Raw genomic sequence first — 56,499 nt, 5'->3', positions numbered from 1 at the left:
AGGTGATGAAGTAGGCCGGCGCCGGGTTCGTGATCGTGAAGATCACGCAGAAGACGAAGGATGCGAGGGTCACGACTCCGAGCGTCGTGATGATCGCGCGCCGCCGAGCGCCCTGGAAGAACTTCACACCGAGCCATGCCGCGAGCAGCATGATCAACGGCCACAGGACGTAGAACTGCTCCTCGAGCGACAGCGACCAGTAGTGCTGGACCGTAGTCGGCTCCCCCGTGAGCGCCAGATAGTCCGTGGAAGCGAAGGCCAGATACCAGTTCTCGACATAGAAGGTCGACGCGATGATCTCGCGAATCTCGTTCGGCAGCGCCGACAGGGGGAACAGGTAAGGCGAGGCCACGACGATGGCGCAGAACAGCAGAACCAACAACGACGCGGGCAGGAGACGCCGCGCCCGGCGGGCCCAGAACTGCGCGAGTCGCACGCCGCCCGTCGCCTCGAGCTCGCGCATGAGGTGACCGGTGATCAAGAACCCGGAGATGACGAAGAACACGTCGACGCCGACGTATCCGCCCGAGAGACGACCCGGCCAGAAGTGGTAGAGCACCACGAACAGCACGGCGATCGCCCGCAATCCCTGGACGTGCGGGATGAAACGCGAGGGCTCTGCGTGTTCGGGCGAACGATCCCGCCGTTCGCGTCGGAGCATCTGCGACGGAGCGCCCAGATTCTGCGGGCCGAGTTCATGGTCTGCGGAGGGCACCAGACGACGCTACCTGCTCGCGCGTCGGATGCCCGCCATTGCCGCGTGATTCCGCCACTAAGCCGAGCCTCAGCTTGCTTGCGGAATGTCTGAGGCTGAGTAGCGTTTACCCCAGAGTCGCCGCGAACATCGCGGCCGGAGGGACCAAAATGACGAAGATTCAGACCGTTTCCACAACCGTCAGCGACCCCGACGTGTCGGCTGCCGCCGCCCAGTTCCTCTCCCCCGTCGTCCTCGGCCTGCAGGCCCTGACGATCAACGGCAAGCAGGCGCACTGGCACGTGCGTGGCAGCAACTTCATCGGTGTCCACGAACTGCTTGACACCGTGGTCGCGAACGCGGGCGGCTGGGCAGACCTGGCCGCCGAGCGGATCGTCGCGCTCGGCCTGCCGATCGACGCACGCGTCGCCGCCGTCGCCACCAAGGCGGGCGCGACCGGCGTTCCCGCAGGATTCGCCAAGTCGGATGTCGTGATCCCCGCGATCATCGCCGACATGGACGCCATCCTGCTCGACGTGCAGGCAGCCATCGACGGCCTCGACGAGGTCGACCTGACCAGCCAGGACGTCGCGATCGAGATCAAGCGTGGCCTCGAGAAGGACCGATGGTTCCTGTTCGCTCACGTCAGCGAGTAAGACCCCCGCGCCTCAGGCGCAGATGCAAGGGCCTCCGGGAAACCGGGGGCCCTTCTTCGTGCGGCCCGCGCGGATCAGAAACCCCAGAACCTGCGCCGAGAGGACGCAACATGCCGTGCCCCCGAGCTTACGCACGGCATGTTGCGTCCTCTCAGTGGGTGAGGCGGGCGAGCGAGACGGCGCAGCGCGCGAACAGGCGAGCGGATGCCTCAGGCCCGGTGCGTGAGCCGGCCCGCGATCATCGTCGCGGCGACGCGCATGCCGCGCAGTCCCGCGCCGTCAGCGACTCGGGGATCCGCCTCGCACAGGGCGAGGTCAGCGACCGCGCCGGGTTCGATGCCCACGGCATCCGGTCCCGATCCGCGCTCGGTCGACGCCGCGCGCGCCATTTCGAACGGCACCGACTGCTCGGGGTGCCAGGCCGACCGGTCGTCGTTCGTCCGGTAAACGGCCGCCGCGATCGCGGTCCAAGGGTCGAGCGCCGAGACCGGGGCATCCGATCCGAACCGCAGCTCGGCGCCCGCGTCGGCCAACGCACGCAGGGGGTACGCCAGCGCGGTCTGCGCCGCCCATTCGTGCTCGGCGATGTCGCGGTCATCGACCGCGTGCGCGGGCTGCACGCTCGCCGCGACCCCGAGTCGCGCGAAGCGGTGCAGGTCTGCGTGGGCCACGAGCTGCGCATGCTCGATCGTGCCGACCGCGCCCGTCCGGGCGAACGCATCCAGGGCGTGCGAGTTGGCGACATCGCCGATCGCATGCACCGCGGACTCCAGCCCCCCGGCCGTTGCGACGGTCATGAGTTCCAGAAGTTCCTCGGGTGGGACGGTCATCACACCATGGTCGCCGTGCGTGCCGGGGTACGGGTGCGAGCAGGCCGCGGTCCGGGTGCCGAGTGAGCCATCGGTGATCACCTTGAAGGGCCCGACGCGCACGAGATCGGATGCCGAGCCGCGAACGGCATCGCCGGTGCGCAGTCCCTCGGCCACGGCGCGCGGGAGGTCTGCCGGGTAGATCCCGAACCGGATGCGGAGCGCATCAAAACCGGCCGCCAGACGGCGGGCCCAGGCATCCTCGTTCCACGCCATGTCCAGGTCGACCAGACCGACGATCCCCCGTGTCGCCGCCCCGCGCGCCGCTGCATCGACGAGGGCATCGCCGCGGTCGGGGTCGACCAGGTTGAGGCGTCGCGAAATCTCGAAGGCCGGGAGCTCCCTCAGGACACCCGAGCCGAACGGGTCGTGTCCCTCGCGACGCAGAGCCGCCGTGTTGAGCCACACGGAATGCACATCAGCGTTGATGAGGTACGTCGGGACATCGCCCGTCGCGGCATCGAGCAGCAGGCGTTCGGGCTCATCCGCCCAGAGCGCGTCTCGGTATCCCGTGCCGACGCGGCGTCCATCGGCAAGGATCGGTGCCGCCGCCATGATCCGCGCCGCCTCCGCCGCCGAGCGCGCGTGGTCGAGCGGTTCGCGGGCGGCCCGAAGTGCCCACTGAGTGAGATGCACGTGGTGATCCCACAACCCGGGCATGAGCCACCCGCCATCCGCGTCGAGCACGGCCACGGATGCCGGATGCTTCAACGCTCCGGCAGGCGCGATGTCGACGATCTGCCCGCCCGCCAGTACGACATCGTGCGGATCGTCGCCCAGGGGTAGAGGCATCGCGGCGCCGACGATGCGCGCGTTCGCTATCACCCCGACGGTTTCACCCACGTTCACGACGGATCGCCCCCGCTTCGCTGATCGGCTGTGGCCGATGTCCCGACGGATTTCGCGGCCGCTGCCTGCGCGTCGCGCGCCCGACGCATCTCGGCGGCGAGCGGCGGGTTCGGATGCGCCCCACCCTCCGAAAGTTCGGCGATGATCGTCTCGACGACGTCACCCGGCCGGTTCTGGCTGAGCTTGCGCTTCGCGACGACCCGCGTCGGTGTCAGACGGAACCCGACGGTGCCCCGTTCGAGACGCTCGATGAAGGCGGGATCGTTCGGCGGCTGCCACATGCCCCGGGGCTCCGGCATCCGCGACTCGAACCGGTCGACGAGCGCGTCGAGAACGCGCAGATTCTCGTCGGTATCGAGGATTTCGGGGACTCCGGTCAGGTGCGCCGAGACGAAGTTCCAGGTCGGGACGCTCGCGACAGGTCCTGATGAAACGCTGCCATACCAAGACGGCGAGATGTAGCCGTGCGGTCCCTGTACGACGACGAGCAGCTCACGCTCACCCAGTCCATGGATCAGGTCGTCAGGCTTGCCGACGTGCCCCACGATGGTCAGGTCGTCGCGCGACGGATCGAGCATCACGGCGTAGTGCGATGCGACCAGCCCGTCGGCGGTGTCGCTGACCAGCGTGACCCACGGGTTCTGATCCACGAGCCGTCGCAGCTCGCCGACGTCGGTCATCGCGAAGGAGGGGTTCTGGCGCACCCGCCCAGCCTAGATCGGCGGGCGTGCCTTGCGTTCCGCTGTCACAGAACGACGTCGGGACCACGCGCGAGGGTCGATCTGTGACAGCGGAGCCGGACCGATACGCGTCAGCGCTGGTCTTGCGGGCACCAGTAGAGCTTCCGTCCGCCGACCTCTTCGAGCACGATCTCAGTGCCGCAGAGGCGGCACGGCAGGCCCGCCCGGTGGTACACCCAGTGCCGATCGTCGCGGTGCGCCATGGCGCGGCGGTACGAGTCGGGGTCGAGGTCGTCCATCGTCATCATCTGGCCGGTTTCGACACCGATCGCGAGCAGATGCGTCCAGTCGCGCCACAGCTCGCGCACGATTTCTTCCGGCACGTCACGTCCCGGCGTGTGCGGATTCAGGCGCGCGCGAAAGAGCATCTCGGCGCGGTACACGTTGCCGATACCGCTGACGATCGACTGGTCCATCAGCAGTAGCCCGATCGGGGTCGGCTTCTTGCGTACCGCGGCGACGAAGCGCTCCTCGCCCTCGGCGAGGTCATCCACGAGGGGGTCGGGGCCGAGCTTGGCGATCGTCGCCGCGACTTCCTCGGGCGTCTGCAGGGCGCACGCGGTCGGGCCGCGGAGGTCCGCGCACGTCACCTGGGTCATCAGGCGAAGGCGCACCTGTCCCACCACGGGCGGTGGCCACTCGGAGCCCTCGTCCGCGAGCCCCGTGGTCTGCTCCGACATGCGAACGTGCACCCGAGCACGACGCGGCGCGCCGATCGAGGTCAACGAGTTCTCGCCGGCTGCATCGAACACGGGGTCGTCGAAGACCGGGGCATCCAACTCCGTCCCTCGCTGATTCGTCTGCCCCATGCGTCCGTTCGCCGCGGCGATCGTCGGGTCCACGACGATCTCACCCGCGAAGTCCCATGCCCCGTACATCCCCAGGTGCACGCGCAGCCACAGGTCTTCCTCGAACTCGAGGAACATCTGCTTACCCACGGCCCGCACATCCGTCGCCGTCCGGCCGTCCAAGACCGCGGCACCCTCGACAAATCGCCCCTGCGGGCTCGACGCGAAGACGCGCTGACCGACGAAGTTCCGCTCGAACTGGCGCGCGATGCGGTGGACGGAGTGTCCTTCGGGCATCAGCCAGCCTCGGGATCGAAGGCGTCGATGTCTTCGCCCCCGCGGTTCTCTCCCGCCCGGCCGTTCTCGGGCGAGGTGGCGCGCGGATCGGGCAGGAGCGAACCGTCCGCCTCGTAGGCGGCGATCTGGCCGATGCGGCGCACGTGCCGTTCTCCGAACGTGAAAGGGGTCGCGATGAAGATGTCGATGAACTTCGCGGCCTCTTCGAACGTGTGTTGGCGCGCACCGATCGCGATCACGTTGGCGTCGTTGTGCTCGCGCGCGAGTTCCGCGGTCGCGACGTTCCAGACCAGTGCGGCACGGACGCCCTGCACCTTGTTCGCCGCGATCTGCTCTCCGTTGCCGGAACCGCCGAAGACGATGCCGAGCGTGTCGACGCCATCGGCCTGGTCGCGGACGACCGCCTGGGCGGCTCGGATGCAGAACGCCGGATAGTCGTCGAGGGCGTCGTACTCGAGGGGGCCGTGGTCCACGACGTCGTGGCCCTGATCGCTCAGGTGGTGCTGCAGGCGGGTGGAGAACTCCAGTCCCGCGTGATCGGTGGCGATATGGATGCGCATGGGCTCAATCCTAGGGACGGGCCGCAAGGCGAGCGGTCAGGGCGCGATCCCGGATGCTGCGGGCTTGAATCCCGCACGGATGTTCTCGCAGCACCCGGGGCGACACACATCGAACCAGGGCCCCAGTTTGGTGACGTGCGGGCGCTCGGACGTCGGAGTTCCCTTCAGGCGCTCCTCGATGAGGTCGACCAGGCCGGCAACGTACGCCGGATCGACACCGGGGGTCGGGGTGCGAACGGCAGCGAGACCCGCTTCCGCCGCGGCATCCATCGCCTCGGTGTCGAGATCCCAGAGCACCTCCATGTGGTCGCTCACGAAGCCGAGGGGCACGATCGCGACGGCGCGCGCGCCCTCTGCGGGAAGTCCCTCGATGACGTCGCACACATCGGGCTCGAGCCACGGCTGCGAGGGCGGGCCGGAACGGGACTGGTAGACCAGCTGCCACGGAACATCGGCAGCATCCGGGATCTCTTCCGCGATCTGCGCCATCACGTATGCGGCGACCGCGAGGTGCTGGGTCTCATAGGCGCCGCCCTCACCCCACTCCCCGTCGCGCGGGCCGGATCGCCGCGCGTCGTCCATCGGCACGCTGTGCGTGGAGAACAGCACCCGGATCTCGCCCGGCGCGATTCCATCCGCGAGGAACCCGGCGACCGCGTCGCGCACGCCGGCGACGAACGGGGCCACGAAACCGGGGTGGTCGAAGAACTGGCGGATCTTGTCGATCGTCACCGTTCCCCCGAGGCCCGTCTCGTCGAGCACGCGAGCGAAGTCCTCGCGGTACTGACGGCAGCTCGAGAACGAGCTGTAGGCGCTCGTGGCGAGGGCGAGCAGTGTGCGGTGCCCCGCGGCCTCCGCGGCGATGACGGCCTCATCGAGGTAGGGCGCCCAGTTGCGGTTGCCCCAGTAGACCGGCAGATCGATGCCGCGCCGGGCGAGCTCGGCCTCGAGCTTCACCTTCAGCTCACGATTCTGCGCATTGATCGGGCTGATCCCGCCGAAGTGCCGGTAGTGATGCGCGACCTCTTCGAGTCGCTCGTCGGGGATGCCTCGTCCGCGCGTCACGTTCCGCAGGAACGGGATCACATCGTCCTGCCCCTCGGGCCCGCCGAAGCTGGCCAGCAGGAGCGCGTCGTAGGCGACGGGCACTTCGACGTGTTCCGGCCCGCCGGATGCAGCGGGCGATGCGTAGAGGACGACGAGGTTCACATCTGCGGGAGTTGCGCTCACGACATCCATCCTCGCACCGCGTCGGACCGAGGGAGCCCGTTCGCACGACCCGCTCTCCGTAACCTGCCGGAAAACCTCGACGCCTACACTTACGGCGAGGAGGCACGATGACGTCTGTCTCGGAGTTGGATTCCGCGACGACCGCGCTGGTAGACCGCGTGGTCGCCACGCTGAGCGGACGCAGGGTCGCCGTACTCACGGGCGCCGGAGTCTCCACGGATTCCGGAATCCCGGACTACCGCGGCAACGGCGCCCCCGTCCGCTCGCCCATGACGGCCCAGCAGTTCATGGCCGATGAGTCGGCGCGGCGCCGCTACTGGCTCGGCGGACACCTCGGCTGGCATGCGTTTTCGAGCGCTCAACCCAACGCGGGTCACGAAGCGATCGCCCGGCTCGAGGCAGACGAGTTCGCCACGGGCGTGGTGACACAGAACGTCGACGGTCTGCACGTGCGCGCGGGCAGCGGCCGGGTCGTCGAACTGCACGGCACGATGCGTCGTGTGTTCTGCACACACTGCGGGCAGGTCTTCGACCGGCGAGATATCTCCGAACGCATCGAGATCGACAATCCCTGGGTCACGATGCCCGAGAACATCCCGCTCGGGCCCGACGGCGATGTCCTTCCCTCGTCCACCGATGGGTTCATCGTTCCGGACTGCTCGGTCTGCGACGGGCTCCTCAAACCCGACGTGGTGTTCTTCGGCGAGTTCATCCCGGCGGAGAAGTTCCGCGAGGCCGAGCAATTGCTGAAGACCAGCCAGGCCCTGCTCATCGCGGGTTCATCGCTGGTCGTGAACTCGGGCATCCGCCTGGTGGAACGGGCGCGCAGGCGAAGGCTTCCGGTGATCATCGTGAACCGCGGCGCTACCCGCGCCGACAACCGCGCGACCCTCAAGATCGACGCCGGAACCAGCGAAGTACTCGGCGCACTCGCGGCTGGACTCGCGGCTACCCGCTGACTCCTGGCCGTAGGCTCGGAGTCGTGACCGATCTGATCCTCCTCCGCCATGGTGAGACGGACTGGAACCGCGAGCGCCGCATCCAGGGTCTGAGCGATATTCCCTTGAACGAGACCGGCCGCGTGCAGGCACGCGCCGCGGGAGAGTTGCTCCGCATCGAACTCGCGGACGCCGGCCCGGTGGTGATGGTCTCGAGCGACCTGTCCCGGGCGGTCGAGACGGCCCAGATCATCGCCGATGCCCTCGGGGTACCCGGTCCGCGGAAGTACCCGGGCCTGCGTGAGCGCGGCTACGGTGAGGCCGAGGGTGCACTGGTCGCCGAGGTTCCGACGCTCTTCGGCTCCCCAGAGCGGGACCTGATCCCCGGCGCCGAGTCCTCGGCCGATCTGCGGGCGCGAGCGCTGCGAGCACTGGATGACATTGCGACGGATGTCGAACGGGACATGCCCGGGGCATCCATCATCGCCGTCGCGCATGGCGCACTCATCTTCGAGGTCGTGCGTGTGGCGAGCGACGGCGCGCTCCCTCGACCGGGCGAGCGAATCGCCAACGGCTACCCGTTCCGATTCCAGCTCGACCCCGGCGGCACTCCCGACGGCCGCGCCATCCGCCTCGCGACGGATGACGCAGGCGCCTCACGCGACGGTTTCCCCCGGGAGACCCGCGTTTGAGCCCGGACTCGGGAAACCGCCGCTAGCCTGAACGCGGAGGATGCCGTGAATGATTCTGCTGACCCGCCCGAGAGCGCTGACGAGCCGACACCCGCTCGTGATGCACAGACGGAGCGTGGCCGCAGCCGCCGCGAGTTTCTTCGTGCGGGCGGAATCGCCGCGGCCGGCTTCCTCGTGGGCGGCGCGGCCGGCGGTGCCGCGGGGGCAGCTATCGGGAGCTCTCTGGCCAACCAGAACTCATACGGCGCCCTGGACCCACGCGAGGTCCCCGGCTTCGATCATGTGGTCGTTCTGATGGGCGAGAACCGCTCCTTCGACAATCTGCTGGGCTGGCTGTACACCCCCGACAATCTGCCCCCGGGCGAGACCTTCGAGGGCCTCGCTTTCGGCGACTATTCGAACCCCGATCCGGCCGGGAACCGGGTTGCCGCGCACGTCTACTCCGGCCCCACCGACGTGATCATGGGCCAGCCGAACCCCGATCCGGGTGAGGCGTTCCCCCACGTCAACACCCAGCTCTTCGGCACCGTCGATCCCGCATCCAACGCGGAGCTCTGGCAGAACCCGATGAGTTCACCCTTCAACGCCCCGAAGCCGGGCGCGAAGCCCACCATGGAGGGCTTCCTGAAGGACTACCACGTCAACTACGAAGAGCTCCATAAGGGCAAGAAGCCGACGGCGGACGAGGCGAATCAGATCATGGGCGGCTTTTCGCCCGAGATGCTGCCCGTTCTGTCGACACTTGCGCGCGAGTTCGCGGTCTTCGACCACTGGTTCGCGGCCGTGCCCAGCCAGACCTACTGCAACCGCTCGTTCTTCCACGCGTCGACATCCCATGGCTTCGTCACGAACCGCGGCGGGGGCGGCTACGAGAAGTGGCTGGATGCGGCGCCCCGTGACACGATCTTCAATCACCTCGATCGCGCGGGGATCAGCTGGAAGATCTACTTCGACGAGATGCAGCTCGTCTCGCTGACGGGCGTCATGCATGCGCCGGTACTCCAGACGCACTGGCGCACCGAGCACTTCGCCCACATGTCGGATTTTTACCAGGATGCCGCGAACGGCACCCTGCCGGCCTACGCGTTCATCGAGCCGCGCATGATCTACAACCACAACGACTTCCACCCGCCCTTCGGCGCGCTTCGCAGCGGCGAGGTCGACGGCACCGAGGTGGTGGACTCCGCGATCTCGGACGTCCGCGCGGGCGAGGCGCTCGTCGCCAACGTCTACGACGCGATCAAGAAGAGCGCGACGCCTCAGGGTTCGAACGCGCTCAACACCCTTCTGCTGATCACTTTCGACGAGCACGGCGGGACCTACGATCACGTTCCGCCGCCAGCCGCGACTCCCCCGGACGCCGACGCACCCGAAGGCGAGATGGGTTTTCGGTTTGATCGTCTCGGGGCACGCGTGCCCGCGATCGCCGTGTCGGCCTACACCCGCTCCGGAACGATCGTCCATGACGAGATGCATCACGGATCGGTGATCGCCACCCTCTGCCGGCTGCACGGTCTCGAGCCGTTGACACGGCGCGACGCGGGCGCCAACACCCTGTTCCCCGTCGTGAATCTCGAGGTACCGCGCGATCCGAAGTCGTGGCCGACCGTGCACCCCATGTACCTGCCTCGACAGATCGACGAAGAAGAGATCGAAGACCTCGCACACGGGTCGCAGAAGGACAAACCGCTGAGCCCTCCCGGAAAGGGGCTCCTCGGACTCCTCCTCGCCAAGTACGGCGATGGGTCCGAGCCAGAGCCGCAGACGTATGCCGACGCCTACCGGGTGGGCACCACGCACGGCCTCGGACTCTTCTACCCGAAGATCACGTAGGGCGTTTAAGTCCGCGCCGACGCAGTCTCATCAGCTCGCTCAGCACCACTCGGAGCCGCTGAGCAGGATGCGTAAAGCGGAGCGTCGAATTCGGGTAAAGTCACCGACTATGGGCAAGCTCGATCACGCCGACCTCGCGCTTCTCAGCGCCCTCGCCGACGACCCCCGGGCGACCGTCGTCGCTTTGGCCGAGCGCCTGAGCCTGTCGCGCAATACCGTTCAGGCGCGGATGGCGAAGCTCGAGAAAGCCGGCGTGTTCCTCTCCTACGAGCGGACCATAGCGGCGCACACCATCGGGTACCCGCTGCAGGCTGCGATCTCGGTCATGCTGCGACAGAAAGAGCTGCCCGAGATCGCGCCCCAGCTCGTCGAAATCCCCGAGATCATCCAGGCCTACGGCCTGAGCGGACAGGTCGACCTGCTCGTCCATGTCGCCTGCCGCGACGCCAGGCACTTGTTCGAGGTGGACGCACGCATCCTCGCCATCCCCGGCGTCGAACGCACCGAGACATCCCTCGTCATGGGTGAGGTCATCCCCTACCGGCTGCGCCCTCTCATGGACTTGGCACGACAGGAACGTTAGGCACGGGTACGACCGTCGACGGCGTACCCAGCCGGACGAACACAACACCCGCGACGATCAGCGCACCGCCGATCACCTGAACGGATGACGGTTGCTCGCCGAGCACGAGCCAGGCGATCACGATCGCGAACAGCACCTCGGAGAGGCCGACGAACGATGCCACCCGCGAGCCGATCTGCGTCACCGCCAGCACACCCAGTCCGTAAGCGAGCGCCGTCGCGATCAGCACGACCCAAATCAGCGGCACGTACCAGGGGACGGTCAGCCCGCCCAGGATGACGTCGACGGGTGGCGCGGCGAAGGGCAATACGCCCACGAGCGAAAGGCCGCCCGAGAAGAGCGCACCGACCGCGAGGCCGGCGGCCGCGAGCACGAGCGGGGGGAGCCCGTCGCCGGCTCGCTCGCTCAACAGGAAGTAGCCGCCGAGCGACACGGCCGCACCGAGGGCGAAGAGCACGCCGAGTGCGTCGAACGTCGCGCCGCCGATGTCGATCACGAAGACGAGTCCGACGATGCTCACGGCCGAGCCGAGCAGTACAAGGCGGCCGGGCGCACGACGCGTGCGAATCCACGCGAGTGCCACCAGCAGAACCGGCGCCAGGTATTGCACGAGCAGCGCGACACCGACGGGCATCCGTTGGATTGCAGCGAGATAGAACAGCTGGCATCCGGCGACACCCGTCGCACCGAATCCCACAATGATCAGAGCGTTGCGACGCAGGATGCCGGGGTCACGGCGGAGAGCAAGAATCAGGACCGGCAACAAGACGATCGCCGCTCCGCCCATCCGAACCGACGCCGCGGCTCCGGTGGACCAGCCCGCCTCGATGAGCGGCTTGAGCAACGGCCCGCTCGACGCGAACGCGAGCGCGGAGGCGAGCCCGGTCAGGATGCCGATCGCGCGGTGGTCCGGGCTCGTCGTAGGCAGGGGGGCCGTCAGGCTCTGGACCATGTGCGTCCGTTTCACACGAGAGGGATGTCAGGAGTAAACCTGCCATACACTGATGACGAGGTTGACTGATGTTCTCAGACAATACCGTCAGGAGTCAACATGGTTTTTATCCATGACACCCGATCCGCCCTGCTCGCCACGGTAGACCTGGTGAATACGCACCCGAGCACGTCGAGCGAGGGCGAAGACGCCCTCACCACCGTCGCCGATCTCGACGAATTCTTGAGGGTGCACCCGTACACCGGAGGCATCCGTCACGACGAGGCCGAGCTCGCCGAGATGCGCGACATCCGCGGTCGGCTGCGTGCCCTCTGGGACGTCGACCGCGACGGCGCCGTACCTCTCGTCAACGCGATGTTGGACGATGGCGGTGCGCTCCCCCGCCTGGTCATCCACGACGACTACGACTGGCACGTCCACGCCACCTCCGACGAGGCGCCGCTCGCAACACGGATCCTGGTGGAAGCCGCGATGGCATTCGTCGATGTCATCCGCTCGGACGAGTACGCGCGCGTTCGACTGTGCGACGCGGATGACTGCCGGTCGGTCTACATCGATATGTCGCGCAACGGCTCGAAGCGCTACTGCGACACGGGCAATTGCGGCAATCGCATGAACGTCATCGCGTACCGGAAGCGCCAGGCCGATCGAGAAAGCGCCTGATCGCTTCGGCCGCCACGGCCGGGGTCTCGTAGTGGATCAGGTGCCCGACATCAGGGATCTCGACGAGTTCGGCATCCGCGAAGAGCTGCGCGAGCCGACGCTCGGCCTCGATCGGCGTGATGTCGTCGCGCTCGGCCGCGATCAGCAGCGTCGGCTGCACGATGCGCGCGGCGAACTCCGACACATCGTGTGACACCGAGGTCACGAACGCGTCGCGCAGCATGTCTCGGTCGGCGAACCGCGAGAAGTACGTGTCGTGCTGGTCGTGGATGAACGCGCGCAGCTCGGGATCCTTCGTCTTCGCCATCGACACACTCATGACGCGGACGATGACCTTGTTGCGCAGGAGGGCGTCACCCAGGCGCGCGGGAAGGCGGGCACCGGCCCAGTAGTAGAAGATCGCAAGCCGCGTCAGAATGCCGCGCGGGCCCTCGAGTGCCGGGGCGCCGATCGGGTTCACGAGGATGACGGATGGCGCGGGCATCCCCTCGGCGACAGCCGCCGACACGACGATCGATCCGAACGAGTGCCCGAGGATGATCGCACCCGGTGCGACCGCGCCAACGAACTCACGCAGCCACCCAACGTAGGCGGCGAGATCGTGCTCGATGCCGGGCAGCGGCGGCGTCTCGCCGAAACCCGGGAGGTCTGGCGAGATGACGCGAATACCGGGCAGGTGTGCGACAACCGGCTCGAGCCCGTGGTGTTCACCACGGAAGCCGTGCACTGCGATCACGGTGGTCTCCGCATCCGACGGACCGTACTCCCAGTAGGCCGTGACCGCCCCGCCCACCGGAACCTCGCGTCGCACGACGGGAGTCTCCGCCAAGAGGTCGGCATACGGCTGGGGGGCGCTCACTCTGCGAGTCTACGGATGGCTCGGGCCACGACCGCGCGGCGCCCCGCGTTGCGGTACCCGGCATCGCGGTGAGCCTGGCGGTCGATGTCGGTGCGGGGCCATAGCGTGTTGGCATGTCGCAGGTCCTTCCCGAGCCGCTCTTCGGCGACGATTTCTTCGCCCCCGCTGCGCCGCGCTGGTCGACCACGTTGGGTGTGTTCGACCTCGAGACGACGGGCGTAGACGTTACGACCGATCGCATCGTGACAGCCCACGTCGGGGTTCTTGACGCCAGTGGCACCGTGACGAGACAGCGGTCGTGGATGGCCGACCCGGGCATCGACATTCCCGAGGGCGCGACCGCCGTGCACGGCATCACGACCGCGTTCGCCCGGGCGAACGGGCTTCCCGCAGCGCAGGTCGTGGCCGAAATCGTGACCGAGTTACGGGCGATCTTCGACGCTGGCATCCCCGTCGTGGCCTACAACGCGCCTTACGATTTTTCGCTGCTGAAGTACGAGGCCCTGCGGCATGGCATCGAGCCGATCCTCGCGCCCTCACCCGTGATCGATCCGCTCGTCGTCGACAAGACGTTCGACCGGTACCGACGGGGAAAGCGCACGCTCGACGCGGTCGCGGCCCACTACGACGTGCTGCTCGAGGCGGCACACACGGCGGCGGACGACGCGATCGCGGCGGGCCGCGTGGCGCAAGCCATCGCCGCCCGCTACGCCGACCGACTGCCCCTGAGCGAGCACGAACTGCACACGCGCCAGATCTCGTGGGCACGGGCGCAGGCCGAGAGCCTGACCGAGTACTTCATCAAGGTCGGTCGCCTCGAGCCGAGCGAGACGCTCGACGGCGCCTGGCCCATCCGCTGAGGCTCTGATCTCGCCCTGACCCGCGGGCAACGCGAAAGGCCCCGCCGAAGCGAGGCCTTTCGGAACGTCGTTGCGACGTCGAAGTTACTTGCCGAAGCCCTTGAAGCGCTGGTTGAACTTCTCGACGCGGCCGGCCGAGTCCATGATGCGCTGCTTGCCCGTGTAGAACGGGTGCGAGGCCGACGAGATCTCGACGTCGATGACCGGGTACTCGACACCGTCGAGCTCGATCTTCTTGTCGCTCGACACGGTCGAGCGGGTCAGGAAGGTCTCGCCCGAGGCGAGGTCGCGGAAGACGACGGCCTGGTAGTCGGGGTGAATTGCAGTCTTCATGGGGTGTTCCTTGCGGCGATGTGCGGAAGAAGAAGTCTCTGGTGCGCCGATCCAGCGTTGGCACCAAGGACCGATCTTATCAGACGAGACCTGTGACGGTTGCCTCAGCCCGCGGCGCGGGCCGTGTAGCGGCCCTCGTCGAAGCGCAGGTTGATGGGCAGACCGAACGTCTCGGTCAGATTTTCGGCGGTGAGTGCTTCCTCGAGCGGTCCCGACGCTACAGCCGAGCCATCCCTCATCAACAGCACGTGGGTGAAACCGACCGGGATCTCTTCGACGTGGTGCGTGACCATGACCATCGCGGGCGTCGTCGGCGCCTGGGCGTAGCCGCCGAGGAGCGTCAGAAGCTCCTCTCGGGCGCCGAGGTCGAGGCTCGCGGTAGGTTCATCCAGCAGCAGCAGCTCGGGGTCGGTCATGACGGCACGCGCGATCTGGACGCGCTTCTGCTCCCCGTCCGAGAGCGTCCCGAAGGTGCGATCCGCGAGGTGGTCGAGGTTCCATTCCGCGAGGACGCGCAGCGCGCGGCGCTCGTCGATGTCTTCGTAGTCCTCGCGCCACCGGCCGAGAACGGCGAAAGCCGCGGTCATGACGGCATCGATCACGCGCTCATCCGCGGGCATCCGGCGAGCCATGGCCGACGAGGCGAAGCCGATACGCGGGCGAAGCTCGAAGACATCCGTTCGCCCGAGGCGCTCCCCCAGCACGTGGACCTCGCCACTCGTGGGATACATCACCGTGTCGGCGAGCTGGAGCAGAGTCGTCTTGCCCGCACCGTTGGGACCGAGGATCACCCAACGCTGGTCGTCGTCGACGCTCCAGTCCAAATGATCGACAATGTCGCGACCGTCTCGGCGTACGACCACATCATGGAACTGCAGGACCCCGGCCATTGCCCCAGCCTATCGGGCCATCCGCCCGCTACCGGGCAGCAACGACCTACCCGCCGACAACGCGGGTATAGAGGTCGTGGGTCTCGGCCGCGATCCGCTCCCAGCTGAAGGATGCGGCGGCTCGTTCGCGACCCGCGCGCCCATACTCCGCGGCTCGGGCCGGATCGCTGACGACCTCCGTCAGCACATCCGCGAGATCGCGCACGTACCGTTCGGGGTCAACGGGTGTACCCGAACCATCCTGCAGTTGTTCGATCGGGACGAGTCGACCCGTGACGCCGTCGTCGACGACCTCGGGGATGCCGCCCGTCGCCGTTCCTACCACGGCCGCACCGCAGGCCATGGCTTCCAGGTTCACGATCCCGAGGGGTTCGTACACGGACGGGCATACAAATGTCGTCGCGGCGCTCAACAGCGCCCGCAATTCGCGTCGCGGCAGCACGCGGTCGATCCAGACCACGCCGCCGCGTTCTTGCTGCAGACCCCGGACGAGCGATTCGACCTCGGCGAGAATTTCCGGAGTGTCGGGCGCACCGGCGCACAGCACCAGCTGAACGTCGGGCGGCAGCAGGGCGGCAGCGCGGAGCAGGTACGGCAACCCCTTCTGCCGGGTAATGCGCCCGACGAAGACGACCGACGGGCGGTCGGGGTCAAGGCCCAGACTGCGCGCGAGATCGGGATCATCGAGCGGCGCCCACTCGTCCACGTCGATGCCGTTGTAGATGACGTGCACCTTTTCGGGATCGAGCGACGGGTAGCTGCGCAGGATGTCCGCACGCATACCGCCGCTCACAGCGATCACCGCGGCGGCGGACTCGTACGCCGTCTTCTCGATCCAGCTGGAGACGGCATACCCGCCGCCGAGCTGCTCCGCCTTCCAGGGGCGCAGCGGCTCCAGGCTGTGCGCCGAGACGATGTGCGGGATGCCGTGCAACAGCGACGCCGTGTGGCCCGCGAAATTGGCGTACCAGGTGTGGGAGTGCACGACATCCGCGCCCGCGACATCCCCGACGATCTCGAGATCCACGCCCATCGTCTGCACGGCGGGGTTCGCCGAGGCGAGTTCACCCGGAACGGCATATGACGTCGTACCCGCTTCGTCACGCGGAGCACCGAAGGCTCGAACGCGCACGTCCATGCGGGTTCGGAGCGCGCGCACGAGCTCCGTGACATGAACGCCGGCACCCCCGTATACCTCAGGCGGATACTCCTTGGTGACGATGTCGACGCGCATGCTTGCAACGCTAGTCGCCGCAGGAAGTGGGGCATAGTCTGTCGGCATGGCTACACCGCCGAAGGTATTCGGAATCATCCTCGCCGGCGGCGAGGGTAAGCGCTTGATGCCACTGACGGCAGATCGAGCCAAGCCCGCGGTGCCCTTCGGGGGGCAGTATCGCTTGATCGACTTCGCGATCTCGAACCTCATAAATTCGGGGTTGCGACAGCTCGTGGTGCTGACCCAGTACAAGTCGCACAGCCTCGACCGGCATATCTCGCAAACGTGGCGGATGTCGACGATGCTCGACTCGTATGTGACCTCGGTGCCGGCGCAGCAGCGCCTCGGCAAGCGATGGTTCTCGGGTTCGGCCGACGCCATCCTGCAGAGCCTCAACCTGATCAACGACGAAAAGCCCGACATCGTCTTCGTGATCGGCGCCGACCACGTCTACCGGATGGACTTCCGGCAAATGCTCGACGCACACATCGAATCCGGTGCCCGGGCGACCGTCGCCGGTATCCGTCAGCCGATCTCGCTCGCCAACCAGTTCGGCGTCATCGACGTCGACAAGGCCGACCCGACCCGCATCCGGGACTTCCTCGAGAAGCCCCAGAACCCGGAGGGCCTCGCGGATGCGCCCCACGAGGTACTCGCCTCGATGGGCAATTACATCTTCGACGCGGACGCTCTCATCGAGGCCGTCGAGGCGGATGGCGAACTGACCACGTCGAACCACGACATGGGTGGCGACATCGTGCCGTACTTCGTCGGACGCGGCGAGGCGGGCGTCTACGACATGAAGCGCAACGACGTACCCGGGTCGACCGATCGCGACCGCGCGTACTGGCGCGATGTGGGCACGATCGATTCGTTCTTCGACGCGCACATGGACCTGATCTCAACGCTCCCGATCTTCAACCTGTACAACACGGATTGGCCCATCCACTCGCAGACGGTGAACTCCCCGCCGGCGAAGTTCGTGCGCGACTCGGTCGGGCGCATCGGCAACGCGATCGACTCGATCGTTTCGCTCGGATCCGTGCTCTCGGGTACCCATCTGGAGCGCAGCGTCGTCGGCCCGTGGGCGCTCGCAGGGGGCGGCTCGACGATCACCGATTCTGTGCTCTTCGACTACGTCCGGGTCGGTTCGGGCGCTCGCATCCATCGCGCGATCCTCGACAAGAACGTCGAACTCGCGCCGGGAGCCACCGTCGGGGTCGATCGCGAGCGTGACCTCGCCCGCGGATTCACGGTGACGGATTCCGGGATCACGGTCGTCGGCAAGAACGTGCGCGTCGACGCCTGACCCGGCGCGGCACGGCGGTACCGGTGCGCCGCGCTAGCCTCGTGGGGTGAGTTCAGACGCCACCCGCCTGCTCGTCGTCCTGGACGCCGATTCCACGCTGATCCGCAACGAGGTCATCGAGTTGCTCGCCGACGAGGCGGGACGCGGACCCGAGGTCGCCGCTGCGACGGAGGCCGCGATGCGCGGCGAGGTCGACTTCGCCGAGAGTCTGCGCACGCGTGTTGCCGCCCTGGCCGGGGTTCCGGTCTCGGCCTTCGGTCGCGTGATCGCCCGCATCGAACCGACTCCTGGCGTTCGTGAGCTGATCGCCGCCGTCCACGAGCGCGGCGGCCTGGTCGGGGTCGTATCCGGAGGGTTCCACGAGATCCTCGACACGGTCGCGCCGGCGCTCGGCGTGGACATGTGGCAGGCGAACCGTCTGGTGCAGGCGGACGGGGTACTCGCGGGCACCGTGGACGGTGCCATCGTCGACAGTGCGGCGAAGGCCGACAGACTGCGCGCATGGGCGACGCAGCACGGCGTGCCACGCGGACGCACGATCGCGATCGGTGATGGCGCGAACGACCTGACGATGCTCGCCGTCGCCGGGCTGGGACTCGCGTTCAACGCCAAGCCGGCCGTCCGTGCCGCCGCACCGCTTGTGGTCGGTCGCGTGGACCTTCGCGAGGTCATCCCCCTGCTCCCCCGCTAGGGGCCCGCCCTCGCGCGATGTCGGTGACGCGGCGTAGCTTCTCGGCATGGACATCATCCTCGTACCGGGTCTCTGGCTCGATGCCTCCTCATGGAACGACGTTGTTCCGACCCTGACCGACGCCGGTCATCGCACCCATCCGCTGACGCTCCCGGGAACCGGTGCCCCTGCTGCCGAATCTGCAGACATCGGCATCGCCGACTGGGTCGCGGCGGTCGTCGCTCAGATCGACGCATTGCCCGGTGACGTCGTGGTGGTCGGTCACAGCGGGGGCGGCAACGTCGCCTACGGAGCCCTCGACGCCCGCCCGGATCGCGTCGCGCATCTCGTCCTCGTAGACACCGTGCCGCCCCCCGACGGCTCGATCATCTCGGAGTTCGAGGTGGTAGACGGCGTCATCCCGTTCCCCGGCTGGGACAGCTTCGACGAACCGGATGTCGCGGATATCGACGAGCCCACACGCCAGGCCTGGGCGGCTCGTGCCCTGCCGGTGCCGGCGGGCGTGCCGATGGATCCGATTCACCTCCACGATCTTCGCCGCCGGACACGCCCCGTGACCGTGCTGAGCGGGCCGTACGACGAGGTGGCGCTGCGCGCGATGCTCGAGCAGTGGCCGGCATGGGGAAGTGAGTTCACCGAGCTCGACGATGTGCGCGTCGTGCATCTGGGCGGCGGGCACTGGCCCCAGTTCACGCAGCCGACCGCGGTAGGGAATGCCATCCTCGGCGCCATCGGGCGCTGAGGGTTATGCCCCAACTGAGGTCAGTGGCCCATTCCCAGACCGCCGTCGACGGGAATGACCGCCCCGGAGATGTAGGCGGCGTCGTCCGATGCGAGCCACGTGACGACACCGGCGACCTCGTCGGGGGTCGCAAACCGACCGGCCGGGATGCTGCGCTTGTACTCGGCCTGCGTCTCGTCGGGCAGGGCCGCGGTCATGTCGGTCTCGATGAAGCCCGGGGCGACGACGTTCGCCGTGATGCCGCGACCACCGAGTTCGCGCGTGAGCGAGCGCGCGAAACCGACGAGACCGCTCTTCGACGAGGCGTAGTTGACCTGCCCGGCAGATCCATAGAGTCCGACGACGCTCGAGATCAGGATGACCCGACCCCATCGCGCGCGCAGCATGCCCTTCGATGCCCGCTTGACGACACGGAACGCGCCGCCGAGATTCGTGGAAACCACAGAGTCGAAGTCGTCCTCCGACATCCGCATGAGCAGCGTGTCTTTCGTGATGCCCGCATTCGCCACGACAACCTCTACAGGCCCGAGCTGCGCCTCGACCTCGGTGAACGCGGCATCCAGCGAGGCGGAATCGGTAACGTCGGCGCGGACCGTCAGCGTCCCCTCCGGCCCCTCGCCCGACCGGGCCGTCACGGCCACGCGGTGCCCTTCGGCAACGAAGCGCTCCGCGATCGCGCGACCGATGCCGCGGTTTCCGCCGGTGACGAGGACGACGCGTTCGGTGGTCATGGCACTCCTGTGGGTCGGGATGAGACCGCTCCACCCTACCCAGGCACCGCCTCTCCTGACACACCGTCCCTGCCCACACCGTCCCTACAGATACACCGCCCCTACAGATACACCGCCGCGTTGACATCCGGGCGCGGGCGCTGCGAGTCTGAGGTGTACCGACGAGAGGCTTTCCATGACTTCCACCCCGCCCTCAGGCGATCCCGGCAACTATCCCCCCGCACCGCCCGTGTCGCAGGGATACCCCGCCGCTCCCCCGACCAACGGATACCCCGCGGCGCCGGGCTACGGCGCGTACGCTCCCGCCGCGAAGACGAACACCCTCGCGATCGTGTCCCTCATCAGCGCCATCGTCGGGTTTGTGCTGATCCCCTTCGTGCCGTCGATCGTTGCCGTCATCACGGGTCACATGTCCCTCGGTCAGATCAAGCGCACAGGCGAGCAGGGGCGCGGCCTCGGGCTGGCGGGCACCATCATCGGGTGGGTCGGCGTCGGGCTGTGGGTGCTCGCGCTGATCGCCCTCCTGGCATTCCTCCCGTTCTTCATCACCATGGTCGAGAACTCGCCCTCGTCCTACTCCTGATCGGGACTCGTTCACGAGCCCGGTGTCGTCCCAGCGGCGTACGCTGGTCAGTACCGTGAAAACACCCGCCGAATCACTGTCATCGACCTCTCTGCCGCGCGCTCCGCGCGACGAGGCCGCGGCACGCATGCGGCGGTACATGTGGACAATGGTGATCCGCGTCTCGTGCTTCGTTTTGATGGCTGTTGTCACGCCCTATGGCTGGTACACCTGGGTGTTCGCGGCGGGCGCGATCTTCCTCCCGTACATCGCCGTGATCGTCGCGAACGTCGGGTATGACTCGAGCGCGCGGGCTGAGCCCGTCCAGCGGATGCTTCCCGCGCCGGTTGCCCCCGCATCCTCTGCGGATGCGCCCCGGTCCGAAACGACGCCGGGTGTGATCCTTCTCACCGAGACACCGCGGTCCGAGGACACGCGCTGATGTCGATGCTCGGCGGCGGGCAGGAGCCCGGCGGAACACCCTGCTCTCGCGCGGGCTGTCGAACGGATGCATCGTGGCAGGTCATCTGGCGGAACCCCCGGATCCACACGGCCGACCGGCGAAAGGTCTGGCTCGCGTGCGACGAACACGCCGAGTACCTCCGCGACTACCTGGCCGCGCGTGACTTTCCCGTCGAGCTTGCCCTGTTCACTCCGCAGTCGGACGCGTCGCAAACAGACGCGTCGCAGGATTCACCTCGCCCTGTGGCTGCCGAGGGCGGCTGATGGCCCAGAAACGCAGCATGCAGAATCTGCCGACGGCGGGCCGCTGGGCGATCTACGTCTCGCTCGCCGTCGTGTTCGCGATCGCGTGCGCCTTCTTGTCGAACTGGCAGTTCACGCGTAACCAGGAGCGTTCGGCGGACCTCGCGCTGATCGAGGCCAACTACGACGCGGAGCCGGTGCCCGTGTCATCCATTCTTTCGGGTACCTCCGGCTTCGATCCCGAGACCGAGTGGTTGCCGGTCTTGCTGGAGGGGCGGTACCTCCCCGACGAACAGCTGCTCGCTCGGAACCGGCCTCACGGCGGCACGAGCGCCTTCGAAGTGCTGACGCCGTTCCAGCTCGATGACGGACGCATCATCATCGTGAACAGGGGCTGGGTTCCGCCCGCATCCGATAGCTCGGACCCGGCCACCGTGCCCGCTCCGCCGTCCGGCGAGGTCACCGTCACTGCTCGGTTGCGCCCGAGCGAGGCGGCGCCCGCCTCCGGGCGTGGCGCTCCCGAGGGCCAGGTGCCGGTCATCGACCTGACCGCTGTCGCCGAGCTCACCGGCACCGAAACCGTCACGGCCGCGTACGGCCTCATGGTTTCCGAAGATCCCGAACCCGCCGAGCGTCCGACGGCGCTCACCTCGCCGACGGAAGATCCCGGACCTTACCTGTCGTACGCGATCCAGTGGATCCTGTTCGCCATCATGGGCTTCATCTTCATCGGATACGTCATCAAGACAGAGATCGCTCAGCGGCGCGAAGACCGCGCAGAGGCCGGTGAGGACGATCCGGAACGGGATGCCTCCGCCCCTCGCGCGCCGCGGCCTCCTCGTGTTCCCGCGCGGCGACGCGACGCGGACACCGACGCCGAGGATGCCATCCTCGACGCGGCCACCCGCTGACTGGCCGCGAGGTAATTGCTCAGGCGAGCGAGACGAGGTCCGCGTACTCGCGGTTCCAGATGTCTTCCACGCCGTCCGGCAGGATCAGCACCCGCTCGGGGTTCAGCGCCTCGACCGCTCCCTCATCATGCGACACGAGCACGACCGCACCCTCGTAGTGCGAGAGGGCGCCGAGGATCTCTTCACGCGACGCCGGGTCGAGGTTGTTCGTGGGCTCGTCGAGCAACAGCATGTTCGCGGACGACACGACGAGGGTCGCGAGCGACAGACGCGTCTTCTCCCCACCCGACAAGACCCCGGCGGGCTTCAGCACATCGTCACCCGTGAAAAGGAACGATCCGAGCACCTTCCGCGCTTCGGTCGCCGTGATGTCGGGTGCGGCGGACATCATGTTCTCCAGCACCGACCGGTTCACGTCGAGGTTCTCGTGCTCCTGGGCGTAATAGCCGACCTTCAGACCATGACCGGGCTCGAGCTGTCCGGTATCGGGCTTGTCGACACCCGCAAGGATGCGGAGCAGAGTCGTCTTTCCCGCGCCGTTGAAGCCGAGGATGACGACCTTGGACCCGCGGTCTATGGCAAGATCGACATCCGTGAAGATCTCGAGCGATCCATAGGACTTCGACAAACCAGTGGCCATCAAAGGCGTCTTGCCGCACGGGGCGGGCTTGGGGAACCGCAGCTTGGCGACCCGCTCGACCTGGCGGACCTCGTCAAGGCCCGACAACATCTTCTCGGCGCGCGCGACCATCTGGTGCGCAGCGGCGGCCTTTGATGCCTTCGCACCGAAGCGCGCGGCCTGCATCTGCAGTTGCGTCGCCTTCTTCTCGACACCGGCGCGCTCCTTCTTGCGGCGCTCCTCGTCTGCCACCCGTTGACGCAGGTAGTTTTTCCAGTTCATGTTGTAGATGTCGATGACCTGGCGATTGGCGTCCAGGTAGAACACGCGGTTCACCGTTTCGCCCACGAGCTCGACATCGTGGCTGATCACGATCAGCCCGCCCTTGTAGTTCTTCAGAAACTCGCGCAGCCACACAACGCTGTCGGCGTCGAGGTGGTTGGTCGGCTCGTCGAGGATCATCGAGTCGGCATCCGAGAACAGGATGCGAGCCAATTCGATGCGGCGACGCTGTCCACCCGAGAGTGTGCTGAGCGGTTGGTCGAGCAGCCTGTCGGGGAGCGACAGGTTGTGCGAGATCGTCGCCGCCTCGGCCTCGGCCGTATACCCGCCGAGAGCTTCGAAGCGCTCCGTCAGGGCGCTGTAGCGGTTCATCGCCTTCGCCGCGACGGCCGAATCGTCGTCGCCCATCGCGAGGGCGGCTTCGTGCATGTCGATGGCCAAGGTACCGAGTCCGCGTGCGTCGAGGATGCGTGTGCGCGCGAGCATCGTCGGGTCACCCGTGCGGGGATCCTGCGGGAGGTAGCCGAGCTCACCGGTGCGTTCGACCCGCCCGTCCGCGGCGGGCAGATCCCCCGCCAGGACTTTTGTGAGGGTCGTCTTTCCGGCACCGTTGCGGCCCACGAGCCCGATCTTGTCGCCGGGAGAGACGCGGAAAGAGACGCCCGACATGAGGATGCGGGCGCCCACGCGGATCTCGAGATCGTGCACGGCGAGCACAGCGGATGTCCGTTCCGTCGGTGGGGTGGGTACAAAAGAGGCAGAGGTGCCAAACCCCTAGTATAAGTCGGGAGCGCGCACCCCATCGCGATAGAGCGTCCGCTGCTCCGCTGCCTGCTGTCCCGACGCCTAGGAGTCTTCATGACCGCCCTCGCCCCCGCCGCCGGCTCACGCCGAGTCCTCGCCGACATCATCGCGCGACCCTCCACTCGCGCCCGGGCTTTCGCCATGGATGCGACGCTCGTGCTTGCCGGTGTCGCCGTCGTCGCACTCCTCGCGAAGGTTTCGTTCTACATCGGCCCCGTGCCCATCACGGGCCAGACGCTCGGCGTCATCCTCGTCGGCGCGGCGCTCGGCGCCCGCCGCGGTGCCGCGAGCCTCACGTCATACATGCTGCTCGGCCTGGCCGGCCTTCCGATCTTCGCCGGACCTGTCGCCGGACCCGCGTATGTCCTCTCCCCGTCCTTCGGGTTCATCGTGGGCTTCATCCCCGCGGCGTTCGTCGCGGGATGGTTCGCGCAGCGCGCCTGGGACCGCCGCCCGGTTCTGGCCTTCGTCGGGTTCGTCGCCGCGAGCATCATCCCGTTCCTCGTGGGTGTGCCCTACATGGCGCTGATCCTCGCCAACGTCGTCGGGTCGGATGTGTCTTTCGCCTCGATCATGGGCGCGGGCGTGCTGCCCTTCATCGTTCCCGGTCTGATCAAGGCCGCCTTCGCCGCCCTGCTGGTCCCCGCGGCATGGCTTCTCGTGCGCTCGCTCGATCGTCGCGCGCGCGACTGACCCACCTGCTGCGGATCCGTACCCGCGAACGACGCGACTGAGAGTGCGCGCATGAGCGATGTCGCCTGGGCCGAGGGCCGCTGGACAACCGAACCCGAAGACGTGCGAGTCACGGATGCCGGAATCTCCGTGACCGCGAAAGAGGGCAGCGACGCCTGGCGTGAGACCTCTTACGGTTTCATCCACGACACCGAACACGCACTGCTCCGACCGATCGAGGACGGGCAGGCCATCGAGGTGGCCTTTCGCATCGATCTGCCCGAGCAGTTCGATCAGGCCGGGGTGTTCCTCAAGGCCGACGATCAGAACTGGATCAAGGCGGGGATCGAACACAGCGACGGCGAAGAGAGTCTCGGAGCCGTGGTCACCCGCGGGCAGTCGGACTGGTCGCTCGCGCCCGTTCCCGAATGGGCTGGGCGCGTTGCGACGGTGCGCGCCAGTTGGTCCGCCGGCGCCGTGACGATTCGAGCTCGCGTCGACGATGAGCCGTGGAGGCTCGTACGCGTCGCCCCTCTGTCCGCGGGCGCGGGCCTCGAGGCGGGACCATTCTGTTGCGCTCCCTCCCGCCCAGGACTCACCGTCGAGTTCTTGAGCTGGCGCGTGACTGACGCGGACGCAGACCTTCATCCGAGCGATGCCGGGTCGGACGACGCGACATAGTCCCGAGCACCCCGGTCACTGACCCTGTCGAAGTGACCCTGTGTCCGCGATGAGCGCGGCCGCGGTCCCGCGGTCCTGACCCATACGCAGGCCGGGCACCAGAGCGAAAATGGCGATGCCGGCCGCCAGCACGAAAACCGCGGGAAACTCCCACCCCGTGCCCGACAGGCCCGTGAATACGAGTCCCATCACGGCGATCGTCACGGCGGCGCCCGTGGAATCCGAGATCGACAACGCCGAAGAGTTGAATCCCTGGTTCCGCGGCGTCGAATAGGCCAGCGTCAGGACGGTCAACCGTGAATAGATCAAGCCGACGCCCGCGCCCGAGAACGTCCACCCGGCGATCAGGATCGCGGGATGCGCGATCGTCACGGCGCAGACCGCGGCCGTCAGCGTTGCGATCGCCAGCAGGGTGCAGCCGATGATCACGATCCGCCGATTGCCGATCCGATCGCCGTAACGACCCTGGATATCCGCGCTGACCGCCCACGCGAGTGCAGCGGTCGTGAGCCCGAGACCCGCCCACGTCGGCGAGAACCCGTACCGGTCGATCATCAAGTACGGGACATAGACCTCCGCCCCGAACAGCGCGCCCGCGATCAAACCACGAAGCAGGATCACGCTCGGCAGACCGCGACCCACGCGAAGCGTCCGGGCGGGAAGAAGCGGTCGCGCCGCAAACCCGATCAGCACGACAGCCGCGACCGCGACAACGGGGGCGGCGACGCCGAATCCCCCGGACATCCCGAGCAGAAGAACCGCCGCGGCAACCAGCACCGCGAGCCCCAGGCGCCCCCAGAACCCGCTCCCGGCGGGCTGCGACGTCCGCATGTCCAAGCCGTTCAGCCGCACAGCCACCGCGGTGAACGCCGCAACCGTCAGCACGGCCACTCCGAAGAAGACCCACCGCCAGTGCAGGTACTCCGTCACGGCGCCCGCGGCGAGTGGTCCGATCAGAGACGGCACGACCCACGCCGCCGCGAACGCCGCAAAGACCCGGCCGTGGATGGCGGCCGGATAGATTCGCGCGACGACGACGTAGAGCGCCACCGTCTGGCCGCCGGTACCGAGGCCCTGCAGCAGCCGGCCCACGACGAGCGTCTCCATGTTCGGCGCGATCCCCGCCACGATCAGCCCCAGCAGGAACAGCGCGATGGACGCATACAGGGCGACCTTCGGCCCGGATCGATCCGACCAGGCTCCCGTCACCACCATCCCGATGACACCCGTCGCGAGGGTTCCCGCGAACGCCAGCGCGTAGAGGGACTCACCGTTCAGCTCGTCGCTGATGATCGGCATGACGGTCGTCATCGCCAGGGACTGGGTCGCCGCCAGGAAGATGAGCGCGACAGCGCCGAGGGTGACCCAGATGAGACGGGGATCCCAGACGGACGTGGGCTCGCTGGCGTGGGGCGACGCGTTGACGGTGCCGCTCACTTCTCGATCAGAGCCCCGATCCTCTGAACGGCTTCCGTGAGCACCTCGGGTGAGCAGCCGATGTTGAGGCGCACGTGTCCCCTGCCCTCGACCCCGAAGGCCGGTCCGTAGTGCAACGCAACCTTCCCGTCGCGCAGGATTTTGACGCCGGGGTTGTCGCCCCATCCGACATCCGACAGATCGACCCACGCCAGGTACCCCGCATCGGGCGCGACGTAGCGGGCACCCGGCACGTGCTCCGTCAACAACTCCCTCAACAACCGTCGGTTGCGATCGACCGCGGCGAGCATGCTATCCAGCCACTCATCACTTTCGGGCGAGAACGCGGCGACTCCCGCGAGAGACCCGAACAGACCCGTCCGCCACTCGACCTCGGCCGGCAGATTCCGCACGACCTCGAAGCGCTCCGGATCGGTCGCGATCATGAGCGCGCACTTCAGCCCGGCGAGATTGAACGCTTTGCTGGCGCTCGTGACGATGTATCCGACGCGAGCGGCGGCGTCGGATGCGTCCAGAAACGGCGTGAACGTCACCTCCGGTTGCGCGAGCGGAGCGTGAATCTCGTCGCTCACCACCACGGCACCGAACTCCTCGGCGATCTCGGCGAGACGGGCGAGGGTCGCTCGGGAGTGAACCGTCCCGGTCGGGTTGTGCGGGTTGCAGAGCAGAACCGCACGTGCACCGTCGCGCAGCGCCGTTTCGATGCCGGCAAGGTCCAGCTCGAATCCGCCGTCTCGTCGCAGCAACGGAACACGCTCGACGACGCCACCCGCCTCGGGAATCGCCTCATAGAACGGCGGGTATACCGGCGGCGTCACGACCACGCGGTCGCCGGGAGCGATCGAGCGCCTCAGAATCTCGACCACGCCCATGATCACGTCACCGGTCGAACGGATAGCGCCGGCTGCGACATCCCATCCGAACCGTCGCGCGGCGAATGCCGCGTACGACTCGCGAATACCCGAAGCAGGCGAGGTATAGCCGGTGTCACCAAGCGCTACAGCACGTGAAAGCGCGGCCGTGATCGCGGGCGCAAGCGGAAAGTCCGTCTCGGCGACGAACATCGGCAGAACATCGGCAGGGTACCGACGCCACTTGACGCTCGACCGCTCGCGCAGCATGTAGAGGGGCAGCGCTTCCAGGGGGACGACAGTCACCCTGCGAGCTTATCGACGCCGCGAGAACGGAACGTCGATCGCCGATCAGATCGAGAAGCCGAGTGCCCGCATCATGTCGCGGCCGTCGTCGGTGATCTTCTCGGGACCCCACGGCGGCATCCACACCCAGTTGATGCGGAACCGCTCGACGACATCGTCCAGTGCCTGCGCCGTCTGCTCTTCGAGCACATCGGTCAGCGGGCACCCGGCGCTCGTCAGCGTCATGTGGATCACCAGGGCGTCGTTCTCGTCGTCCCAGCCGAGGTCGTAGATCAGTCCGAGGTCGACGACATTGATCCCCAGTTCGGGATCCATGACGTCTTTGAGCGCCTCGGAAACCTCGTCGTACTTCTCAGGAGCGAGGGTCGCGGTCATGGATATATCCTAAGCGCCCGCGGGCGCGGCGGACTCGGGTGCGGCGTCGAGGAAGCGGTCGTAGCCCTCGTTCTCGAGTCGGTCGGCCAGCTCGGGTCCGCCCTCCTCCACGATCCGGCCTGCGACCATCACGTGCACGAAGTCCGGCGCGATGTAACGCAGAATGCGGGTGTAGTGCGTGATGAGCAGCACACCCAGGTCGGTCTCGGCCTTGGCGCGGTTGACGCCCTCGGAGACGATCTTGAGCGCGTCGACGTCGAGGCCCGAGTCGGTCTCGTCCAGCACGGCGATGCGGGGCTTGAGGAGTTCGAGCTGCAGAATCTCGTGGCGCTTCTTCTCGCCACCCGAGAAGCCCTCGTTCACGTTGCGCTCGGCGAACTTGGGGTCCATGCGCAGATTCTTCATCGAGGAACGGATGTCCTTGAGCCAGGTGCGGATCGCGGGCGCTTCGCCGTCGATCGCGGTCTTCGCCGTCCGGAGGAAGTTGGTGACCGTGACGCCCGGGATCTCGACCGGGTACTGCATCGCCAGGAACAGCCCCGCGCGGGCACGCTCGTCGACGCTCATCGCGAGGACGTCCTCGCCGTCGAGCGTGATCGAGCCGGACGTGACGGTGTACTTCGGGTGACCGGCGATCGTGTAGGCCAGGGTCGACTTTCCGGAGCCGTTGGGGCCCATGATCGCGTGGGTCTCGCCGGTGCGGATCGTGAGGGTGACGCCATTCAGGATGGGCGTGACGCCGGCATCCGTTTCGACGGTGACGTGCAGGTCGCGAACTTCAAGGACAGACATGTATGTGGGTTCCTAACGAACTCGGCCGGTCAGACGGCCACGGTGGAAGCGGGATCGATGAGTACGTCGTCGCCGTCGATCTGGACGACGAAGACGGGGACCGGCTCGTAAGCCGGGAGGTTCAGGGGGCGACCCGTGCGGAGCGAGAATGCCGAGCCATGCGCCCAACATTCGAGCGTCTCGCCCTCCACGAAGCCGTCCGAGAGCGAGATATCGCCGTGGGTGCACACGTCCCCGATCGCGTGAACGTCACCGTTGCCGTCGAGGACGACGGCGATGGCAACACCATCGAGTTCCACGCGCTTGGCCGTGTCCTGCTCGAGCTCGCTCAGGCCACAGGCACGCTGCAGGGTCACGCGAGGCCCTCGGCGAGCTCCGCCTCGATCGCAGCGGTGAGCTCTGCCTCGAGGTCCGGCACACGAAGTTTCTGGACGATCTCGGCGAGGAATCCGATGACGACCAGGCGCCGTGCCTCGTCTTCGCTGATGCCCCGCGCCTGGAGGTAGAAGAGCTGCTCGTCGTCGAACCGTCCGGTCGCGCTCGCGTGCCCAGCGCCCTGGATGTCGCCGGTCTCGATCTCGAGGTTGGGGATCGAGTCGGCACGCGCACCCTCGGTGAGCACCAGGTTGCGGTTGGCCTCGTAAGAATCGGTGCCCGTGGCATCCGGTCCGATCAGTACATCGCCGATCCAGACGGAACGCGCGCCGACTCCCTGGAGCGCGCCCTTGTAGAGCACGTCCGCTCGCGTCTGGGGACCGCGGTGGTGGACGTAGACCTGGCTCTCGAGATGCTGGCCGGCGTCGGCAAAGGACAGGCCGTAGACCTCGCCCTCGGAACCGGCGCCCGCGAGATCGACCGACGGGTTGACCCGCACGACGCCGCCGCCGAAGCTGACGACCGAGTGACGCAGGCTCCCGTCGCGCTCGACGCGCGCCTGGTGCGCCGCGGCGTGCACGGCATCGTCGTCCCAACGGTGCACGGAGACGACGTTCAGGCGGGCACCCGGACGAACGATGATCTCGACGTTCTGAGCGAACGCAGCGGATCCCTCGTGGCGCAGGATGACTGTGGCGCTGGAGTTCTCGCGCGCTTCGATCACGACATGGGCGTGGGCGCGGAGGGATGCGGCCGCGCCGATGAACTCCACAACGACGGGCTCGTCGAGCTCCTCGTTCGCAGGAACCGCGAGGTAGAGCGCCTCGGCCGATCGTGACCACGCGATGGCGCTCGGAAGGTCCTCGGGTTCGAAAACCTCACCACGGGGCGCCTGTCCCACGGTCAGGCCTGCCGCCGCGAGAGGGCCCGTCACCGAGATGCCAACGGCACCCGCGTCGCCCGCGACATCGTCGAAGAGCGGGGCGAGGCGCCCGACGGGCGTCTGCTTCCAGTTGACCTCGCGGCCGGTGGGCCGAGCGAAGTCCGCGGGGGCGAACGAACGGGGACGCGCGGAGCGCGTCTGAACGGGGATGGTGCGCGCAGTCGTCTGCCCCCATCCTCCGTCGGTGTGGGGCACGTTTCCGGGCACCTGGCGGGGGGTGGTCGTTGTCGTCGTCACTCGCCGACTCGTCCTTTCATCGTCGGTCGAAGAATCATCCGACGCTTCCTTCCATGCCCATCTCGATCAGCTTGTTCAGCTCGAGGGCATACTCCATGGGCAGTTCGCGGGCAATCGGCTCGATGAATCCGCGCACGATCATCGCCATCGCCTCGTCCTCGGCCATGCCGCGCGACTGCAGGTAGAACAGCTGCTCTTCGCTGACCTTCGAGACGGTCGCCTCGTGTCCGAGTTGGACGTCGTCCACGCGGATGTCGATGGCCGGGTAGGTGTCGCTCCGCGAGATCGTGTCGATCAGGAGGGCGTCGCAGCGGACCGTGTTGGCGGAGTGATGCGCATTCGCGTCCACCCGAACCTCACCGCGGTACCCCGCGCGTCCGCCGCCACGGGCGATCGACTTCGAGACGATCGAGGACTGCGTGTAGGGCGCCATGTGGATCATCTTGGCGCCGGCGTCCTGGTGCTGGCCCGGACCGGCGAAGGCGACCGACAGCGTCTCGCCCTTCGCGTGCTCGCCCATCAGATAGACAGCCGGGTACTTCATCGTCACCTTGGAGCCGATGTTGCCGTCGATCCACTCCATCGTCGCCCCCTCGTGCGCGACCGCACGCTTGGTGACGAGGTTGTAGACGTTGTTCGACCAGTTCTGGATCGTCGTGTAGCGAACGCGGGCGTTCTTCTTCACGATGATCTCGACGACGGCCGAGTGCAGCGAATCGCTCTTGTAGATCGGGGCGGTGCAGCCTTCGATGTAGTGGATGTAGCTGTCTTCGTCGGCGATGATCAGGGTCCGCTCGAACTGACCCATGTTCTCGGTGTTGATGCGGAAGTACGCCTGCAGCGGGATCTCGACATGCACGCCCTTGGGAACGTACACGAACGACCCGCCCGACCATACGGCGGTGTTCAGGGCTGCGAACTTGTTGTCACCCGAGGGGATGACGGTGCCGAAGTACTCCTCGAAGATCTCGGGGTGCTCGCGGAGCGCGGTGTCGGTGTCCATGAAGATGACACCCTGCTGCTCGAGGTCCTCGCGGATCTGGTGATACACGACCTCGGACTCGTACTGGGCGGCGACACCGGAGACGAGGCGCTGGCGCTCCGCCTCGGGGATCCCGAGCCGCTCGTACGTGTTCCGGATGTCTTCGGGAAGGTCTTCCCAGGACTGCGCCTGCTTCTCGGTGGACCGCACGAAGTACTTGATGTTGTCGAAGTCGATGTCGCTGAGGTCAGCGCCGAACGTCGGCATGGGTTTGCGACCGAAGAGCTCGAGCGCCTTCAGACGGCGCTGCAGCATCCATTCGGGCTCAGCCTTCAAAGCCGAGATGTCACGAACCGTCGCTTCGCTGAGGCCGCGCTTGGCGGCAGCCCCCGCAGCGTCCTTGTCGTGCCAGCCGAATTCGTAGACTCCGAGCCCCGCTAGTTCGGGGCGATCGATCAGGACATCAGACATGGTCACACTCTCCTCTTGGCCGCAACGGTTTCATCCGCCCCGGCGATCCATCCGTTCTCTGTGTGCGAGAAAGGAGTCCGCCGCTTCCGGGCCAGGCTCAGGGGCACACGGTTCGCGCGCCTAAACTGTTGACAGTGCGTCGAGTGCTTTCGCACGCGCGCCGCAACCCCTCGATTCTACAGGGTCGCCCCGTCCAGCGGGCCGACCATTGCCCGCGCCCGACCCGACGCGGGACCGCTCAGGAGGCGATCCGCTTGTCGCAGGAACCCGGACCCGCGCAGAAGTTCTGGCGGATGCTCCCGTCGAGCATCGATCGTCGCGTCATCTTCGCGGCTTGGGCCACGTTCGTCGTCCAGGTCGCGATCGTCGGTACCGGCGGACTCGTCCGGCTCACCGCTTCGGGACTCGGATGCCCGACGTGGCCACGATGCACGCCCGAATCCTTCATCAATACGCCGGAGATGGGCATTCACGGGGTCATCGAGTTCGGCAATCGCCTGCTCACGTTCGTGCTCGTCGCCGTCGCCGTCATCACGTTCCTCTTCGTCGTGCGTATGCGGCGCACTCGCCCCGATCTATTCTGGCTCGCACTGATCATCGGCCTGTATGTGCCGATCCAGGCGGTCATCGGTGGAATCACCGTGTTGACGAACCTCAACCCGTACGTCGTCGGTCTGCACTACTTCGCGTCGGTCGTGCTCGTGGCGTTCGCCACGGTGTTCGTCGTCCGGGTCTACTCCACGCCCGGACCGCGCGTACCTGCGGCGCCTCGCGGACTCGCCATCCTCGCGCATCTCACGTCGGTCGCCGTGGTGATCACCGTCGTCGTCGGGATCCTCGTGACCGGCGCGGGCCCCCACGCCGGAGATGCGGGTGCTGCGCGGAACGGGCTCAACCCCGAACTCATGCAGCACCTCCACTCGTGGCCCGCCTACGCGACACTCGCCCTGACGCTCGCTCTGCTCGTCGGTGGCTGGCGCCTTCCCCTCCGACGCTGGGTGCTGCTGCTGCTGGCCGTCGAGGCGGTGCAGATCGCCGTCGGGCTCTGGCAGGCACGCACGGGGCTCCCCATCGTGCTGGTCAACATCCACATGGTGCTCGCGGTCTTGCTCGTCGCGGCGATGACGGCAGTCGTCATGCATCTGAAGGTGCCGACGACCGCAATACGCGCGGAGCGGGACGAGTCCGCGGCACCGGCATCCGTAGCCACTTCGTAGACACGTTCGGGCGCCGGATCGGTTCCCCCCACAGCGAACCCATAGGGTTCGGATAGGCCGCGCACTAACGGGACAGGAAGAGTCTCTGCGTCGGCGGTGTACGCCGTCCCACGAACAAGGAGAACTTATGACCGCCCGTCCCCGCCTCGTCCGCAGCGTTCCCTACTGGGTCCTCGTCGTCGGCTCCGTAGCAGCCGGTGGTGTCGGCCTGTGGCTCACGCTCGACAAGCTCGGCGTGATGACAGACACGATCCTGGACGGAAGCGCCACCGGTGTCGAGGTCTATGTGGGTCAGTCGTGGGCCGTCCTCGGCTCCATCCTGATCGGCGCCGGTCTGATCGGACTGGCGTTCGCCCTCACCCTCGCGGCTGGCGCGTCCCTCGTGAAGCGTGCCGAGCCCGTCGTAGTGGTGGCCGACTCGTTCGATGACGTGGACGACATCGATGACGACCCCCAGGACGACTTCGAACCCGCCACCGCGGAAGGCGTGACCGCCGATGAGGCCGCCCTGGACGCCGATGTCGCCACAGCAGCCGACGAAGAGGTCCCGCCCGCCAAGAGCTGAGCGTTCCACGCCACCCCTCGTTGGGCGTCGGTAATTCGGCCAGCGTCGGAGCGGAGGAGCTTCCCTGCCCCGACCTCGGCCGAATCTCCGACGCCCGCGACAACCTACGCGGCGAGATGGAGCCCGGCCGCGACGGCCCGCGCGATCATGTCCTGGACTGTCGGCCAATCGTCGATGATCTGTTCGTAGGACAGACGAATGACGTGGTACCCCGCAGCCATGAGGGCCGCATCGTGGGCAATGTCGCTCGTCCGCTGCGATCCCACATGGTGTCCCCCGTCGATCTGCACGACGAGCCGCTCGCCGATGAGAAAGTCGACGCGGTGGCCCAGTATCCAGATCTGCGGCAAGATCCTGACCCGCAACCATCGCAGCCGTATCGAGAACAGCGTCTCGAGGCCAGAACCCGCGAAGGGAACGGCGCGCTCGAGAATCCGCCGCGCACGTCGAGGGAGCGGCAGCCTCATCAGTGCGGCCCGCTCAACGAGGCCCTGACGCAGCGCTGACTCCCAGATCGTCATCGCTGCCTCGTGCGGCTGGCACGCCGCGACGAGCGCGAGGACATTCTCGACCGGATCGACGAGTGCGTCAGGATGCCTGGGCACAACCGCATCCGCCCAATGCACCACGATTCCATCCGGCGTGCCCCCTCGGCCATGCGGTGAAACCGCAACGTGATACTCGGGCTCACGCAGAACCCAGAGCCCGAGTCGGCGAGCTTGGGTGATGCACGACAGGACGACTCCATCCCGGGCCGCAGAAACGAGCTCACGATCGGCTCCTGGGAGGGCGACCCACACCCTGCGGACCCGCACGAGGAGCCCCTGCGCGACGGCTTGCGCAATCACATACGGCGAGAAGCCGTCGTGTTGCAAAGTCATCGAGCGCGCCACTCCCCCGCACTTTCGGACCGCGTCGAGAAGGTCGACCGTCGCTGCCGAAGCCCGGGAATTCTGCGCCGTCATGCCTGAAAGCATGCGACGCACGAGATCACTGCAGTGCTGCATCCGCCCAAATTGTGAACTGAGCGTCTTTTGGCAGCCTGTGGACGACGAACCGACCTCGTCCAGCTTCGGAGATCCGGCGACAGTCGGAGGAATGCGATCGAGACGGTCCGACGCCGACCGGATATCCGACGCTATGGCGTTTCAGGCTAGAACGGCAGCAGCGGGTCGACCGCAATCGCCACGAACAGCAACGTCAGGTACGTGATGGATGCGTGGAAGACACGCATCGGCGCCGGCTCGGTACCGCGCACGGCCCGGTTGTAGAGCCGGTGCGATTCGTAGATGAACCAACCGCCGAAAACGAGAGCGGATGCCGTGTAGACGATCCCCATCTCGGCGACCGGGATGAGCAGCAGCGAGCATGCGACGGTCGCCCACGCGTACAGGATGACCTGCAGCCCGACCTGCGCACCGCTTCGGGTCGCCCCGAGCATCGGAACGTCGACCTCTTCGTATTGCGTCTTGTACTTCATCGACAGCGGCCAGTAATGCGGAGGCGTCCAGAGGAAGACGAGCGCGAACAGGATGAGCGGGGTCCATGTCAGCGAACCCGTGACAGCCGACCAGCCGATCACGACCGGGAAGCACCCCGCGATGCCGCCCCAGACGATGTTCTGCTCGGTGCGGCGCTTGAGGATCATCGTGTAGATCACGACGTAGAAGAAGATGGCCGTCGCCGACAGGATCGCCGCCAGGGCGTTCGTCGTCAGCCAGAGCCAGAGCGTCGAGAACACCCCGAGCGACCACGCGAAGATCAGCGCACCGCGCGGCGAGACCTCGCCGGTCACGAGAGGTCGGTTCACCGTCCGCTGCATGTGCGCGTCGATGTCGCGATCGAGGTACATGTTGAAAGCCGCAGCAGACCCCGCACTGAGCGACCCGCCGATGACGGTGGCGAGCACCAGCCACAGGTTGGGTAGCCCGTTCTGGGCCAGAATCATGACCGGCACGGTCGTGACGAGCAACAGCTCGAGAACACGGGGCTTCGTCAGGGCGACATAGGCACGCAGCGTGCGTCCGAAAGACCGCGGAACAGCGGACACCGGGGATGATTCGGATGCCGGGGCGTCAGGCGTCCTCGTAGTGTCCATCGCTCCCCGCTCGGCGCTCGCAAATACACCTCAAGTCTATGGCATTGCTTCGCACCCCCTCCCCGCCGACTGGCACCGGTAACACACCGGGTCATACGAACAGCCGCGCGAGGATGCCCCTTCGCTATGCTGGAAAGACATGACATGCGCCCTCGCGCCCTCCCCCGTGAACACCACCGAAAAACGATTCGGCGTGTGCCCGAGAGGCGGCAGAGGCGCTCTCTACGACGAAGGGCGGTCCGGTGTCGGAACTGCGTTGGGACGAGATCGACAAGCAGGCCGTGGACACCGTCCGCGTGCTTGCGGCAGATGCGGTCGAGAAGGTGGGCAACGGTCATCCGGGAACCGCGATGAGCCTCGCCCCCGCGGCGTATCTCCTCTACCAGCACGTGATGCGACACGACCCCGCCGACCCGCACTGGCTCGGACGCGACCGCTTCATCCTCTCGGCGGGTCACTCCTCGCTGACGCAGTACGTCCAGCTCTACCTCGGTGGGTTCGGCCTCGAACTCGATGACCTGAAGAGCCTGCGGACGTGGGGATCCCTCACCCCCGGTCACCCCGAGTACGGCCACACAGATGGTGTCGAGATGACCACGGGTCCCCTCGGTCAGGGCCTCGCATCCTCGGTGGGCTTCGCCTACGCAGCGCGTTACGAGCGTGGCCTGTTCGACCCCGAGGCACCCGCCGGCGAGAGCCCCTTCGACCACTTCGTCTACGTCATCGCTTCCGACGGAGACATCCAGGAGGGCGTCACGAGCGAGGCATCCTCGCTTGCCGGTCACCAGGAACTCGGCAACCTCGTCGTCATCTACGACGCCAACCAGATCTCCATCGAGGACGACACCAACGTCGCCTTCACCGAAGACGTCGCCGCGCGCTACGAGGCCTACGGCTGGCACGTCCAGACGGTGGACTGGAAGAAGACCGGCGAATACGTCGAGGACGTCGCCGAGCTCTACTCCGCGATCGAAGCCGCCAAGGGCGAGACATCGCGTCCGTCGCTGATCGTGCTGAAGACGATCATCGGCTGGCCGTCGCCCGGCAAGCAGAACACCGGCAAGATCCACGGATCCGCGCTCGGCTCGGACGAACTCGCGGCGACGAAGCGCGTCCTCGGGTGGGACCCGGAGCAGAGCTTCGTCGTTCCCGACGAGGTCATCGAGCGCACCCGCGCCCTCGCCGACCGCACCGCTCCCGAGAAGGCGCGCTGGCAGGAGGCGTTCGACGCATGGGCCGCGGCTCACCCCGACCGCAAAGCGCTGCTCGAGCGCATGTTGGCCCGCGAGCTGCCGGCCGACATCACCGACGCCCTGCCCGTCTTCGAAGCAGGCAAGGATGTCTCGACTCGCGCCGCATCCGGAACGGTCATCAACGCCCTCGCGGCCGAGCTGCCCGAATTCTGGGGCGGTTCCGCAGACCTCGCCGAGTCGAACCTCACCACGATCAAGGATGCGAAGTCCTTCATCCCCGAGGAGTGGTCGACGCACGAGTGGAGCGGCAACCCGTACGGCCGGGTCATGCACTTCGGCATCCGCGAGCACGCGATGGGCTCGATCATCAACGGCATCGTGCTGCACGGACCCACGCGTCCGTTCGGCGGCACGTTCCTGATCTTCAGCGACTACATGCGCCCGCCGGTCCGCCTGGCGGCGCTCATGAACATCCCGAGCCTGTTCGTGTGGACGCACGACTCGATCGCCCTCGGCGAAGACGGTCCGACGCACCAGCCGATCGAGCAGCTCGCAACCCTGCGTGCCGTGCCGAACTTCACGCTCGTTCGTCCCGCAGACGCCAACGAGACTGCCGCGGCGTGGCTCGAACTGCTGCGTCGCCACGGCGGCCCGGCCGGTATCGCCCTGACCCGCCAGAACGTTCCGACGTTCGAGCGCGGCGATGGCGAGGCATCGGGTGACACGTTCGCCTCAACCGACGGTGTGGCGCGGGGCGCCTACATCCTCGCCGAGGCACCGAACGGCACGCCCGACGTGATCCTGATCGCGACGGGATCCGAGGTTCAGATCGCCGTCGCCGCCCGCGAGGCGCTCGCGACCGAGGGCATCAACGCCCGCGTCGTGTCGGCACCCTCGCTGGAGTGGTTCGACGAACAGGATGCGGCGTACCGTGCGCACGTCCTCCCGCCCGAGGTCACGGCACGTGTTTCGGTCGAGGCCGGTATCGCGCTGCCCTGGCGCAGCATCGTCGGCGACCGCGGTCGCTCGGTCTCGATCGAGCACTACGGCGCATCCGCCGATTACAAGACGTTGTACAAGAAGTTCGGCTTCACGGCCGAGGCTGTCATCCAGGCGGCACGCGAGACCATCGAGGAGAACTCATGACAACCCCCACCGCAGACCTCTCGGCAGCGGGCGTCAGCATCTGGCTCGACGACCTGTCGCGTCAGCGCATCACGACCGGCAACCTGCAGGAACTCATCGATACGCGGAACGTCGTCGGCGTGACGACGAACCCGACGATCTTCCAGGGTGCGATCTCGGCAGGCATCGGCTACGAAGAGGCGATCGACGCCCAGCGCGCGGCCGGCGCCACCGCCGATGAGACGATCTTCTCGCTCACGACGACCGACGTGCGCGACGCGTGCGACATCTTCCGCCCGATCTTCGACGCCACCAACGGCGTCGACGGCCGCGTGTCGATCGAGGTCTCGCCCGATCTCGCGCACGACACCGACGCGACCATCGCGCAGGCGAAAGAGCTGTCGGCCGCCGTCGACCGCCCGAACGCCCTCATCAAGATCCCGGCGACGAAGGCGGGCCTGCCCGCCATCACCGAGGTCATCGGATCGGGCATTTCGGTCAACGTCACGCTGATCTTCAGCCTCGAGCGGTACGCCGATGTCATCGACGCATACCTCGCAGGGCTCGAGAAGGCCCAGGCCGCCGGGATCGACCTCGCATCGATCGAGTCCGTCGCATCGTTCTTCGTCTCTCGCGTGGACACCGAGGTCGACAAGCGCCTCGGCGTCATCGGCACGGACGAGGCTCTCGCGCTCAAGTCGAAGGCCGGCATCGCCAACGCCCGTCTCGCGTTCGAGCTGTACGAGAAGAAGTTCGCATCGGATCGCGCCGCGGCGCTGCTCGAGGCGGGCGCTCACGCCCAGCGTCCGCTCTGGGCATCGACCGGTGTCAAGGATCCGAACCTGCCCGACACGCTCTACGTGACCGAGCTTGTCGCTCCCGGCACCGTCAACACGATGCCCGAGAAGACGCTTCAGGCGACCTTCGACCACGGCGCCGTGACCGGCGACACCATCACGACCAACTACGCCGACGCACACGCCGTCATCGACGGACTCGCGGCGGTCGGCATCGACATCGACGACGTGACCCAGGTGCTCGAGGATGAGGGCGTCGAGAAGTTCATCGCCTCGTGGCACGACCTGCAAGAGACCGTCACGAAAGCCCTCGCTGGGGCACCGGAGTCGGCACGATGAGCTTCGAGATCCACGTCTCGGGGGCCCCGAAAGAGGCCGTCGAGCGGGTCGTCCCGACCCTCATCGCCGACCTCGTGGCATCGGGGATCACGAGCGGTGACGCGAGCCTCTGGGGCCCCACCGCCGAGGCCGAGGCATCCAAGCGTCTCGGATGGGTGCAGGCCGTGACGGTCTCGCGTCCGCTCGTCGCCGAGATCGAGGCGCTCCGAGAAGACATGCTCGCCCGTGGTGTCGACCGCTTCGTTCTCGCCGGCATGGGCGGATCGTCGCTCGCCCCTGAGGTCATCACGCAGACGTCGGGCGTCCCGCTCGTCATCCTCGACTCCACCGCCCCGGGTCAGGTGCTCGCGGCGCTCGACGGCGATTCCGAGACTGGAGGGCTGGACCGCACGGCGCTGATCGTGTCGTCGAAGTCGGGCGGCACCGTCGAGACGGACTCCGCGCGTCGCACCTTCGAGGCCGCCTTCCGCGACCTGGGAATCGACCCGGTCGAGCGCATCGTCGTCGTGACCGACCCCGGCTCCCCTCTCGATGTCTCTGCGCGCGCGGCGGGGTACCGCGTCTTCAACGCCGATCCCACGGTCGGAGGCCGCTACTCGGCCCTGACGGCGTTCGGGCTCGTGCCCTCGGGTCTGGCCGGTGTCGACATCGGCGAGCTTCTCGACGAAGCCGACGCCACACTCCTCGAGGTCGCGATCGACAGCCCCGAGAACCCGGCCCTCGTGCTCGCCGCCGCCATCGCGGGAACCAACCCACGCCGCGACAAAATGGGCCTGATCAGCGACGGAACCCACATCGTGGGGCTGCCCGACTGGATCGAGCAGCTCGTCGCCGAGTCGACCGGCAAGCAGGGAACGGGCGTCCTCCCCGTCGTGCTGTTGCCCGTGTCGCCCGAGCTCGACGAAGACCTGCCCGACCTGCAGATCGTCCGCCTGGTCGACGACGCGGAGCACTTCCACCTGTTCGAGCGTCACCCGGGAGAGGTCCTCGTCAGCGGTTCGCTCGGCGCGCAGTTCGTCGTGTGGGAGTACGCGACGGCGATCGCCGGCCGCCTGCTCGGCATCGACCCGTTCGACCAGCCTGACGTGGAGTCGGCAAAGATCGCCACGCGCGGTCTGCTCGAGGCACGTCCCGAGCCCACTCCCCCGGCGTTCGTCGTGGACGGCGTCGAGGTGCGCGTCAGCGACCCCGAGCTCGCCGCCTCCGGCACGATCGCCGGAGTCCTCGACGCACTGTGGTCGCGCTTGCCCGCGGACGGTTACGTCGCGGTTCAGGCCTACGTCGACCGCCTCGCGATCCCGCAGCTCTCAGGTCTGCGCGAACTCGTCGCGGCCGACTCGGGTCGTCCGACGACGTTCGGGTGGGGACCGCGATTCCTGCACTCCACGGGGCAGTTCCACAAGGGCGGGCCCGCCGTCGGCGTCTTCCTGCAGATCACCGAGCGCACGGATGTCGACCTCGAGATCCCGGGACTCCCGTTCACCTTCGGCCAGCTGATCGAGGCTCAGGCCTCGGGCGACGCATCCGTACTCGCAGACCACCAACGTCCCGTCGTGACGCTTACGCTCACCGATCCCACGGTCGAGGTCCTGGCGCTCTTCGAAGCCGCCCAGTAGAACCAGAGAGGCACACCCGTATGCCCATCGAGATCTCGCGCGGGCACAATCCGCTGCGCGACCCGGACGATCGTCGCCTCAACCGCATCGCGGGCCCGAGCGCGCTCGTCATCTTCGGAGTGACAGGCGACCTGTCGCGCAAGAAGCTCATGCCGGCGGTTTACGACCTTGCGAACCGCGGCCTCCTGCCCCCGGGGTTCGCGCTGGTCGGATTCGCGCGCCGGGACTGGGAGGACCAGGACTTCGCAAAGGTCGTCTACGACGCGGTCAAGCAGTACGCGCGCACACCTTTCCGCGAAGAGACCTGGCGCCAGCTTCTGCAGGGAATCCGATTCGTCTCGGGCGAGTTCGACGACGCAGAGGCCTTCAGCCGTCTGCGGGAGACGGTCGAACGCCTCGATGTCGAACGCGGCACGATGGGAAACCACGCCTACTACCTCTCGATCCCGCCGAAGGACTTCGCCATGGTGGCGAAGCAGCTCCGGGATTCGGGTCTTGTCAACGAGAACGCGGACGCGGACGACGCGTGGCGGCGTGTGGTGATCGAGAAGCCGTTCGGGCACGACCTCGCGTCGGCTCGGGCTCTGAACGCCGCGCTGGAAGTCGCCTTCCCGGCGGATTCGATCTTCCGCATCGACCACTACCTGGGTAAGGAGACGGTTCAGAACATCCTGGCGCTGCGTTTTGCGAACGAGCTGTTCGAGCCGCTCTGGAACAGCAACTACGTCGACCACGTTCAGATCACGATGGCTGAGGACATCGGCGTCGGGGGCCGCGCGGGCTACTACGACGGAATCGGTGCGGCACGCGACGTCATCCAGAACCATCTGCTGCAGCTGCTCGCGCTGACCGCCATGGAAGAGCCCATCTCTCTTTCGGCACACGACCTTCGCGCCGAGAAGGAGAAGGTCCTGGCCGCGGTGCAGCTTCCCGCGAACCTCGCCGAAGCGACGGCCCGAGGGCAGTACGCCGGCGGCTGGCAGGGTGGCGAGAAGGTCGCCGGGTTCCTCGAAGAGGATGGGATGGATGCGGCGTCGACGACCGAGACGTTCGCCGCCCTCAAACTCGAGATCGCCACGCGCCGGTGGTCGGGAGTCCCGTTCTACCTACGCACGGGGAAGCGGCTCGGCCGCCGCGTCACCGAGATCGCCGTCGTGTTCAAGAGGGCACCCCAGCACCTGTTCCTGCGCAGCCAGACCCTCGAGCTCGGACAGAATGCCCTCGTCATCCGCATTCAGCCGGACGAGGGCGTCACGATCCGCTTCGGCTCAAAGGTTCCGGGCGCCGGCACGCAGGTGCGCGACGTCACGATGGACTTCGGTTACGGACACGCCTTCACCGAGGCGAGCCCCGAAGCGTACGAACGTCTGATCCTCGATGTCCTTCTCGGCGAACCCCCGCTGTTCCCGAGGCACGAAGAAGTCGAACTCTCGTGGCGCATCCTCGACCCGGTCGAGGAATTCTGGGCCGCCCAGGGCGGACCGCTCGAGCAGTACAGTCCCGGATCGTGGGGCCCGGCCTCTGCCGAGAAGCTGCTCGCCCGCGACGGACGAGTCTGGAGACGCCCATGATCATCGAAATGCCCGACACCACTGTCAGCCAGATCGCGAAGGCCCTCGTCAACGCGCGCGAGGAAGGCGGAGTGGTCGCGCTCGGCCGCGTGCTGACGCTCATCATCGCGACCCGGCACGGGCTCGAAGAAGATGCGATCGAGGCGGCGAACGACGCGTCGCGCGAGCACCCGATGCGCGTGATCGTCCTCCTGACGGACGACTCCGGAGAGCCGCGGGTGGACGCTCAGATCCGGGTCGGCGGCGACGCCGGCGCGAGCGAGGTCATCGTGCTTCGCGCCACCGGCGACGCGGCTTCGAACGAAGAGAGCCTCGTCACAGGTCTCCTGCTCCCCGACGCCCCTCTCGTGGTCTGGTGGCCCGATCAGCCGCCGCGAACCCCCTCCGAGTCGCCTTTGGGGCGAATGGCGCAACGCCGGATCACGGATGCATCGACCAGCCCGCGCGCCGCCGACCGCCTGTCCAACCTCGGTGAGAACCATGCGCCGGGCGACACGGATCTCGCGTGGACGCGCCTGACGCATTGGCGCGAGCAGCTCGCGGCCGTGCTGGACCAGCCGCCGTACACGCCGGTCACCTCGGCCATCGTCCGCGGTGCGAGCAGCTCGCCGTCGACGGCGCTCCTCGCCGCTTGGCTGCGTCTGAAGCTCGATGTCCCCGTGACGTGGGAGTACATGCCTCCCGAGGAATGGCAGGAGGGCATCAAGTCGGTGGCGCTCCAGCGCGAGAGCGGAGACATCCTGCTCGAGCGGTCCTCCCCTGCCATCGCGTGCCTGACGCAGGAAGGCCAGCCGCAGCACGACCTGGTGCTTCCGCGACGTACCCTGCGCGAATGCCTCGCGGAAGAGCTCCGTCGCCTCGATCCCGACCTGCTGTATGGTCGTGTGATCACCGAGGGCTGGGAGCTGTTGGACCCGCCCGTCAGCCGGGAGCCGCATGTCGACTGAGAACCTCACCGATCGTCGCGTCGTCGTCAGCGCTGACAGGGACACGGTCATGTCGGTCGTCGCGCGACGCATGGTCGAGAAGCTCACCGTCCTGAGTGTCGAGCGTCCCATCGTGCACGTGTCGCTCACGGGTGGACGTGCCGGTGTCGCCGTTCTTGCCGCGATCGCCGAGCAACCGGGCATGCGACTCGTGGACTGGTCGCGCGTGCATTTCTGGTGGAGCGACGAACGCTACGTACCCGAGTCCGACCCGGATCGGAACGCCCTGCAAGCACGTCAGGCGTTGCTCGGCCAGCTCGATGCGCCTGCCGAGAACATGCATGAGATTCTCGCGTCCGACCGCTCGGACTCCCCCGAGGCCGCCGCCGAAGCCTACGCGACAGAGCTTGCTCGCTTCTCGGCGTCGGATGACGCAGAAGCCGGCGCGTGGCCGAGCTTCGACATCTGTCTTCTCGGCGTCGGGCCGGACGCCCACATCGCGTCCCTTTTCCCCGACCGCCCGGAAATCGGAGTCACCGATCGGGCCGCCGTTGCCGTGCACGACTCACCCAAAGCGCCGCCGGTGCGGGTGACGCTGACGCGCCCCGTCCTCAACGCTTCGCAGCGCGTCTGGCTCGTCCTGACCGGGTCTGAGAAGGCCTCGGCGCTCGGACTGGCTCTCGCCGGCGCAAGCTACACGAGTGTGCCCGCCGCGGGGGCGAAGGGTCGGCACCGCACGCTGTTCTTCGTCGACGCCGATGCCGCCGCGGAAGTTCCCGCGGAACTCATCGACCCCGACTGAGAGATCTGAAGGGGTTCAGTCCAGGCCGCGACGCTCGCGCAGGGCACGAAGCGCATCGTCGAGAAGCGCGGCCGCCTCTTCGTCCGTACGACGCTCCTTCACATAGGCGAGGTGCGTCTTGTACGGCTCGGTCTTGGCCAGAGCCGGTGGGTTGGCCTTGTCACGGCCGGCCGGAAGACCAGAGTGCGGGCTGTCGATGGTGTCCGGAATCTCGTCCTCGGGCACTCCGGCGGCAAAGTAGCGAACCGTCTCATTTCCCAGGGCGTCCCAGTACGGAACGGCGACCCGCTCGGCGTGGTACCCGTGGTCCTGCTCACCCATGGGGCCAGCGCCCACTCGGGTGCCCCGGATCGCGTTGCCGCCTGTAGCCATGTCAGATCCCCTGGAACTTGGTGATGAGGCCGAGTGCGACGATCGCAACGAACCACGTCAAGGCGAGAACGATGGTGAATCGGTTGAGGTTCCGCTCCGCGAGGCCCGACGAGCCCAGGGACGATGTCATACCGCCGCCGAACATGTCGGACAGCCCGCCACCGCGCCCCTTGTGCAGAAGGATCAACAGCGTGAGCAAGAGGCTCGTGATGCCGAGGATCACCTGCATCACGAATTCGATTATCTCCACCGGAAAAGCCTTTCAGAGCACCCGTCGGGAGGGCGCAAGTTCGTAAAACAGCCAGTCGTCAAACAACGGCGTGCTCAAGTATAGGCGCGAGCCTAGACACCTACATGCTTCTGATAACGGATGATGGCCGCGAAGTCGTCGACCTTCAGGCTCGCGCCTCCGACGAGAGCCCCGTCGACATCGGGCTCACGCATGAAACCCGCGATGTTGCCGGCCGCGACCGAACCGCCATACAGAATGCGTGTTGCCGCTGCCGGGTCGGCTCCGAGAGTCTCGGCGACCACGGCGCGAAGCTTCTCGCAGACCTGCTGAGCCTGCTCGGGAGTAGCGGCCTGGCCCGAACCGATGGCCCACACCGGCTCGTACGCCACGACGACCTCGGAGCCGGTCGCGACATCCGTGAGGGCCGTCTTCAACTGCGCTACCGGGACGGCGCTCGCACCATGGGTCTCGAGATCCTCGGCGGTCTCGCCGACACAGATCACGGGGACAAGGCCGTGCTTGATGGCGGCTTTGACCTTGGCTGCGACCACGTCATCGCCCTCATCGTGGTACTGACGACGCTCGGAATGCCCGATCAGGACGTACTCGCAGTCGAGCTTCTTCAGGAACTGGCCCGAGATCTCACCGGTGTAGGCGCCCGAATCGTGGACCGAGAGGTCCTGCGCGCCGAGCGAGAACTCGATCTTGTCGGCCGAGATCAGCGTCTGCACACTTCGCAGGTCGGTGAAGGGCGGGAACACGGCGACCTCGACGGAGCTCGCGTCGTGCTTGGCGTCCTTCAGAGCCCAATCGAGCTTCTGCACCAGCGCAATGGCCTGCTGGTAGTCGAGGTTCATCTTCCAGTTGCCCGCGATCAGCGGCGTACGCCCCTGGCGCGAGCCGCCTTGTGTCACTGTTCCCATCCGAGGACCTCCAGTCCGGGGAGCTTTTTACCCTCGAGGAATTCCAGGCTGGCTCCGCCGCCCGTCGAGATGTGGCCGAACTGATCGTCCGAGAATCCGAGCTGACGCACGGCAGCAGCGGAATCCCCGCCACCGACCACGCTCAGACCGTCGACCTCGGTGAGGGCTTTGGCCACGGCCTTCGTTCCGGCGGCGAACGCCGGGATCTCGAAGACACCCATCGGGCCGTTCCAGAACACCGTCTTGCTCCCCCGAATGAGCTCGGCGAAACGAGCCGCGCTCTGAGGACCGATGTCGAGCCCCAGTCCGGAAGCACCGAACGCCGTGTCTTCGATCGCATCGGCAGCGGTCACGACGTGCTCGGCGTCCGCACCGAACTTCGACGCGACGACGATGTCCGTGGGGAGCACCAGCTCGACGCCCGTGTCCTTCGCGGTCTGCACGTAGTCGCGAACGGTGTCGAGTTGGTCCGCTTCGAGCAGACTCGAACCGACCTTCAATCCCTCCGCCGCGAGGAAGGTGAAGAGCATGCCGCCACCGACCAGAATGCGATCGACGCGCGGAAGAAGGTGCGAGATGACGCCGAGCTTGTCGCTGACCTTCGATCCGCCGAGCACCACCGTGTAGGGACGGTCGGGCTTCTCCGTCAACCGGTCGAGGACATCCAGTTCCGTCTGGATGAGCAGACCTGCTGCGGATGGCACGAGCTCGGCGAGTTCGTAGACGCTCGCCTGCTTGCGGTGGACGACACCGAACCCGTCCGAGACGAGGGCGTCGCCAAGTGCTGCCAGGCGTTCCGCGAACGCGCGACGCTCCGCCGCATCCTTCGCCGTCTCGCCCGGCTCGAAGCGCAGGTTCTCGAGAACCGCGACATCGCCGTCTTCCAGGGCCGCAACGGCCTCCCGCGCAGACTCCCCCACCGTGTCACGCGCGAACGCGACCGGCTTGGCGAGGAGTTCCGACAGGCGTTGCGCGACCGGCTCCAGGCTGTACTTCGGATCGGGCGTACCGTCGGGTCGACCGAGGTGCGAGCAGACGACGACGCGAGCGCCGCGCTGGATGAGGGCGTTCAGGGTCGGCAGCGACGCGCGCACGCGGCCATCGTCCGTGATCTTCCCGTCCCGCAGGGGGACGTTCAGATCACAGCGGACGATGACACGCGTGCCGGCGAGCGACCCCAGCGAATCGAGGGTGCGCAGGGGCATCGACAGACCTACAGACGCTCGCCGACGTACTCGGTGAGGTCGACGAGGCGGTTGGAGTAGCCCCACTCGTTGTCGTACCAGCTGGAGACCTTGACCAGGTTGCCGCTGACGTTGGTGAGCTCGGCGTCGAAGATCGACGAGTGCGGGTTGCCCTGGATGTCGCTGGAGACGATCGGGTCCTCGGTGTACTCGAGAATGCCCTTGAGACGGCCTTCGGCCGCGGCGGTCTTGTAAACCGCGTTGATCTGGTCGACCGTCAGTCCCTCCGTGGGCGTGACGATCGTCAGGTCGACGATCGATCCGGTGGGAACCGGAACGCGGTACGACGAGCCGCTCAGCTTGCCCTGAAGTTCCGGCAGGACGAGGCCGATGGCCTTGGCCGCACCGGTCGACGCGGGGACGATGTTGATCGCGGCGCCGCGCGCACGGCGCAGGTCGCTGTGGGGGCCGTCCTGCAGGTTCTGGTCAGCGGTGTAAGCGTGGGCCGTCATCATGAACCCGCGCTCAATACCGAAGGCGTCGTTGAACACCTTGGCGAGGGGCGCGAGGCAGTTGGTCGTGCACGACGCGTTCGAGATGATGACGTCGGTCTCGGGGTTGTAGGTCTCTTCGTTGACGCCCATGACGATGGTTGCGTCGTCACCCGTGGCGGGCGCCGAGATCAGAACCTTCTTCGCGCCGCCGGCGATGTGCTTCTTGGCGTCTTCGGCCTTCGTGAAGCGCCCCGTCGATTCGATGACGATGTCCACGCCGAGCTCGCCCCAGGGCAGGTTCGCGGGGTCGCGCTCTTCGAAGACACGGATCTTCTTGCCGCCGACGGTGATGGAGTCCGCGTCGTACGTGACGTCTTCGGTCAGAACTCCGCCGACCGAGTCGTACTTGAGCAGGTGAGCGAGGCTCTCGTTGTCGGTGAGGTCGTTCACCGCCACGATTTCCAGGTCAGCGCCCTGCGCGAGTGCCGCGCGAAGGTAGTTGCGTCCGATACGGCCGAAGCCGTTGATGCCGATCTTGACAGACACGGTGTCTCCCGATTCTCATGGCGCGGGGCGGCGCCTTTAGGTGCGCGGATACGCGCGTTTTCGGATGAAAGGAGGACGCCGGACCCTCGACTCAGCGAGGGCTCAGCGGCGTCCTCGCCTTCGTCACGACATTACCAGCAGACCCGCAGTCTTCTCACGGGCGGTCTCAAAGCGCGTCTGAACGTCTGCCCAATTGGCGATGTTCCAGAAAGCCTTCACGTAGTCGGCGCGGACGTTCTTGTAGTCCAGGTAGTACGCGTGCTCCCAGACGTCCAGGAGGAGAAGCGGAACCGTGCCCGCGGCGAACTGCGACTGCTGGTCGAAGAACTGCTGGATGATCAGGTTCTGACCGATCGAATCCCAGAACAGTCCGGCCCAGCCGGAGCCCTGCACGCCGAGCGCGGCGGCGGTGAAATGAGCCGTGAACTTGTCGAACGAACCGAAGTGGTCATCCATGGCGGCCGCGAGTTCGCCGGTGGGCTTGTCGCCACCGTTCGGCGAGAGGTTGGTCCAGAAGATCGAGTGGTTCGTGTGCCCGCCGAGGTTGAACGCGAGGTCCTTCTCGAGCTTGTTGACGAACGCGAAGTCGCCCTTGTCGCGGGCCTCGGCCAGTTGCTCGAGCGCCGTGTTGGCGCCCGTCACATAGGCCTGGTGATGCTTGTCGTGGTGCAGCTGCATGATCGAGGCACTGATGTGCGGCTCGAGTGCGGCGTAGTCGTAGGGAAGTTCGGGCAGCGTGTAAGTCGCCATAGTCGTATTTCCTCCTGTCGGTGCCACGCTTCGCGCGGCGCGGATGACGTTCTCATCCTAACGAGGGGCAACACAGAGGCCAGGGACTTGCTTCCCGATCCGGAACATGGATCGGATCGCTGTCGCGTCGCCTCTGCGTTCGATCAGGCGTCGACGTCGACGGGGATCCCCGCCTCGGTCCCGGGGATGCCCTCGTCCTCGGCACGCTTGTCGGCCATCGCGAGCAGGCGACGGATGCGGCCCGCGACAGCGTCCTTCGTGAGTGGCGGATCGGCATGGTGCCCAAGTTCGTCGAGACTCGCCTCGCGGTGTGCGAGGCGCAGCTCGCCGGCCTCCCGCAGGTGGTCGGGAATTCCGGGTCCGAGAATCTCAAGAGCTCGCTCGACGCGCGCGCACGCAGCCACGGCAGCTTGGGCCGAACGTCGCAGGTTGGCATCGTCGAAGTTCACGAGGCGGTTCACTCCCGCGCGAACCTCACGCCGCTGGCGCAACTGCTCCCACTCCGCCGCCGCGCGCACGGCACCCATGGCCTGCAGGATGGCACGAATGGCCTCTCCGTCACGCACGACGACGCGGTGCACACCCCGCACCTCGCGGGCCTTCGCCGCCACGCTCAGACGATGTGCGGCGCCGACGAGCGCCATCGCGGCTTCGGATGAGGGGCAGGTGACTTCCAGCGCCGCCGAGCGGCCGGGATCGGTCAGGGTGCCAGCGGCGAGGAAAGCTCCGCGCCAGATCGCGGCGAGGTCTTCGCGGGATCCCGTCGTGAGCTTGTTGGGCAGACCGCGTACGGGACGACGACGCTGATCGAGCAGGCCCGTCTGACGCGCGAGTGTCTCGCCGCCCTCGATGACCCGAACCACGAAATGGCCCTCCTGACGAGAGGAGGATGCTTGGACATGCCCGAGCTCGGGACGAACACCATAGAGCTCGACCAGGTCACGCGCTGTACGACGCGCGAGCACCTCGGAGTCCAGCTCCGCTTCGATCGCGATCCGGTTCGCGATGGAGTGCAGTCCGCCCGAGAAACGCAGCAAAGACGTCACTTCGGCGACGCGCGCCGTTGCCCGCGACTCACGGATGGTCACCAGTTCGGCCTTGACATCGGCGGTGAGTGGCAACCTGCGCTCCTCGGATCGGGTCGAACGTGAACCCGCCTAGCCTACTCGCGACCGAGATCCCGATGCTTCACTCGCACGGCGACCCCGGGCACGGAGGAGAGCCGAGCGGCCAACTGCTCCGCCATGGCGACCGAGCGGTGTTTGCCCCCGGTGCACCCCACGGCGACCGTGGAATGGCGCTTGTTCTCGCGCTGGTACCCGGCCAATACGGGCGCCAGGGACAACGCGTAGGCATCCAAGAATTCGGTCGCCCCCTCTTGTGCGAGCACGAAGTCTCTCACCCGTTCGTCCTGACCGGTGAGGTGGCGAAGATCTTCGTTCCAAAAGGGGTTGGGGAGAAATCTCATGTCCGCCACGAGGTCCGCGTCCGGCGGAACCCCGTACTTGAAGCCGAAGCTCTGCACGGTGATCGCGTGGCGCGCGGAACTCTCCTCCAGGAACAGCTCCGACACCGTGGTCGCGAGCTGGTGGATGTTGTAGGCGCTCGTGTCGATGATCAGATCCGCGCTCTCGCGGATGGGAGCGAGACGGCGACGCTCCCGATGGATCCCGTCGAGGATCGTGCCTTCGCCCTGCAACGGATGCGGCCGACGGACCGCTTCGAAACGGCGCACGAGAACTTCGTCGGACGCATCCAAGAACACGAGCCGGACCTGGCGGCCCTTGCGGAGTGCGCTCATCACGTCGGGGAGGTCCTCGAAGAGCCCTCTTCCGCGCACGTCCACAACCGCGGCGACACGGGGAAGCGCTCCGGCGGCGAGGCCCGTGATGTCGAGCAACGGCCGCAACATCTGCGGCGGCAGGTTATCGACCACGTACCAGTCGAGGTCTTCGAGCGCGTTGGCGACTGTCGACCTGCCCGCCCCCGACATGCCGGTGACCACCAGGACTTCCCCCGCGCTGCCGTCCGTATCCGTCATCGCTCCGCCCCGATTCGCCCTTCTTCTAGCCTACTGACTCGGCGAGGGGCGGGACGCTCGCGCCCTCGACGGCTGCTGACACCTCCGCGGCATCCTGCAGCCGCGACTGAATGGTCGCGGCGAGCTTCGGCCCGATGCCCTTCACTTCGGTGATCTCATCCGCACTGGCGCGCTTCAGAGCCGCGACGGAACCGAAGTGCCTCAACAGGACCCGAATACGTTCGGCGCCGAGTCCGGGGATCTCGGCGAGGACGCTCTGGATGTCTTTGCGGCGACGGGAACGCTGATGTGTGATCGCGAACCGGTGAGCTTCGTCTCGCAGCCGCTGCAACAGGTAGAGCGCCTCGCTCGTGCGCGGCAGGATGACCGGATACTCGTCGCCGGGAAGCCAGACCTCTTCCAACCGCTTCGCGATGCCGCACAGGGCGATCTCTTCATGCCCCGAGTCCGCGAGGGCTCGCGCCGCGGCCTCGACCTGTGGCCGACCGCCGTCTACCACGAGGAGCTGCGGCGGGTACGCGAAGCGGGGGCGTTTGCGCGGCGCGCCCTCCACCTCGGGCTCTTCGGGCCGGTCGAGGTAGGCCAGTCGACGCGTCAGAACCTGGTGGATGGAGTCCGTGTCATCCGTCGTCTCGGCGATCGAAAACGACCGGTACTGGTCTTTACGCGGCAGCCCATCCTCGAAAACGACCATCGACGCCACGACGTTGGACCCGCTGAGGTGCGACACGTCGAAGCACTCGATCCGCAGGGGCGCCACGGCGAGGCCCAGCGCCTCTTGCAGGTCTGTGAGCGCCTGGCTGCGGGCGATGTAATCGCTCGTGCGGCGCGTCTTGTGCAGCATGAGCGACTGTTGGGCGTTGAGGTTCGCCGTGCGCTGCAAGTCCGCCTTGCGTCCCCGCTGCGCGGTCTGCACCGTAACGGGTCGCCCGCGCTTGTCGCGCAGCCACTCCTCGAGCTCTGTCGCATCCGAGGGGAGCGTCGGCACGAAGACGCGGCGCGGGATGTCTGCTGCCGGGGCGTCGCCGTAGGCGCGCTGCAGGACCTGATCGACCAGATCGCCGCCCTCGATGTCGAGTTCTTTCTCGATCGTCGACGCACGCACGCCACGGATGCGTCCACCTCGGATGACGAAGTGCTGCACGGTCGCGGCAAGTTCGTCCTCGGCGATGCCGAACAGGTCCGCATCGACGTCCTCACCCAGCACGAGCGCGCTACGCGAGAGCACCGCGTCCACGGCCGCGAGCTTGTCTCGATAGCTCGCCGCGCTCTCGTAGTCCATCGCGGCCGACGCCTCGCGCATACGGGCAGACAGCTGCGTCCGGAACCTCTGATCGCCGCCGGACATGAACGCGACGAAGTCATCCACAATCGCCCGATGCTCGTCGATCGTCACCTTCATCGAGCACGGCCCGCCGCACTTGCCGATCTGACCGGGGAAGCAGGGACGCCCCGTCTGCATCGCTTTGCGATAACTCGAGTCGCTGCACGTGCGGATAGGGAAGACCTTGATCATCAGGTCGATCGTGTCGTGCACCGCCCAGATCTTCGGATACGGTCCGAAATACTTCGCCCCGGAGATCCGCCGGTTGCGGGTGACGACAACGCGCGGAGCCTCGTCTCCCAGCGTGATCGCCATGAAGGGGTAGGACTTGTCATCGCGGTAGCGCACGTTGAAGGGCGGATCGAATTCCTTGATCCACATGTACTCCAGCTGCAACGCTTCGACATCGCTTCCGACGACGGTCCACTCGACGGACGTCGCGGTCGTGACCATGCGGCGGGTTCGCTCGTGAAGGGTGTGCAACGGCGCGAAGTAGTTGCTCAGCCGCGACCGAAGATTCTTCGCCTTGCCGACATAGAGTACGCGCCCGGAAGCATCCCGAAACCGGTAAACGCCCGGATTGGTGGGGATCTCGCCCGCCCGGGGACGATACGGGAGCTGCGGGCGGGACGACGCGGCGGCCACGGCTACCCCGCCTTGCGCTGCTCGCGCTGTCCCAGCACCTCCGCCAAGAAGGCGCCGGTGAAGCTGTTCTCGTTGCGGGCCACCTGCTCGGGCGTGCCCGTCGCGACGATCTGACCGCCGCCGGAGCCACCCTCGGGCCCGAGGTCGATGACCCAGTCCGCGGATTTGATGACATCCAGGTTGTGCTCGATGACGATGACCGTGTTGCCCTTGTCCACGAGACCGCCCAGTACCTCGAGCAGGCGCCGGACATCCTCGAAGTGCAGGCCGGTGGTCGGCTCGTCGAGAACGTAGATGCTGCGTCCATTGCTGCGGCGCTGCAGTTCGGTGGCGAGCTTGACGCGCTGCGCCTCTCCCCCACTGAGTGTCGTGGCGGACTGGCCGAGACGGACGTATCCGAGCCCGACATCGACCAGTGTCTTGAGGTAGCGGTGGATCGCCTGGATCGGCTCGAAGAAGTCGGCCGCCTCTTCGATCGACATCTCCAGGACTTCGGCGATGTTCTTGCCCTTGTAATGCACGGCGAGGGTGTCGCGGTTGTAGCGCTTGCCGTGGCACACCTCGCAGTCCACATACACGTCGGGCAGGAAGTTCATCTCGATCTTGATCGTGCCGTCACCGGAGCACGCGTCGCAGCGTCCGCCCTTGACGTTGAAGCTGAAGCGACCGGGCTGGTATCCGCGCACCTTCGCCTCGGGGGTCTCGCTGAACAGCGTGCGAACGCGGTCGAAGACGCCCGTGTATGTCGCCGGGTTGGAGCGCGGCGTGCGGCCGATCGGGTTCTGGTCGACGTGCACGACCTTGTCGAGATCGTCCAAGCCCGTGACGCGTGTGTGCTTGCCGGGAACCGTGCGGGCGCCGTTCAGGCGTGACGCCAGCACCTGATACAGGATGTCGTTGACGAGCGACGACTTACCCGAGCCGCTCACGCCGGTGACGGCGGTGAGTACCCCGAGCGGGAAGTCCGCGCTCACGTTCCGCAGATTGTTCTCGCGCGCACCGACGACCGTGATCTTGCGATTCTTGTCGATCTTGCGGCGCTTGCGGGGCGTCGGGATCTCACGGCGCCCGGCGAGGTAATCGCCGGTGAGCGAATTCTCGTCGGTCAGGAGCGCCTCATACGGGCCGGAGTGGACAACCGTTCCGCCGTGCACGCCGGCCAGCGGCCCGATGTCGACGACCCAGTCCGCGGCCTGGATGGTCTCTTCGTCGTGTTCGACGACGATCAGCGTGTTGCCGAGGTCGCGCAGGGTCTCGAGCGTTCGAACCAGACGACGATTGTCGCGCTGGTGTAGCCCGATCGACGGCTCGTCGAGGACGTAAAGCACGCCGGTCAGGCCCGAGCCGATCTGCGTCGCGAGTCGGATGCGCTGAGCCTCACCACCGGAGAGCGAACCGGCCGAGCGACCGAGGTTCAGGTAGGTGAGTCCGACCTGCAAGAGGAAGTCCAAGCGCACACGGATCTCGCGCAGGACCTGCGCCGCGATCTTCGCTTCACGATTCGTGAGCTGCAGCGTCTGCATGAACTCGTAGGCATCGGACAGGCTCAGCCGTGTGACATCCGCGATCGAATGGCCGTGCACCTGTACGGCCAGCACCTCGGGCTTCAGGCGGGCGCCGTCACACACGGGGCACGGGACTTCGCGCAGGAACTCTCCCCAGCGGCCACGCTGCGTGTCGGACTCCGCCTGCAACCACTGGCGCTCGATGTAGGGCACGACGCCCTCGAACCCAGAGGCGTAGCGCATCTCGCGCCCGTAGCGGTTCTTCCACTTGACGGTGACCTTGTAGTCCTCGCCGCGCAGGACCGCCTCGCGGACCTCTTCCGGGAGCTTCCGCCATGGCGTATCGAGCGAGAAGTCCAGGTCGCGGGCGAGACCCTCGAGAAGGCGCTCGTAGTACTGGAAGAGTCCCTTGCCCTGAGTGGTCCAGGGGACGATGACACCTTCTCGGATCGACGCGGACTCGTCGCCGAGCAGCAGATCCACGTCCACCGCCATCCGGGTGCCGAGCCCCGAGCACTCTGGGCACGCGCCGAACGGCGCATTGAACGAAAACGTCCTCGGCTCGATCTCGGTGAGTTGCAAGGGGTGACCGTTGGGGCACGAGAGCTTTTCGGAGAAGCTCTGCCAGGCTTCGTCGCCCTCTTCGTCAACGAAGTTGACCTGCATCACTCCGCCCGCGAGCCCCAGCGCGGTCTCGACGGAATCCGTCACACGCCCGAGGATGTCGGGACCCGCCACCAAGCGGTCGACGACGACCGCGATGTCGTGCTTGTAGCTCTTCTTCAGCGCCGGCGGCTCGGACAGTTGGATCAAGTCACCGTCGACGATCGCGCGAGAGTACCCCTTCGCCCCAAGCTCGCGGAACAGGTCGACGAACTCGCCCTTCTTCTGGGTCACGATGGGAGCGACGATCTGGTAGCGCGTACCTTCGGGCAACTCGACGAGCTGGTCGGCAACCTGCTGAACCGTCTGTCGTTGGATGACCTCGCCGCACACCGGGCAATGCGGTACGCCGATGCGCGCCCAGAGGAGGCGCAGGTAGTCGTAGATCTCGGTGATCGTGCCGACCGTCGACCGCGGGTTGCGGTTGGTCGACTTCTGGTCGATGCTGACGGCCGGGCTGAGGCCCTCGATGAAGTCGACGTCGGGACGATCGACCTGACCCAGGAACTGGCGCGCGTAGGCGCTCAGCGACTCGACGTAACGACGCTGCCCCTCGGCGAAGATCGTGTCGAACGCGAGGCTCGACTTACCCGATCCGCTCAACCCCGTGAAGACCACCAGCGAATCACGCGGAATCTCGAGGTCGACGTTCTTGAGGTTATGAACCCGAGCGCCTCTGACGCTCAGTTTCGACGACGTAGCAACGGGGACGATAGGCACTCGTCAAGTGTAGGAGCGGCCACCGACACCGGCTTCGCGGTTCGCGGTGAGCGGATGTCTGAGCCCGAACGCGTGCGCACACCCGTCACTGAATTCAGGGCCTTCCGCCGCGGCCGGCGAACGGGCCGAGCGCGTCCCGCAACGCCGCAAGACGTTCCGCGTCGAGCCCAACGGACGCCATTACCTGCGTCGGCACCTCGAGGGCGCGCGTGCGGAGCGCCGTGCCCGCCGGGGTGAGCGCTATCCGCAGCATCCGCTCGTCGTCCGGTGATCGATCCCTGCTGACCAGGCCCTGCGACTGCAGGCGCTTGATCAGAGGCGACAGGCTCGCGGGCTCGAGGGCGAGTTCTTCGGCCAGCTCGCCGAGCGATCGAGGCGCGCTCTCCCACAGGGCGAGCATGACGAGATACTGCGGATGCGTCAGCCCGAGCGGCTCCAGGATGGGCCGGTAGATCGACACCACGTTGCGCGCCGCCGTGACGATCGCGAAGCACACCTGGTTGTCGAGGCGCAGCAGATCGTCGGGAGTTGGCATGCACCCAGTCTAGCGATTACTTAGTACACTAATTGTTATGACCCACAAGACCCCGCTCCGGCAACGCATTCGCGAAGCGGGCGGGCTGTACCAATGGTTCAACGCATCGCTCATCCGCGTCGCGGGCCCCGCGGCAGTCGGACCCTACGACGACGTCGCGCCCGAGCCGTCCGGTCCCGCCCCGTGCCCGATCTGCCACGCACCGATGGACAGTCACACCATCGATCGCTCCGGCCCGAAGCCGCTGCTGCACTGCCCGTAGCTGCGGGTCAGGCCGTAGCCGCGGCTCAGGCCATAACCGCGGGTCTGGCCGTAGCCGCGGGTCAGGCCGTAGCC

The 56,499-nt window shown here is 67.0% G+C and carries 57 protein-coding genes (1 of these 57 only partly in view); 24 read left to right on the top strand and 33 right to left on the bottom strand.

The window, feature by feature from the left end:
* Nucleotides 1-715, bottom strand: partial view of an acyltransferase family protein gene (locus MIC448_RS03290; protein ID WP_036296003.1) — the beginning only. It extends 1,433 nt beyond the left edge of the window; the window shows 715 of its 2,148 coding nt (coding positions 1-715); its start codon is at nt 713-715; its stop codon lies off the left edge, out of view.
* A 149-nt stretch (nt 716-864) separates the two neighbouring features.
* Between MIC448_RS03290 and MIC448_RS03285 the strand changes: the two genes are divergently transcribed.
* Nucleotides 865-1,350: a Dps family protein gene (locus tag MIC448_RS03285; RefSeq protein ID WP_036295999.1), complete on the top strand. Its 486-nt coding sequence runs from the start codon at nt 865-867 to the stop codon at nt 1,348-1,350.
* A gap of 209 nt (nt 1,351-1,559) precedes the next feature.
* Here the strand turns inward: MIC448_RS03285 and MIC448_RS03280 are convergent, their stop codons facing one another.
* The 5 genes from MIC448_RS03280 to MIC448_RS03260 form a co-directional block, all read right to left on the bottom strand.
* Complete coding sequence (locus tag MIC448_RS03280) at nt 1,560-3,011, bottom strand: amidohydrolase (RefSeq protein ID WP_081766160.1); 1,452 nt, start codon at nt 3,009-3,011, stop codon at nt 1,560-1,562.
* 53 nt (nt 3,012-3,064) lie between these two features.
* Nucleotides 3,065-3,772 carry an FMN-binding negative transcriptional regulator gene (locus MIC448_RS03275; protein WP_036295993.1) on the bottom strand — a complete coding sequence of 236 codons (708 nt, stop codon included), beginning with the start codon at nt 3,770-3,772 and terminating at the stop codon, nt 3,065-3,067.
* 107 nt (nt 3,773-3,879) lie between these two features.
* A complete protein-coding gene (locus MIC448_RS03270) occupies nt 3,880-4,893 on the bottom strand; it encodes an Fpg/Nei family DNA glycosylase (RefSeq protein WP_036295990.1) in 1,014 nt (337 codons plus the stop codon).
* The gene (locus tag MIC448_RS03265; RefSeq protein WP_036295987.1) at nt 4,893-5,453 is read right to left on the bottom strand and encodes a ribose-5-phosphate isomerase; all 561 of its coding nucleotides are present in this window, start codon (nt 5,451-5,453) and stop codon (nt 4,893-4,895) included. The genes MIC448_RS03270 and MIC448_RS03265 overlap by 1 nt, the downstream gene beginning before the upstream one ends.
* A 36-nt stretch (nt 5,454-5,489) precedes the next feature.
* Nucleotides 5,490-6,692 carry a ferrochelatase gene (locus MIC448_RS03260; protein WP_051513041.1) on the bottom strand — a complete coding sequence of 401 codons (1,203 nt, stop codon included), beginning with the start codon at nt 6,690-6,692 and terminating at the stop codon, nt 5,490-5,492.
* 98 nt (nt 6,693-6,790) lie between these two features.
* On the opposite strand from MIC448_RS03260, the gene MIC448_RS03255 reads away from it, so the two are divergent.
* The 4 genes from MIC448_RS03255 (at nt 6,791) to MIC448_RS03240 (ending at nt 10,729) form a co-directional block, all read left to right on the top strand.
* Nucleotides 6,791-7,642: a Sir2 family NAD-dependent protein deacetylase gene (locus tag MIC448_RS03255; RefSeq protein WP_036295984.1), complete on the top strand. Its 852-nt coding sequence runs from the start codon at nt 6,791-6,793 to the stop codon at nt 7,640-7,642.
* A gap of 23 nt (nt 7,643-7,665) precedes the next feature.
* The gene (locus MIC448_RS03250) at nt 7,666-8,313 is read left to right on the top strand and encodes a histidine phosphatase family protein (RefSeq protein WP_081766157.1); all 648 of its coding nucleotides are present in this window, start codon (nt 7,666-7,668) and stop codon (nt 8,311-8,313) included.
* 45 nt (nt 8,314-8,358) lie between these two features.
* Nucleotides 8,359-10,146 (top strand): alkaline phosphatase family protein, encoded by a 1,788-nt coding sequence (locus MIC448_RS03245; RefSeq protein WP_036295982.1) that lies wholly within the window; start codon nt 8,359-8,361, stop codon nt 10,144-10,146.
* Between the two features lie 109 nt (nt 10,147-10,255).
* Entirely contained in the window at nt 10,256-10,729 is a 474-nt protein-coding gene (locus MIC448_RS03240; RefSeq protein WP_036295980.1) for an Lrp/AsnC family transcriptional regulator, read from the top strand.
* Here MIC448_RS03240 and MIC448_RS03235 read toward each other — a convergent pair.
* On the bottom strand, nt 10,701-11,681 hold the full coding sequence (locus MIC448_RS03235) for a DMT family transporter (protein WP_051513039.1): 981 nt from the start codon (nt 11,679-11,681) through the stop codon (nt 10,701-10,703). The genes MIC448_RS03240 and MIC448_RS03235 overlap by 29 nt on opposite strands.
* Before the next feature lie 99 nt (nt 11,682-11,780).
* Between MIC448_RS03235 and MIC448_RS03230 the strand changes: the two genes are divergently transcribed.
* Complete coding sequence (locus tag MIC448_RS03230; protein ID WP_036295977.1) at nt 11,781-12,344, top strand: ABATE domain-containing protein; 564 nt, start codon at nt 11,781-11,783, stop codon at nt 12,342-12,344.
* On the opposite strand, the gene MIC448_RS03225 is transcribed toward MIC448_RS03230, so the two are convergent.
* Nucleotides 12,301-13,203, bottom strand: a complete 903-nt coding sequence (locus tag MIC448_RS03225; protein WP_036295974.1) for an alpha/beta fold hydrolase — start codon at nt 13,201-13,203, stop codon at nt 12,301-12,303. The two genes, MIC448_RS03230 and MIC448_RS03225, sit on opposite strands and share 44 nt — an antisense overlap.
* 113 nt (nt 13,204-13,316) lie before the next feature.
* Here MIC448_RS03225 and MIC448_RS03220 point away from each other — a divergent pair, with 113 nt between their 5' ends.
* A complete protein-coding gene (locus tag MIC448_RS03220) occupies nt 13,317-14,063 on the top strand; it encodes a 3'-5' exonuclease (RefSeq protein WP_081766156.1) in 747 nt (248 codons plus the stop codon).
* An 84-nt stretch (nt 14,064-14,147) separates the two neighbouring features.
* Here MIC448_RS03220 and MIC448_RS03215 read toward each other — a convergent pair whose 3' ends face one another.
* From MIC448_RS03215 to glgA, 3 genes are all read right to left on the bottom strand, one after another.
* Complete coding sequence (locus MIC448_RS03215; RefSeq protein ID WP_036295971.1) at nt 14,148-14,396, bottom strand: type B 50S ribosomal protein L31; 249 nt, start codon at nt 14,394-14,396, stop codon at nt 14,148-14,150.
* A gap of 104 nt (nt 14,397-14,500) precedes the next feature.
* Nucleotides 14,501-15,286, bottom strand: coding sequence for an ABC transporter ATP-binding protein (locus MIC448_RS03210; RefSeq protein ID WP_036295969.1), 786 nt, complete (start codon nt 15,284-15,286; stop codon nt 14,501-14,503).
* Between the two features lie 46 nt (nt 15,287-15,332).
* A complete protein-coding gene (gene glgA / locus MIC448_RS03205; RefSeq protein WP_036295966.1) occupies nt 15,333-16,520 on the bottom strand; it encodes a glycogen synthase in 1,188 nt (395 codons plus the stop codon).
* Nucleotides 16,521-16,566: 46 nt separating this feature from the next.
* Between glgA and glgC the strand changes: the two genes are divergently transcribed.
* Genes glgC through MIC448_RS03190 form a run of 3 tightly spaced genes read left to right on the top strand, consistent with a single transcriptional unit; the run spans nt 16,567 to nt 19,244 of the window.
* Nucleotides 16,567-17,811, top strand: a complete 1,245-nt coding sequence (glgC, locus tag MIC448_RS03200) for a glucose-1-phosphate adenylyltransferase (RefSeq protein ID WP_036295964.1) — start codon at nt 16,567-16,569, stop codon at nt 17,809-17,811.
* A 46-nt stretch (nt 17,812-17,857) separates the two neighbouring features.
* On the top strand, nt 17,858-18,502 hold the full coding sequence (gene serB, locus MIC448_RS03195) for a phosphoserine phosphatase SerB (protein ID WP_036295961.1): 645 nt from the start codon (nt 17,858-17,860) through the stop codon (nt 18,500-18,502).
* 46 nt (nt 18,503-18,548) lie between these two features.
* Nucleotides 18,549-19,244, top strand: a complete 696-nt coding sequence (locus MIC448_RS03190) for an alpha/beta fold hydrolase (RefSeq protein ID WP_036295958.1) — start codon at nt 18,549-18,551, stop codon at nt 19,242-19,244.
* 20 nt (nt 19,245-19,264) lie between these two features.
* Here the strand turns inward: MIC448_RS03190 and fabG are convergent, their stop codons facing one another.
* Entirely contained in the window at nt 19,265-19,975 is a 711-nt protein-coding gene (gene fabG / locus MIC448_RS03185; protein WP_036295956.1) for a beta-ketoacyl-ACP reductase, read from the bottom strand.
* A 175-nt stretch (nt 19,976-20,150) separates the two neighbouring features.
* On the opposite strand from fabG, the gene MIC448_RS03180 reads away from it, so the two are divergent.
* The 4 genes from MIC448_RS03180 to MIC448_RS03165 are packed head-to-tail and all read left to right on the top strand — an operon-like array spanning nt 20,151 to nt 22,153.
* Complete coding sequence (locus MIC448_RS03180) at nt 20,151-20,558, top strand: DUF4190 domain-containing protein (RefSeq protein WP_051513036.1); 408 nt, start codon at nt 20,151-20,153, stop codon at nt 20,556-20,558.
* 55 nt (nt 20,559-20,613) lie between these two features.
* Nucleotides 20,614-20,979 (top strand): DUF3099 domain-containing protein, encoded by a 366-nt coding sequence (locus MIC448_RS03175; protein ID WP_100813100.1) that lies wholly within the window; start codon nt 20,614-20,616, stop codon nt 20,977-20,979.
* Between the two features lie 5 nt (nt 20,980-20,984).
* Complete coding sequence (locus tag MIC448_RS03170) at nt 20,985-21,263, top strand: hypothetical protein (protein WP_051513053.1); 279 nt, start codon at nt 20,985-20,987, stop codon at nt 21,261-21,263.
* Nucleotides 21,264-21,280: 17 nt separating this feature from the next.
* A complete protein-coding gene (locus MIC448_RS03165; RefSeq protein WP_051513052.1) occupies nt 21,281-22,153 on the top strand; it encodes an SURF1 family protein in 873 nt (290 codons plus the stop codon).
* 19 nt (nt 22,154-22,172) lie between these two features.
* On the opposite strand, the gene MIC448_RS03160 is transcribed toward MIC448_RS03165, so the two are convergent.
* Nucleotides 22,173-23,771 (bottom strand): ABC-F family ATP-binding cassette domain-containing protein, encoded by a 1,599-nt coding sequence (locus MIC448_RS03160; protein ID WP_036295946.1) that lies wholly within the window; start codon nt 23,769-23,771, stop codon nt 22,173-22,175.
* A 141-nt stretch (nt 23,772-23,912) separates the two neighbouring features.
* Here MIC448_RS03160 and MIC448_RS03155 point away from each other — a divergent pair, with 141 nt between their 5' ends.
* Nucleotides 23,913-24,551 carry a biotin transporter BioY gene (locus MIC448_RS03155; protein WP_036295943.1) on the top strand — a complete coding sequence of 213 codons (639 nt, stop codon included), beginning with the start codon at nt 23,913-23,915 and terminating at the stop codon, nt 24,549-24,551.
* Nucleotides 24,552-24,602: 51 nt separating this feature from the next.
* Complete coding sequence (locus tag MIC448_RS03150) at nt 24,603-25,211, top strand: DUF1349 domain-containing protein (RefSeq protein WP_036295941.1); 609 nt, start codon at nt 24,603-24,605, stop codon at nt 25,209-25,211.
* A 15-nt stretch (nt 25,212-25,226) separates the two neighbouring features.
* Here the strand turns inward: MIC448_RS03150 and MIC448_RS03145 are convergent, their stop codons facing one another.
* From MIC448_RS03145 to sufB, 7 genes are read right to left on the bottom strand one after another with little or no spacing between them, the layout of a single operon-like run.
* Nucleotides 25,227-26,648, bottom strand: coding sequence for an MFS transporter (locus MIC448_RS03145; RefSeq protein ID WP_081766155.1), 1,422 nt, complete (start codon nt 26,646-26,648; stop codon nt 25,227-25,229).
* Entirely contained in the window at nt 26,645-27,805 is a 1,161-nt protein-coding gene (locus MIC448_RS03140; protein ID WP_036295937.1) for a MalY/PatB family protein, read from the bottom strand. The genes MIC448_RS03145 and MIC448_RS03140 overlap by 4 nt, the downstream gene beginning before the upstream one ends.
* A gap of 45 nt (nt 27,806-27,850) precedes the next feature.
* Complete coding sequence (locus MIC448_RS03135; protein ID WP_036295934.1) at nt 27,851-28,180, bottom strand: metal-sulfur cluster assembly factor; 330 nt, start codon at nt 28,178-28,180, stop codon at nt 27,851-27,853.
* Between the two features lie 9 nt (nt 28,181-28,189).
* Nucleotides 28,190-28,972 carry a Fe-S cluster assembly ATPase SufC gene (gene sufC, locus MIC448_RS03130; protein WP_036295931.1) on the bottom strand — a complete coding sequence of 261 codons (783 nt, stop codon included), beginning with the start codon at nt 28,970-28,972 and terminating at the stop codon, nt 28,190-28,192.
* Nucleotides 28,973-29,001: 29 nt separating this feature from the next.
* A complete protein-coding gene (locus tag MIC448_RS03125) occupies nt 29,002-29,328 on the bottom strand; it encodes a non-heme iron oxygenase ferredoxin subunit (RefSeq protein WP_036295928.1) in 327 nt (108 codons plus the stop codon).
* A complete protein-coding gene (gene sufD / locus MIC448_RS03120; protein WP_036295926.1) occupies nt 29,325-30,527 on the bottom strand; it encodes a Fe-S cluster assembly protein SufD in 1,203 nt (400 codons plus the stop codon). The genes MIC448_RS03125 and sufD overlap by 4 nt, the downstream gene beginning before the upstream one ends.
* A 34-nt stretch (nt 30,528-30,561) precedes the next feature.
* Nucleotides 30,562-31,980, bottom strand: coding sequence for a Fe-S cluster assembly protein SufB (sufB, locus tag MIC448_RS03115; RefSeq protein ID WP_036295923.1), 1,419 nt, complete (start codon nt 31,978-31,980; stop codon nt 30,562-30,564).
* A gap of 293 nt (nt 31,981-32,273) precedes the next feature.
* Between sufB and MIC448_RS03110 the strand changes: the two genes are divergently transcribed.
* Together MIC448_RS03110 and MIC448_RS03105 are read left to right on the top strand one after the other, a co-directional pair.
* Nucleotides 32,274-33,197 carry a heme A synthase gene (locus MIC448_RS03110; RefSeq protein ID WP_036296014.1) on the top strand — a complete coding sequence of 308 codons (924 nt, stop codon included), beginning with the start codon at nt 32,274-32,276 and terminating at the stop codon, nt 33,195-33,197.
* A gap of 127 nt (nt 33,198-33,324) precedes the next feature.
* Nucleotides 33,325-33,762 (top strand): hypothetical protein, encoded by a 438-nt coding sequence (locus MIC448_RS03105; protein ID WP_036295921.1) that lies wholly within the window; start codon nt 33,325-33,327, stop codon nt 33,760-33,762.
* Between the two features lie 104 nt (nt 33,763-33,866).
* On the opposite strand, the gene MIC448_RS03100 is transcribed toward MIC448_RS03105, so the two are convergent.
* Together MIC448_RS03100 and MIC448_RS03095 are read right to left on the bottom strand one after the other, a co-directional pair.
* Nucleotides 33,867-34,643, bottom strand: coding sequence for an endonuclease domain-containing protein (locus tag MIC448_RS03100; RefSeq protein WP_243419889.1), 777 nt, complete (start codon nt 34,641-34,643; stop codon nt 33,867-33,869).
* 272 nt (nt 34,644-34,915) lie between these two features.
* Nucleotides 34,916-35,860, bottom strand: a complete 945-nt coding sequence (locus tag MIC448_RS03095; RefSeq protein WP_081766154.1) for a heme o synthase — start codon at nt 35,858-35,860, stop codon at nt 34,916-34,918.
* A 242-nt stretch (nt 35,861-36,102) separates the two neighbouring features.
* Here MIC448_RS03095 and tkt point away from each other — a divergent pair, with 242 nt between their 5' ends.
* The 6 genes from tkt to pgl are packed head-to-tail and all read left to right on the top strand — an operon-like array spanning nt 36,103 to nt 44,229.
* The gene (tkt, locus tag MIC448_RS03090) at nt 36,103-38,199 is read left to right on the top strand and encodes a transketolase (protein WP_036295915.1); all 2,097 of its coding nucleotides are present in this window, start codon (nt 36,103-36,105) and stop codon (nt 38,197-38,199) included.
* Complete coding sequence (tal, locus tag MIC448_RS03085) at nt 38,196-39,314, top strand: transaldolase (RefSeq protein WP_036295912.1); 1,119 nt, start codon at nt 38,196-38,198, stop codon at nt 39,312-39,314. The genes tkt and tal overlap by 4 nt, the downstream gene beginning before the upstream one ends.
* Nucleotides 39,311-40,930, top strand: coding sequence for a glucose-6-phosphate isomerase (locus MIC448_RS03080; RefSeq protein WP_036295909.1), 1,620 nt, complete (start codon nt 39,311-39,313; stop codon nt 40,928-40,930). Before tal ends, MIC448_RS03080 begins: the two co-directional genes overlap by 4 nt.
* A 20-nt stretch (nt 40,931-40,950) precedes the next feature.
* Complete coding sequence (zwf, locus tag MIC448_RS03075) at nt 40,951-42,501, top strand: glucose-6-phosphate dehydrogenase (protein ID WP_036295906.1); 1,551 nt, start codon at nt 40,951-40,953, stop codon at nt 42,499-42,501.
* A complete protein-coding gene (locus tag MIC448_RS03070; RefSeq protein ID WP_036295903.1) occupies nt 42,498-43,448 on the top strand; it encodes a glucose-6-phosphate dehydrogenase assembly protein OpcA in 951 nt (316 codons plus the stop codon). Before zwf ends, MIC448_RS03070 begins: the two co-directional genes overlap by 4 nt.
* Nucleotides 43,438-44,229, top strand: a complete 792-nt coding sequence (gene pgl / locus MIC448_RS03065; RefSeq protein ID WP_036295902.1) for a 6-phosphogluconolactonase — start codon at nt 43,438-43,440, stop codon at nt 44,227-44,229. Before MIC448_RS03070 ends, pgl begins: the two co-directional genes overlap by 11 nt.
* A 15-nt stretch (nt 44,230-44,244) precedes the next feature.
* Here pgl and MIC448_RS03060 read toward each other — a convergent pair whose 3' ends face one another.
* The 11 genes from MIC448_RS03060 to MIC448_RS03010 form a co-directional block, all read right to left on the bottom strand.
* A complete protein-coding gene (locus MIC448_RS03060) occupies nt 44,245-44,601 on the bottom strand; it encodes an RNA polymerase-binding protein RbpA (RefSeq protein WP_036295899.1) in 357 nt (118 codons plus the stop codon).
* A 1-nt stretch (nt 44,602) separates the two neighbouring features.
* A complete protein-coding gene (gene secG, locus MIC448_RS03055; protein WP_036295896.1) occupies nt 44,603-44,851 on the bottom strand; it encodes a preprotein translocase subunit SecG in 249 nt (82 codons plus the stop codon).
* 92 nt (nt 44,852-44,943) lie between these two features.
* Entirely contained in the window at nt 44,944-45,756 is an 813-nt protein-coding gene (gene tpiA, locus MIC448_RS03050; protein ID WP_051513035.1) for a triose-phosphate isomerase, read from the bottom strand.
* On the bottom strand, nt 45,744-46,961 hold the full coding sequence (gene pgk / locus MIC448_RS03045) for a phosphoglycerate kinase (RefSeq protein WP_036295890.1): 1,218 nt from the start codon (nt 46,959-46,961) through the stop codon (nt 45,744-45,746). The genes tpiA and pgk overlap by 13 nt, the downstream gene beginning before the upstream one ends.
* 8 nt (nt 46,962-46,969) lie before the next feature.
* Nucleotides 46,970-47,980 (bottom strand): type I glyceraldehyde-3-phosphate dehydrogenase, encoded by a 1,011-nt coding sequence (gene gap, locus MIC448_RS03040; RefSeq protein ID WP_036295887.1) that lies wholly within the window; start codon nt 47,978-47,980, stop codon nt 46,970-46,972.
* Between the two features lie 123 nt (nt 47,981-48,103).
* Nucleotides 48,104-48,730 carry a superoxide dismutase gene (locus tag MIC448_RS03035; protein ID WP_036295884.1) on the bottom strand — a complete coding sequence of 209 codons (627 nt, stop codon included), beginning with the start codon at nt 48,728-48,730 and terminating at the stop codon, nt 48,104-48,106.
* Nucleotides 48,731-48,873: 143 nt separating this feature from the next.
* On the bottom strand, nt 48,874-49,851 hold the full coding sequence (gene whiA, locus MIC448_RS03030) for a DNA-binding protein WhiA (RefSeq protein ID WP_036295881.1): 978 nt from the start codon (nt 49,849-49,851) through the stop codon (nt 48,874-48,876).
* Between the two features lie 41 nt (nt 49,852-49,892).
* Nucleotides 49,893-50,771 carry an RNase adapter RapZ gene (gene rapZ, locus MIC448_RS03025; protein WP_036295878.1) on the bottom strand — a complete coding sequence of 293 codons (879 nt, stop codon included), beginning with the start codon at nt 50,769-50,771 and terminating at the stop codon, nt 49,893-49,895.
* Between the two features lie 25 nt (nt 50,772-50,796).
* A complete protein-coding gene (gene uvrC, locus MIC448_RS03020; RefSeq protein ID WP_081766153.1) occupies nt 50,797-52,740 on the bottom strand; it encodes an excinuclease ABC subunit UvrC in 1,944 nt (647 codons plus the stop codon).
* A gap of 2 nt (nt 52,741-52,742) precedes the next feature.
* Nucleotides 52,743-55,628 (bottom strand): excinuclease ABC subunit UvrA, encoded by a 2,886-nt coding sequence (gene uvrA, locus MIC448_RS03015; RefSeq protein ID WP_036295875.1) that lies wholly within the window; start codon nt 55,626-55,628, stop codon nt 52,743-52,745.
* Between the two features lie 94 nt (nt 55,629-55,722).
* The gene (locus tag MIC448_RS03010) at nt 55,723-56,163 is read right to left on the bottom strand and encodes a MarR family winged helix-turn-helix transcriptional regulator (RefSeq protein ID WP_036295873.1); all 441 of its coding nucleotides are present in this window, start codon (nt 56,161-56,163) and stop codon (nt 55,723-55,725) included.
* Nucleotides 56,164-56,499: the final 336 nt, after the last annotated feature.

This window comes from Microbacterium sp. C448 (genome assembly GCF_000582705.2).
GTDB lineage: Bacteria > Actinomycetota > Actinomycetes > Actinomycetales > Microbacteriaceae > Microbacterium > Microbacterium lacus_A.
The sequence above is the reverse complement of the archived record's forward strand: the minus strand, read 5'-3'. Positions and strand labels throughout refer to the sequence as shown.

What these genes read in the sequence shown, in the direction of transcription:
- MIC448_RS03285 (WP_036295999.1), top strand. Translation starts at nt 865, where the DNA reads ATGACGAAGATTCAGACCGTTTCCACAACCGTCAGCGACCCCGACGTG.
- MIC448_RS03280 (WP_081766160.1), bottom strand. Translation starts at nt 3,011, where the DNA reads ATGCCTCTACCCCTGGGCGACGATCCGCACGATGTCGTACTGGCGGGC.
- MIC448_RS03270 (WP_036295990.1), bottom strand. Translation starts at nt 4,893, where the DNA reads ATGCCCGAAGGACACTCCGTCCACCGCATCGCGCGCCAGTTCGAGCGG.
- MIC448_RS03265 (WP_036295987.1), bottom strand. Translation starts at nt 5,453, where the DNA reads ATGCGCATCCATATCGCCACCGATCACGCGGGACTGGAGTTCTCCACC.
- MIC448_RS03260 (WP_051513041.1), bottom strand. Translation starts at nt 6,692, where the DNA reads ATGGATGTCGTGAGCGCAACTCCCGCAGATGTGAACCTCGTCGTCCTC.
- MIC448_RS03255 (WP_036295984.1), top strand. Translation starts at nt 6,791, where the DNA reads ATGACGTCTGTCTCGGAGTTGGATTCCGCGACGACCGCGCTGGTAGAC.
- MIC448_RS03240 (WP_036295980.1), top strand. Translation starts at nt 10,256, where the DNA reads ATGGGCAAGCTCGATCACGCCGACCTCGCGCTTCTCAGCGCCCTCGCC.
- MIC448_RS03235 (WP_051513039.1), bottom strand. Translation starts at nt 11,681, where the DNA reads ATGGTCCAGAGCCTGACGGCCCCCCTGCCTACGACGAGCCCGGACCAC.
- MIC448_RS03230 (WP_036295977.1), top strand. Translation starts at nt 11,781, where the DNA reads ATGGTTTTTATCCATGACACCCGATCCGCCCTGCTCGCCACGGTAGAC.
- MIC448_RS03220 (WP_081766156.1), top strand. Translation starts at nt 13,317, where the DNA reads ATGTCGCAGGTCCTTCCCGAGCCGCTCTTCGGCGACGATTTCTTCGCC.
- MIC448_RS03215 (WP_036295971.1), bottom strand. Translation starts at nt 14,396, where the DNA reads ATGAAGACTGCAATTCACCCCGACTACCAGGCCGTCGTCTTCCGCGAC.
- MIC448_RS03210 (WP_036295969.1), bottom strand. Translation starts at nt 15,286, where the DNA reads ATGGCCGGGGTCCTGCAGTTCCATGATGTGGTCGTACGCCGAGACGGT.
- glgA (WP_036295966.1), bottom strand. Translation starts at nt 16,520, where the DNA reads ATGCGCGTCGACATCGTCACCAAGGAGTATCCGCCTGAGGTATACGGG.
- glgC (WP_036295964.1), top strand. Translation starts at nt 16,567, where the DNA reads ATGGCTACACCGCCGAAGGTATTCGGAATCATCCTCGCCGGCGGCGAG.
- MIC448_RS03190 (WP_036295958.1), top strand. Translation starts at nt 18,549, where the DNA reads ATGGACATCATCCTCGTACCGGGTCTCTGGCTCGATGCCTCCTCATGG.
- fabG (WP_036295956.1), bottom strand. Translation starts at nt 19,975, where the DNA reads ATGACCACCGAACGCGTCGTCCTCGTCACCGGCGGAAACCGCGGCATC.
- MIC448_RS03180 (WP_051513036.1), top strand. Translation starts at nt 20,151, where the DNA reads ATGACTTCCACCCCGCCCTCAGGCGATCCCGGCAACTATCCCCCCGCA.
- MIC448_RS03170 (WP_051513053.1), top strand. Translation starts at nt 20,985, where the DNA reads ATGCTCGGCGGCGGGCAGGAGCCCGGCGGAACACCCTGCTCTCGCGCG.
- MIC448_RS03165 (WP_051513052.1), top strand. Translation starts at nt 21,281, where the DNA reads ATGCAGAATCTGCCGACGGCGGGCCGCTGGGCGATCTACGTCTCGCTC.
- MIC448_RS03155 (WP_036295943.1), top strand. Translation starts at nt 23,913, where the DNA reads ATGACCGCCCTCGCCCCCGCCGCCGGCTCACGCCGAGTCCTCGCCGAC.
- MIC448_RS03150 (WP_036295941.1), top strand. Translation starts at nt 24,603, where the DNA reads ATGAGCGATGTCGCCTGGGCCGAGGGCCGCTGGACAACCGAACCCGAA.
- MIC448_RS03135 (WP_036295934.1), bottom strand. Translation starts at nt 28,180, where the DNA reads ATGACCGCGACCCTCGCTCCTGAGAAGTACGACGAGGTTTCCGAGGCG.
- sufC (WP_036295931.1), bottom strand. Translation starts at nt 28,972, where the DNA reads ATGTCTGTCCTTGAAGTTCGCGACCTGCACGTCACCGTCGAAACGGAT.
- sufB (WP_036295923.1), bottom strand. Translation starts at nt 31,980, where the DNA reads ATGTCTGATGTCCTGATCGATCGCCCCGAACTAGCGGGGCTCGGAGTC.
- MIC448_RS03110 (WP_036296014.1), top strand. Translation starts at nt 32,274, where the DNA reads ATGCTCCCGTCGAGCATCGATCGTCGCGTCATCTTCGCGGCTTGGGCC.
- MIC448_RS03105 (WP_036295921.1), top strand. Translation starts at nt 33,325, where the DNA reads ATGACCGCCCGTCCCCGCCTCGTCCGCAGCGTTCCCTACTGGGTCCTC.
- MIC448_RS03100 (WP_243419889.1), bottom strand. Translation starts at nt 34,643, where the DNA reads ATGACTTTGCAACACGACGGCTTCTCGCCGTATGTGATTGCGCAAGCC.
- MIC448_RS03095 (WP_081766154.1), bottom strand. Translation starts at nt 35,860, where the DNA reads ATGGACACTACGAGGACGCCTGACGCCCCGGCATCCGAATCATCCCCG.
- tal (WP_036295912.1), top strand. Translation starts at nt 38,196, where the DNA reads ATGACAACCCCCACCGCAGACCTCTCGGCAGCGGGCGTCAGCATCTGG.
- MIC448_RS03080 (WP_036295909.1), top strand. Translation starts at nt 39,311, where the DNA reads ATGAGCTTCGAGATCCACGTCTCGGGGGCCCCGAAAGAGGCCGTCGAG.
- zwf (WP_036295906.1), top strand. Translation starts at nt 40,951, where the DNA reads ATGCCCATCGAGATCTCGCGCGGGCACAATCCGCTGCGCGACCCGGAC.
- MIC448_RS03070 (WP_036295903.1), top strand. Translation starts at nt 42,498, where the DNA reads ATGATCATCGAAATGCCCGACACCACTGTCAGCCAGATCGCGAAGGCC.
- pgl (WP_036295902.1), top strand. Translation starts at nt 43,438, where the DNA reads ATGTCGACTGAGAACCTCACCGATCGTCGCGTCGTCGTCAGCGCTGAC.
- MIC448_RS03060 (WP_036295899.1), bottom strand. Translation starts at nt 44,601, where the DNA reads ATGGCTACAGGCGGCAACGCGATCCGGGGCACCCGAGTGGGCGCTGGC.
- tpiA (WP_051513035.1), bottom strand. Translation starts at nt 45,756, where the DNA reads ATGGGAACAGTGACACAAGGCGGCTCGCGCCAGGGGCGTACGCCGCTG.
- pgk (WP_036295890.1), bottom strand. Translation starts at nt 46,961, where the DNA reads ATGCCCCTGCGCACCCTCGATTCGCTGGGGTCGCTCGCCGGCACGCGT.
- MIC448_RS03035 (WP_036295884.1), bottom strand. Translation starts at nt 48,730, where the DNA reads ATGGCGACTTACACGCTGCCCGAACTTCCCTACGACTACGCCGCACTC.
- rapZ (WP_036295878.1), bottom strand. Translation starts at nt 50,771, where the DNA reads ATGACGGATACGGACGGCAGCGCGGGGGAAGTCCTGGTGGTCACCGGC.
- MIC448_RS03010 (WP_036295873.1), bottom strand. Translation starts at nt 56,163, where the DNA reads ATGCCAACTCCCGACGATCTGCTGCGCCTCGACAACCAGGTGTGCTTC.